General features: G+C 67.8%; 53 protein-coding genes, 2 tRNA genes and 1 riboswitch (2 of these 56 running past the window's edge). Of the genes, 29 read left to right on the top strand and 26 right to left on the bottom strand.

Features of this window, described 5'->3' with window-relative positions; all coding sequences use genetic code 11:
• The 4 genes from AC11WY_RS06165 to AC11WY_RS06150 all read right to left on the bottom strand — a co-directional run.
• Positions 1-524, bottom strand: partial view of a threonine dehydratase gene (locus AC11WY_RS06165; RefSeq protein WP_482923593.1) — the 5' portion only. It extends 454 nt beyond the left edge of the window; the window shows 524 of its 978 coding nt (coding positions 1-524); the start codon lies at positions 522-524; its stop codon lies beyond the left edge, outside the window.
• Positions 525-570: 46 nt separating this feature from the next.
• Positions 571-1,848 carry a 3-deoxy-D-manno-octulosonic acid transferase gene (locus tag AC11WY_RS06160; protein WP_482923591.1) on the bottom strand — a complete coding sequence of 426 codons (1,278 nt, stop codon included), beginning with the start codon at positions 1,846-1,848 and terminating at the stop codon, positions 571-573.
• A gap of 78 nt (positions 1,849-1,926) precedes the next feature.
• Positions 1,927-2,340, bottom strand: coding sequence for a hypothetical protein (locus AC11WY_RS06155; RefSeq protein ID WP_482923590.1), 414 nt, complete (start codon positions 2,338-2,340; stop codon positions 1,927-1,929).
• 92 nt (positions 2,341-2,432) lie between these two features.
• A complete protein-coding gene (locus AC11WY_RS06150; protein WP_482923588.1) occupies positions 2,433-3,473 on the bottom strand; it encodes an alkane 1-monooxygenase in 1,041 nt (346 codons plus the stop codon).
• A 170-nt stretch (positions 3,474-3,643) separates the two neighbouring features.
• Between AC11WY_RS06150 and AC11WY_RS06145 the strand changes: the two genes are divergently transcribed.
• The 3 genes from AC11WY_RS06145 to AC11WY_RS06135 all read left to right on the top strand — a co-directional run bounded on the left by AC11WY_RS06145 (position 3,644) and on the right by AC11WY_RS06135 (position 6,298).
• On the top strand, positions 3,644-4,285 hold the full coding sequence (locus AC11WY_RS06145; RefSeq protein WP_482923587.1) for a lysoplasmalogenase family protein: 642 nt from the start codon (positions 3,644-3,646) through the stop codon (positions 4,283-4,285).
• A 59-nt stretch (positions 4,286-4,344) separates the two neighbouring features.
• Positions 4,345-5,334, top strand: coding sequence for a signal recognition particle-docking protein FtsY (gene ftsY, locus AC11WY_RS06140; RefSeq protein ID WP_482923585.1), 990 nt, complete (start codon positions 4,345-4,347; stop codon positions 5,332-5,334).
• Between the two features lie 364 nt (positions 5,335-5,698).
• Positions 5,699-6,298 carry an inner membrane-spanning protein YciB gene (locus tag AC11WY_RS06135; RefSeq protein ID WP_482923583.1) on the top strand — a complete coding sequence of 200 codons (600 nt, stop codon included), beginning with the start codon at positions 5,699-5,701 and terminating at the stop codon, positions 6,296-6,298.
• 1 nt (position 6,299) lies between these two features.
• Here the strand turns inward: AC11WY_RS06135 and AC11WY_RS06130 are convergent, their stop codons facing one another.
• Entirely contained in the window at positions 6,300-7,016 is a 717-nt protein-coding gene (locus AC11WY_RS06130) for a methyltransferase family protein (protein ID WP_482923582.1), read from the bottom strand.
• Positions 7,017-7,151: 135 nt separating this feature from the next.
• Complete coding sequence (locus AC11WY_RS06125; RefSeq protein WP_482923580.1) at positions 7,152-8,075, bottom strand: alpha/beta hydrolase; 924 nt, start codon at positions 8,073-8,075, stop codon at positions 7,152-7,154.
• Positions 8,076-8,195: 120 nt separating this feature from the next.
• Positions 8,196-8,274: riboswitch (SAM riboswitch) on the top strand.
• A gap of 47 nt (positions 8,275-8,321) precedes the next feature.
• Here AC11WY_RS06125 and metZ point away from each other — a divergent pair.
• Both metZ and folE2 read left to right on the top strand, forming a co-directional pair.
• Positions 8,322-9,503: an O-succinylhomoserine sulfhydrylase gene (gene metZ / locus AC11WY_RS06120; RefSeq protein ID WP_482923578.1), complete on the top strand. Its 1,182-nt coding sequence runs from the start codon at positions 8,322-8,324 to the stop codon at positions 9,501-9,503.
• 95 nt (positions 9,504-9,598) lie between these two features.
• Entirely contained in the window at positions 9,599-10,714 is a 1,116-nt protein-coding gene (gene folE2, locus AC11WY_RS06115) for a GTP cyclohydrolase FolE2 (protein WP_482923576.1), read from the top strand.
• A gap of 57 nt (positions 10,715-10,771) precedes the next feature.
• On the opposite strand, the gene AC11WY_RS06110 is transcribed toward folE2, so the two are convergent.
• Complete coding sequence (locus AC11WY_RS06110; RefSeq protein ID WP_482923575.1) at positions 10,772-12,523, bottom strand: serine protease; 1,752 nt, start codon at positions 12,521-12,523, stop codon at positions 10,772-10,774.
• A 188-nt stretch (positions 12,524-12,711) separates the two neighbouring features.
• Between AC11WY_RS06110 and AC11WY_RS06105 the strand changes: the two genes are divergently transcribed.
• From AC11WY_RS06105 to AC11WY_RS06065, 9 genes are all read left to right on the top strand, one after another.
• Positions 12,712-13,644 carry a glycine--tRNA ligase subunit alpha gene (locus tag AC11WY_RS06105; RefSeq protein WP_482923573.1) on the top strand — a complete coding sequence of 311 codons (933 nt, stop codon included), beginning with the start codon at positions 12,712-12,714 and terminating at the stop codon, positions 13,642-13,644.
• Positions 13,645-14,107: 463 nt separating this feature from the next.
• The gene (locus tag AC11WY_RS06100) at positions 14,108-14,599 is read left to right on the top strand and encodes a DUF6446 family protein (RefSeq protein WP_482923572.1); all 492 of its coding nucleotides are present in this window, start codon (positions 14,108-14,110) and stop codon (positions 14,597-14,599) included.
• Positions 14,600-14,603: 4 nt separating this feature from the next.
• Positions 14,604-16,949, top strand: coding sequence for a glycine--tRNA ligase subunit beta (gene glyS / locus AC11WY_RS06095; RefSeq protein WP_482923570.1), 2,346 nt, complete (start codon positions 14,604-14,606; stop codon positions 16,947-16,949).
• 124 nt (positions 16,950-17,073) lie between these two features.
• Positions 17,074-19,644: a pyruvate, phosphate dikinase gene (ppdK, locus tag AC11WY_RS06090; protein WP_482923568.1), complete on the top strand. Its 2,571-nt coding sequence runs from the start codon at positions 17,074-17,076 to the stop codon at positions 19,642-19,644.
• A 182-nt stretch (positions 19,645-19,826) separates the two neighbouring features.
• The gene (locus AC11WY_RS06085; protein WP_482923566.1) at positions 19,827-20,513 is read left to right on the top strand and encodes a cell wall hydrolase; all 687 of its coding nucleotides are present in this window, start codon (positions 19,827-19,829) and stop codon (positions 20,511-20,513) included.
• A 111-nt stretch (positions 20,514-20,624) separates the two neighbouring features.
• Positions 20,625-21,539 carry a dihydroneopterin aldolase gene (locus tag AC11WY_RS06080; protein ID WP_482923565.1) on the top strand — a complete coding sequence of 305 codons (915 nt, stop codon included), beginning with the start codon at positions 20,625-20,627 and terminating at the stop codon, positions 21,537-21,539.
• Positions 21,540-21,597: 58 nt separating this feature from the next.
• The gene (gene folP / locus AC11WY_RS06075) at positions 21,598-22,608 is read left to right on the top strand and encodes a dihydropteroate synthase (RefSeq protein WP_482923563.1); all 1,011 of its coding nucleotides are present in this window, start codon (positions 21,598-21,600) and stop codon (positions 22,606-22,608) included.
• Between the two features lies 1 nt (position 22,609).
• Positions 22,610-23,953, top strand: coding sequence for a phosphoglucosamine mutase (gene glmM, locus AC11WY_RS06070; protein WP_482923561.1), 1,344 nt, complete (start codon positions 22,610-22,612; stop codon positions 23,951-23,953).
• Between the two features lie 101 nt (positions 23,954-24,054).
• Complete coding sequence (locus tag AC11WY_RS06065; protein WP_482923559.1) at positions 24,055-24,906, top strand: hypothetical protein; 852 nt, start codon at positions 24,055-24,057, stop codon at positions 24,904-24,906.
• Here the strand turns inward: AC11WY_RS06065 and ilvC are convergent.
• Complete coding sequence (gene ilvC / locus AC11WY_RS06060) at positions 24,791-25,813, bottom strand: ketol-acid reductoisomerase (RefSeq protein WP_482923557.1); 1,023 nt, start codon at positions 25,811-25,813, stop codon at positions 24,791-24,793. The genes AC11WY_RS06065 and ilvC overlap by 116 nt on opposite strands.
• A 132-nt stretch (positions 25,814-25,945) precedes the next feature.
• On the opposite strand from ilvC, the gene AC11WY_RS06055 reads away from it, so the two are divergent.
• The 3 genes from AC11WY_RS06055 to AC11WY_RS06045 all read left to right on the top strand — a co-directional run bounded on the left by AC11WY_RS06055 (position 25,946) and on the right by AC11WY_RS06045 (position 28,066).
• Positions 25,946-26,404, top strand: coding sequence for an Lrp/AsnC family transcriptional regulator (locus AC11WY_RS06055; protein ID WP_482923555.1), 459 nt, complete (start codon positions 25,946-25,948; stop codon positions 26,402-26,404).
• Positions 26,401-26,859, top strand: a complete 459-nt coding sequence (locus AC11WY_RS06050) for an Lrp/AsnC family transcriptional regulator (protein WP_482923553.1) — start codon at positions 26,401-26,403, stop codon at positions 26,857-26,859. Before AC11WY_RS06055 ends, AC11WY_RS06050 begins: the two co-directional genes overlap by 4 nt.
• Positions 26,860-26,938: 79 nt before the next feature.
• Positions 26,939-28,066, top strand: coding sequence for an aminotransferase class V-fold PLP-dependent enzyme (locus AC11WY_RS06045; protein WP_482923551.1), 1,128 nt, complete (start codon positions 26,939-26,941; stop codon positions 28,064-28,066).
• Here the strand turns inward: AC11WY_RS06045 and AC11WY_RS06040 are convergent.
• The 3 genes from AC11WY_RS06040 to AC11WY_RS06030 form a co-directional block, all read right to left on the bottom strand.
• Entirely contained in the window at positions 28,063-29,262 is a 1,200-nt protein-coding gene (locus AC11WY_RS06040) for a UbiH/UbiF family hydroxylase (protein ID WP_482923549.1), read from the bottom strand. The two genes, AC11WY_RS06045 and AC11WY_RS06040, sit on opposite strands and share 4 nt — an antisense overlap.
• Before the next feature lie 407 nt (positions 29,263-29,669).
• Complete coding sequence (locus AC11WY_RS06035) at positions 29,670-30,035, bottom strand: hypothetical protein (protein WP_482923547.1); 366 nt, start codon at positions 30,033-30,035, stop codon at positions 29,670-29,672.
• A 287-nt stretch (positions 30,036-30,322) separates the two neighbouring features.
• Complete coding sequence (locus AC11WY_RS06030) at positions 30,323-30,970, bottom strand: pyrimidine 5'-nucleotidase (protein ID WP_482923545.1); 648 nt, start codon at positions 30,968-30,970, stop codon at positions 30,323-30,325.
• Positions 30,971-31,080: 110 nt separating this feature from the next.
• Between AC11WY_RS06030 and AC11WY_RS06025 the strand changes: the two genes are divergently transcribed.
• Entirely contained in the window at positions 31,081-31,731 is a 651-nt protein-coding gene (locus AC11WY_RS06025; RefSeq protein WP_482923543.1) for a GntR family transcriptional regulator, read from the top strand.
• Here AC11WY_RS06025 and AC11WY_RS06020 read toward each other — a convergent pair.
• Both AC11WY_RS06020 and carA read right to left on the bottom strand, forming a co-directional pair.
• On the bottom strand, positions 31,718-33,655 hold the full coding sequence (locus tag AC11WY_RS06020) for a glycosyltransferase (RefSeq protein ID WP_482923541.1): 1,938 nt from the start codon (positions 33,653-33,655) through the stop codon (positions 31,718-31,720). The genes AC11WY_RS06025 and AC11WY_RS06020 overlap by 14 nt on opposite strands.
• 80 nt (positions 33,656-33,735) lie before the next feature.
• Positions 33,736-34,902, bottom strand: coding sequence for a glutamine-hydrolyzing carbamoyl-phosphate synthase small subunit (gene carA, locus AC11WY_RS06015; protein WP_482923539.1), 1,167 nt, complete (start codon positions 34,900-34,902; stop codon positions 33,736-33,738).
• A 175-nt stretch (positions 34,903-35,077) separates the two neighbouring features.
• Between carA and AC11WY_RS06010 the strand changes: the two genes are divergently transcribed.
• On the top strand, positions 35,078-35,533 hold the full coding sequence (locus tag AC11WY_RS06010) for a GatB/YqeY domain-containing protein (RefSeq protein WP_482923538.1): 456 nt from the start codon (positions 35,078-35,080) through the stop codon (positions 35,531-35,533).
• Between the two features lie 4 nt (positions 35,534-35,537).
• Complete coding sequence (locus tag AC11WY_RS06005) at positions 35,538-35,858, top strand: YnfA family protein (RefSeq protein WP_482923536.1); 321 nt, start codon at positions 35,538-35,540, stop codon at positions 35,856-35,858.
• Positions 35,859-35,862: 4 nt separating this feature from the next.
• On the opposite strand, the gene AC11WY_RS06000 is transcribed toward AC11WY_RS06005, so the two are convergent.
• From AC11WY_RS06000 to lipB, 4 genes are all read right to left on the bottom strand, one after another.
• The gene (locus AC11WY_RS06000; protein WP_482923534.1) at positions 35,863-36,411 is read right to left on the bottom strand and encodes a DUF2244 domain-containing protein; all 549 of its coding nucleotides are present in this window, start codon (positions 36,409-36,411) and stop codon (positions 35,863-35,865) included.
• 1 nt (position 36,412) lies between these two features.
• Complete coding sequence (locus AC11WY_RS05995; protein ID WP_482923533.1) at positions 36,413-38,101, bottom strand: cytochrome c oxidase subunit I; 1,689 nt, start codon at positions 38,099-38,101, stop codon at positions 36,413-36,415.
• 163 nt (positions 38,102-38,264) lie between these two features.
• Positions 38,265-38,705: a c-type cytochrome gene (locus AC11WY_RS05990; protein WP_482923531.1), complete on the bottom strand. Its 441-nt coding sequence runs from the start codon at positions 38,703-38,705 to the stop codon at positions 38,265-38,267.
• 66 nt (positions 38,706-38,771) lie between these two features.
• A complete protein-coding gene (lipB, locus tag AC11WY_RS05985; RefSeq protein WP_482923529.1) occupies positions 38,772-39,449 on the bottom strand; it encodes a lipoyl(octanoyl) transferase LipB in 678 nt (225 codons plus the stop codon).
• A gap of 116 nt (positions 39,450-39,565) precedes the next feature.
• Between lipB and AC11WY_RS05980 the strand changes: the two genes are divergently transcribed.
• The 6 genes from AC11WY_RS05980 (at position 39,566) to AC11WY_RS05955 (ending at position 46,105) form a co-directional block, all read left to right on the top strand.
• A complete protein-coding gene (locus AC11WY_RS05980; RefSeq protein ID WP_482923527.1) occupies positions 39,566-40,996 on the top strand; it encodes a peptidoglycan-binding domain-containing protein in 1,431 nt (476 codons plus the stop codon).
• A gap of 94 nt (positions 40,997-41,090) precedes the next feature.
• Positions 41,091-41,177, top strand: a tRNA-Leu gene (locus AC11WY_RS05975).
• Positions 41,178-41,430: 253 nt separating this feature from the next.
• On the top strand, positions 41,431-42,534 hold the full coding sequence (locus AC11WY_RS05970) for an ABC transporter ATP-binding protein (protein ID WP_482923525.1): 1,104 nt from the start codon (positions 41,431-41,433) through the stop codon (positions 42,532-42,534).
• Between the two features lie 82 nt (positions 42,535-42,616).
• Entirely contained in the window at positions 42,617-43,693 is a 1,077-nt protein-coding gene (locus tag AC11WY_RS05965; protein WP_482923524.1) for an ABC transporter substrate-binding protein, read from the top strand.
• Positions 43,694-43,754: 61 nt separating this feature from the next.
• Positions 43,755-45,029: an ABC transporter permease gene (locus AC11WY_RS05960; RefSeq protein ID WP_482923522.1), complete on the top strand. Its 1,275-nt coding sequence runs from the start codon at positions 43,755-43,757 to the stop codon at positions 45,027-45,029.
• Between the two features lie 83 nt (positions 45,030-45,112).
• Complete coding sequence (locus tag AC11WY_RS05955; protein WP_482923520.1) at positions 45,113-46,105, top strand: ABC transporter permease; 993 nt, start codon at positions 45,113-45,115, stop codon at positions 46,103-46,105.
• 14 nt (positions 46,106-46,119) lie between these two features.
• Here AC11WY_RS05955 and AC11WY_RS05950 read toward each other — a convergent pair whose 3' ends face one another.
• The 8 genes from AC11WY_RS05950 to AC11WY_RS05915 all read right to left on the bottom strand — a co-directional run bounded on the left by AC11WY_RS05950 (position 46,120) and on the right by AC11WY_RS05915 (position 52,949).
• Entirely contained in the window at positions 46,120-47,049 is a 930-nt protein-coding gene (locus tag AC11WY_RS05950; RefSeq protein ID WP_482923518.1) for an AEC family transporter, read from the bottom strand.
• Position 47,050: 1 nt separating this feature from the next.
• Positions 47,051-47,848, bottom strand: coding sequence for an MBL fold metallo-hydrolase (locus tag AC11WY_RS05945; RefSeq protein WP_482923516.1), 798 nt, complete (start codon positions 47,846-47,848; stop codon positions 47,051-47,053).
• Positions 47,848-48,648: a TatD family hydrolase gene (locus AC11WY_RS05940; protein ID WP_482923514.1), complete on the bottom strand. Its 801-nt coding sequence runs from the start codon at positions 48,646-48,648 to the stop codon at positions 47,848-47,850. The genes AC11WY_RS05945 and AC11WY_RS05940 overlap by 1 nt, the downstream gene beginning before the upstream one ends.
• Positions 48,645-49,778, bottom strand: coding sequence for a DNA polymerase III subunit delta' (locus tag AC11WY_RS05935; protein ID WP_482923512.1), 1,134 nt, complete (start codon positions 49,776-49,778; stop codon positions 48,645-48,647). Before AC11WY_RS05935 ends, AC11WY_RS05940 begins: the two co-directional genes overlap by 4 nt.
• 7 nt (positions 49,779-49,785) lie before the next feature.
• Positions 49,786-50,418: a dTMP kinase gene (gene tmk / locus AC11WY_RS05930; protein ID WP_482923510.1), complete on the bottom strand. Its 633-nt coding sequence runs from the start codon at positions 50,416-50,418 to the stop codon at positions 49,786-49,788.
• Complete coding sequence (locus AC11WY_RS05925) at positions 50,415-51,572, bottom strand: D-alanyl-D-alanine carboxypeptidase family protein (protein ID WP_482923508.1); 1,158 nt, start codon at positions 51,570-51,572, stop codon at positions 50,415-50,417. Before AC11WY_RS05925 ends, tmk begins: the two co-directional genes overlap by 4 nt.
• Positions 51,573-51,596: 24 nt before the next feature.
• On the bottom strand, positions 51,597-52,580 hold the full coding sequence (locus AC11WY_RS05920; RefSeq protein WP_482923506.1) for an SPOR domain-containing protein: 984 nt from the start codon (positions 52,578-52,580) through the stop codon (positions 51,597-51,599).
• 295 nt (positions 52,581-52,875) lie between these two features.
• Positions 52,876-52,949, bottom strand: a tRNA-Cys gene (locus AC11WY_RS05915).
• Positions 52,950-53,078: 129 nt separating this feature from the next.
• Here AC11WY_RS05915 and AC11WY_RS05910 point away from each other — a divergent pair.
• The 3 genes from AC11WY_RS05910 (at position 53,079) to AC11WY_RS05900 (ending at position 55,968) form a co-directional block, all read left to right on the top strand.
• Positions 53,079-53,732, top strand: a complete 654-nt coding sequence (locus AC11WY_RS05910; RefSeq protein WP_482923504.1) for a protein-L-isoaspartate O-methyltransferase family protein — start codon at positions 53,079-53,081, stop codon at positions 53,730-53,732.
• A gap of 37 nt (positions 53,733-53,769) precedes the next feature.
• Positions 53,770-55,143 (top strand): TolC family outer membrane protein, encoded by a 1,374-nt coding sequence (locus AC11WY_RS05905; protein WP_482923502.1) that lies wholly within the window; start codon positions 53,770-53,772, stop codon positions 55,141-55,143.
• A 69-nt stretch (positions 55,144-55,212) separates the two neighbouring features.
• Positions 55,213-55,968 (top strand): hypothetical protein, encoded by a 756-nt coding sequence (locus tag AC11WY_RS05900; RefSeq protein ID WP_482923501.1) that lies wholly within the window; start codon positions 55,213-55,215, stop codon positions 55,966-55,968.
• 4 nt (positions 55,969-55,972) lie between these two features.
• On the opposite strand, the gene AC11WY_RS05895 is transcribed toward AC11WY_RS05900, so the two are convergent.
• Positions 55,973-56,330 carry the 3' portion of a cobyric acid synthase gene (locus AC11WY_RS05895; protein WP_482923499.1) on the bottom strand. The gene runs 1,097 nt beyond the window's last position, so 358 of the gene's 1,455 nt are visible here — the last part of the coding sequence; its start codon lies beyond the right edge, outside the window — the gene reads right to left on this strand; its stop codon occupies positions 55,973-55,975.

Raw genomic sequence — 56,330 nt, 5'->3', positions numbered from 1 at the left:
ACGGTGTCGAGATCGGGTCTGGCGGTGAACAGTTCGTAGGCGTAGGTGGCGACGCCGCGCACCAGTTCGGGGTGGAACGGCGGCACCGGGAACAACCCCTCGGCCGCCGAAACCCGCATCGCCTCGACCCGTGCGGTGTCGAAATCCTCGCCGAATTCCACCAGTTCGGCGCCGAAGGCCCGCATCGCGGCGTTCTTTTCGGCCGAGTTGCCTTTCGGCACATAGACCGCGGCGCGCAAGCCTGCGGCGGTGGCGGCCAGCGCCTGGCCCTGGCCGTGGTTGCCGCGCGTGGCGGTGATGATGCCGGGGCAATCGGGCTGGGTGCGGCGCAGCCAGTCGATGAAGGTGAACGCCCCGCGCACCTTGAAGGCGCCGGTCGGCCCGTGGTTTTCATGCTTGACCCAGACCTTCGCGCCGGTGCGCGCCTGCAGCAGCGGCCAGGCATATTGCGGCGTCGGCGCCATGTGGCGGTGCACGAGGGTGGCAGCGGCGGCAAGCTCGTCGCGATTGAACAGCGGGGTCATGGCGGAGGCTCCTTTTGCCGCAGGGTTGCCGGTCGGTCGCCCGCGGTCAAGCCCGCAGCGCGGGTCGGTCCAGCGCCTTGGCGAGTGCGGCGAACAGCGCATCCTCGCCGCCGCCCGGGGCGCCCTCCAGGGCCTCGTGCGCGGCCGAGGCCATGCGCGCGCGCCGCGCGGCGTCCGACAGCTCGGCCAGCGCGGTGGCGATCCCACCCGCGTCGGCCACCTTCCGCGCCCCCCCGACCCGATCCAGCGCGCGGTAGACGGCGACGAAATTGGCCACATAGGGCCCGTGCAGAATGGCCGAGCCGAAGCGGGCGGGCTCGTAGGGGGTATGGCCGCCGCCCGGCACCAGCGAGCCACCGACGAAGGTGACGCCGGCCAGGCGATACCACAGGTCCATCTCGCCCATCGTGTCGGCCAGGTAGACCGGCACATTGCCCGGCTCGGCCCCGGTCGACCGGGTGGCGAAGTCAAGCCCCGCGGCGCGGATCAGCGCCTCGATCTCGGCCCGGCGGCGCGGGTGGCGCGGGGCCAGGATCAGGCGCGCGACATGCCCGGCGGCGCGCCCCTGCGCGAAACCCTCCAGCACCGCGCGTTCCTCGCCCGGATGGGTCGAGGCCGCCAGCAGCGTGGTGGTGGGGTTGAAGGCATGGCGCAGCGGCTCGGGCAGCGGCGCGGCGGCGGCACCCGGTGCCGGACCGCGCGCCTTGAGGCTGGTCACCGGCCCCAGTCGTCCGGGCCGAACGCCCAGCCCGCGCAACCGCGTGCGCGACACCTCGTCCTGCGCCGAGACGAAGGCGAGCGCGCTGAACATCGCCGCGCACAGCGCGGGCGCCATCTCCCAGGCCTTTGCGCTGCGTTCCGACATGCGGGCGCCAAACACCAGCACGGGGCGCTTGCGCGCCTCCATCATGGTGATCCGGTTCGGCCAAAGCTCGTTTTCGAGCATCAAAAGCGCGTCCGGCCGCCAGCGCGCGATGAAGCGCGCCAGCGCCCAGCGGTAGTCAAGCGGCGCCATCCGCGCGGCGACCTGGGGCATCTCCCAGCCCTCGACCAGCGCGCGCGCGGATTCGGTGTTGCAGGTGACGATCAGGCCAAGGTCGGGGCTGCGCTGCACCATCGCCTCGATCATCCAGCGGACCGAGGTCAGCTCGCCGTTCGAGGCGCCATGCACCCACAAGAGCGGCCCCGCAGGCCGTGCCCCCGTGCCGCCGCCCAGCCGTTCGGCCAGCCCCCGCGCCGTTTCGCGCCCGCGCAGGCGGCGCGCCAGCAGCCACAAGGCGATCCCCGGCGCCAGAAGGGTCAGCATGATCCGGTAGAAAAGCATTGCCCGCCGACCCCGTTCGCCCCATCCGAAGTGCCGCCGGTCATAGGCGTCGGCACGGCCGCTTGCAAGCCGGGGGGATCAGACACCCACCCTGGGGCCGGGGCAGATCAGCGGTTCGGCGCTCTGGTGCACCTCGATCAGGTCGCTCGACTGCGGGTCGCCCTCGAAATGCGCCTTGAGCCCGCCAGTCCCTGTGAAAAAGGTCCAGCATTGCGGGCCGGTGCTGTCGCCGTCATAGCTGAAGCAGATCTGCCCCCTAGTCTCGACCCAGGTGCCGTGCTTGCAGTCCTCGCCGAGAAAGGCCCAGACGACGCGGTGGTCGGGCAGGTAGGTCTCTGCCCCGTAAGGCTTGTCGCCCACCGCGTAATACAGGGTCTTGCCCAGCGAATAGGCATCGAACTCGGCCGCGGTCATCGGTTTGTCCAGCGCCCAGGCAGGGGCGGCGGCGAGGGTCAGCGCAAGGATCATGCGGCGCATCGCGAAGCCTTTCATGCGGGACGGGGCCAGATCATCCCATCCTGCCACAGCCGCGCCGTCCCCACCAGCATCGTGGCACCACCGGATCAGGGCTCGGCCGGATCAGATCAGGGCTCGGTCGGCAGCCAGGGCGCCAGACGCTTGTCCATCAGCCGGAACCAGTGCCGGGGCCAAAGCGCGATCGTCGCCATCACCGGCAGGCTGTAGGGCAGATGCGGCGCCTGGTCGGGCGGCGGCAGGGACAGTTCGGGATAGGGCCAGGCCGGGTGCGCGTGGTGCGCCGAATGCCGCGGCGCGTTCAGCATCAGCGCCGACGAGAACCACCGCCCCGAGTTCCACGAATGGCGGTCCGCCACCGGCTCCAGCCTGCCATCCGCCATCTCGCCCCGCATCAGCCCGTAGTGCTGCACATAGTCCGACAGCATCAGCTGGATCTGCGCATAGAGCGCGAGCAGGATGTAGATGATCAGCCCGCCGTAGCCGAACAGGATATAGATCCCCAACAGGAAGGCCGCCTCGCCCGCGAGGTAGATCACATAGGGGTTCACCCCGCCCGCGCCCGACTGGCGGCGCATGTCACGCTCGATCTCGTAGCCCGCGACGAAGGCGCCAACCCAGGCGCGCGGCAGGAAGGCGTAGAAGCTTTCGCCCGCAACGGCGCTGTTGGGATCGTCCTCTGTCGCGACAAAGCGGTGATGCACATGCCGGTGCGCCGAGGTGTGCTGGCCGAACAGCAGGCTGATGTAAACCCACATGCCCAGCCGGAACAGGCCCCGGTTGGAGCGGTGGATCAACTCGTGCGCGTTCGAGTTGCTGACCTGGCCGAAATAGAGCCCGAAGGCGAAGAACATCACAACACGGCTGAACCAGCCGATCCCGGTCCAGCCCGTCAGCGCGTAGACCGCCGCCAGCAGCAGGATGAAATGCACGGCGGCGAGGATCACCGACAGGTCGTCGGCCGCCGGAAACTCCTGCCCCTCGGGGGCCTGCGGGGCGGCGTAGGCCATCAGTTCATCCAGCGCGAAGGTGAAGGCCGTCATGTAAAGCAGCGCCAGCAAGGCCCAGAGCCCGCCGAACCCCGCCCCCAGCAGCAGGAGTGGCACGGGCACCAATGTTGCGATGGCGAAAAGCACGATCGGCCGGTTCATGGATGCGGTCCTGACATTGCGGGTCACCCGGAGTATTGCCGCTTCCGCCCGGCTTTCCAAGCCCTTCGGCGGCCTCGGCCTTCCGTCCGGGCCGCCTTCGGTCTAGGGAATGGGGGACCGGGGGCGGAGGCGGGCGGCATGGCGGTGTTGAGGGTGATGCGGGGGCGGTCATGATCCCCGGCGGGGCGGCGATCGCACTGGCCGCGGCAACTGCCGTTGCCTATGGCGCGGGCTGGTGCTGGCAGGGTTCCTCCGTCCTCAAGTCGGCGCTGAAGACGGTGGCGACCCTGGCTCTGGCTGTCGCGGCCTGGTCCCTGGGGGCACCCTGGCTGGTCACGCTGGGTCTGGCCCTTGGCGCGGCGGGCGATCTTGCGCTGTCACGGCCGGGGCAGGCGGCGTTCCTGCTCGGCATGGCGGCCTTCGCGGCGGGCCACCTCGCCTATGCCGGGGCGTTCCTCGCCGCAGGCCACGGGCTGCCTGCGCCGCTGCCCGCCCTCGCCGTGATCGCGCTCGGCCTCTCGACCGAGCTTTGGCTCGCCCCCCGCACCGGCACCCTGCGCGCCCCGGTCCGTGCCTATGTCGCGGTGATCACCGCGATGGCGCTGGCCGCGCTGACGCTGCCCGGCGCCGCCTGGGCCGCGCTGCTTGGCGCCGGGCTCTTCCTCGCCTCCGACCTCCTGCTGGCGGTCGAGATCTTCGTGCGGCCCCCGCCCGCACCCCGCGCCCTGTCGCGCGCGGTCTGGGCGGCCTACTGGTCCGGGCAGGCGCTGATCTGCCTCGGCGCTGCCGGGGTGCTTGGCCCTTCCCTCTAGGCGAGGGAATGGTTAGGTCAGGGGAAACCGGGGCCCGGCCTCTGACCACGGGATCAGCGATGTCCTTCTTCACCAAGCTCAAGGATCGGATGTTCAAGTCGTCCTCGAAGATCGAGGAAGGGCTGGATCATCTGGTTGCCGACGCGGCCAAGGCGCCTGCCGCCGAGGCCCCGAAGCCCGGCCTCGCCGCGCGCCTTGCGGGCGCCGTCGCGGGGGGCCGCGTGTTCGACGATGCGATGCTCGAAAGCCTGGAAGAACTGCTGATCCAGTCCGACATGGGGGTGGATACCGCGCTGCGTGTGGCGGCCAACATCGCCGAGGGCCGGATGGGCCGCCGCGTCACCACCGACGAGTTGAAGCGCCTGCTGGCCACCGAGATCGCCCGGATCATGGCGCCGGTGGCGCGCCCGCTGCCGCTTTACCCTTCCCGCCCGCAGGTGGTGCTGGTGGTCGGCGTCAACGGCTCGGGCAAGACCACGACCATCGGCAAGCTCGCCAGCCAGTTCCGCGCCGCGGGCAAGACGGTGATCATCGCGGCGGGCGACACTTTCCGCGCCGCGGCGGTGGAGCAGTTGCAGGTCTGGGGCCAGCGCGCCGGGGTGCCGGTGATGACCGCGCCCGAAGGCTCCGACCCCGCCAGCCTTGCCTTCGACGCAATGACGCGGGCGCAGGCCGAAGGCGCCGACCTGCTGATGATCGACACTGCGGGCCGCTTGCAGAACCGCGCCGACCTGATGGAGGAACTGGCCAAGATCGTCCGCGTGATCCGCAAGAAGGATCCCGCCGCGCCACACAACACGATTCTCGTGCTCGATGCCACCACCGGGCAGAACGCGCTCAGCCAGGTCGAGACGTTCCGCAAGCTCGCCGATGTCTCGGGCCTCGTGATGACCAAGCTCGACGGCACCGCCAAGGGCGGCGTTCTGGTCGCACTGGCCGACAGATTCGGCCTGCCGATCCACGCGATCGGGGTCGGCGAGCAGATCGACGACCTCGCCCCCTTCGATCCCGAGGAATTTGCCCGCGCCCTCGTCGGGCTCGACGGCTGACGGCGCGCCGATCTTGCCGCTTGTTCTTGGCGAAAATACTCCGGGGGTGACGAGCGTTCGGAAATCCTCCGGTGGAGGATTTCCAGCGAAGAACGCCCGTCCCGTGGTCGGGCTGGGGGGCAGGGCCCCCGGCCTTCGCCGCTGCGCGCGCGCCCCGATGGCCAGTCGGCGGGCCAGTCGGCCGGGCCAGTCGGCTAAGTGATCCCGCAATTGCGACTGGCCTTCGGGGCCCGCAGGTTCTACAGCGAATTGCGTTCCATCTGACGCAAGCACATCAGAATTCGCCCGAGTCTTGGGGCGAATTCTGTTTCAAGATGAACGCAATTCGCTTTAGCAACGGGAAAACGGATCGAGGATGCCCCGGATGAGCCAGAAGAAACTCAACCCCATCGTGAAGCTGGTCATCGAACTGGTGCCCATCGTCGTTTTCTTCGTCGTCTATGGGCGGTTGAAGGGGCAGGTCTTCACCATCGGCGGCACCGGCTATGATGCCTTCATCGTCGTCACGGCGGCGTTCATCCCGCTGATGCTGATCTCCACCGGCCTGTTGTGGGCGCTGACCGGCAAGCTGTCGAAGATGCAGATCGCGACGCTGGTGCTGGTGATCGTGTTCGGCGGGCTCTCGATCTGGTTCAACGATGAACGCTTCTTCAAGATGAAGCCGACCATCATCTACCTCTTGTTCGGCGGCATCCTCGGCTTCGGTCTGCTGCGCGGGCAGTCCTACCTGAAGCTGGTGATCGAAGAGGTGCTGCCGATGCGCGAGGAGGGCTGGATGATCCTGACCCAGCGCATCACCCTGTTCTTCTTCGGCCTTGCGATCGCCAATGAGGTGGTCTGGCGCACCATGTCCACCGGCGCCTGGGTCACGTTCAAGACCTTCGTGCTGACGGCCGCGCTCTTCGCCTTCTTCATGGCGCAGGGCAAGCTGATGCAGAAATACGCGGCCGAGGACGACGCCTGAGCTACCAGAGCCCCGGCACCAGCCGCCACGGTGTTCTGCGCTGGTAGGCGGCATAGCCCGCCAGTTCGCGCACCAGATAGCGCTCCTCGACCCGGATGCGCAGCGCCAGCATCCCCGCCACCAGGATCGCCACACCAAGGCTGAGCCAGCTTCCCAGCACCAGCGAGGCGCAGATCTGGTAGCCGATGGTGACGGCGTAGAACGGGTGGCGCACGACGGCATAAAGGCCGCTGTCCACCACGCGGTGGGCGCGGTCCTCCTGCAGATAGACGCAGGTGGCGAGGTAGGGGTTCTGCCGCATCGTCAGATACCCCGCCCAGGTCGCCAGCGGGATCGCGGCGGCGGCGGCGGCGCGCAGCACCAGCGGCACATGCGACCATTCGTGGCGCACCGAGTCGATGCCGGCGACGCCCGCCCAGACCAGCATCATCATCGTGTGGGCGGGCACGAACAGACGGTCGGCCAGTGGTTGGCCCTTTGGCGCCAGTCGGGTGCGCGCGTCGACCAGCCCCGGTTCGTGCACCATCAGCGCAACCGTCGCGGGGATCAGCGAGCCGGTCGCCAGCAGCAGGAAGGCCCAGCCCCCCGCCCAGCGCATCGTTCCGGCGCCGTAGAACAGCAGGATGGCGATCACCAGAAACTCGACGAAGATCACGAGGGTGATCTTCACGGCAATGAAGGCGTAGGTCCGCGGGTCGATCCGGGTCAGGGTGTTCACGGGATCAGCGCCCTGTCAGGCGACCCTTTTGGGCCGCCCCCGCTGCAATGCGCGCGGTGCGGCAACAGGTCGTCAGATGATGGTTTCCCACGGTCAAGGCACTCATCCGGGCCTCCCTTCGCCGGGGTGCAATAGTCACGCTTCGCGGCGGCTTGGCAAGATCGACCCGCGACGCGGGGGCGCAAAAAGACGTGACCAGCGGCGACTGGACCGCAGCGGCAGACGGTCGCGCAGCGTGGCCAGCGGCAATCTGTCGCGCAGCAGCGCCCGATAAAGGCCAAAGACGCCGGGGCGCAGATAAAGGCTCCAGTGGCAGATGCGCAAATGTGGCGCGGCGATGCGGTGACCCAGCCCGGCGAGGGCATCCAGGGTTTCGGCTTGATCGAGTTGGATGTCGATCCAGTTCGCGCAGCGGCGCCCGGTGCCGTGACCAAGCGCGCGGTCGGCGTGCCGCGGCACCAGACGCTCGATCAGGAAATCAAAGAGGTCGTTCTCGCGGCTGGTGATGTTGACGAACTCGGCGGCGCGGCCCGCCGGGGTGGCCAGCGCGGCCTCGGCGGGGCGGCGGACCTCGGCGGCGGCCATCAGCACGGCGCGGCCAAGGATCGGCCGGTCGAGATGGTGCAGCGCCTGCAAGACGACCCTTGCACCCAGGCTGTGGGCCAGCACCTCGACCCGTGTGCCGGGGCGCTGGGCGTCGATCCGGGTCATCAGGGCGGCCAGCGCCGCGCCCGCCAGCGCTGCCTCGGCGTAGGCGGCCCGGATCGTGCCGCGCGCCTCCCAGCCGAAGGCGATGCCCAGGCCCTGCGCGGCGTCACCCCGGCCAAAGCCCAGATGCCGCGGCCAGGAGATCGCCTTCCAGCAGTCCTGCACCGGTTCAAGCGACAGGATGTGGCTGTGCGGGCTCTGGCCGGGAACCGTGGGCGAAAAGCGGAAGCCATGGATCATCACGATCACCGGCACGCCTTCCGGCAGGGCCGCGAGGGCCGCCGACAGGGCCTCCCACCCGCCCTCGCAGCGGGGAATGGTGCCGTCCGCGTTGATCCGTAGAAGGGGCATCCGCCTTCCCCACCATATCTTGGGGGCGGGGATAGCTGCGCCCCGCGACAGCCGGATGAACCGCAGATTACAGCCGCATGACGGCACCCCCGTGTTGACGTTTTGCCACAGCGGGCGTATGCCGCGCCGCGTGGCGCTTTGTTCACCGGATTGCGGGCCACGTTAAACAAACCGCTAAAGAGGGCAGGGCACGGCCCCCACGCCTTTCGCGGTGGGGGTTTTTTGTTGCTCGCGAAGGGGCGCCAGATGGCAGACGACTGGAACATCCGCACGAAGCTCGTTCACACCGGCAGCCGCCGCAGCCAGTATGGCGAGATGGCCGAGGCGATCTTCCTGACGCAGGGTTTTGCCTATGACAGCGCCGAGCAGGCCGAGGCGCGCTTTCTCAAGGCAGGCGAGGATGAATTCATCTACGCCCGCTATGGCAACCCCACCGTGCGCATGTTCGAAGACCGCATCGCGGCGGTGGAGGGAACGGAGGACGCCTTTGCCACCGCCTCGGGCATGGCCGCCGTCAACGGCGCGCTGACCTCGATGCTGAAGGCGGGCGACCACGTCGTGTCCTCGCGCGCGCTGTTTGGCTCGTGCCTTTACATCCTTGAGGACGTGCTGCGCCGGTTCGGCGTTGAGGTGACCTTTGTCGACGGCATCGACCTTGCGCAATGGCGCGCGGCGGTGCGGCCGGGCACCAGGGCGGTGTTTCTCGAGTCGATCTCCAACCCGACACTGGAGATGATCGACATCAGGGCGGTGGCCGAGATCGCCCATGAGCAGGGCGCGCTGGTGATTGTGGATAACGTCTTCGCCACCCCGGTGTTTTCGCGTGCGGTCGAAATGGGCGCCGATGTCGTGGTCTATTCCGCCACCAAGCATATCGACGGGCAGGGCCGCGCGCTGGGCGGCGTGATCTGCGGCACGAGGGAGTTCATCCGCAAGACGCTCGAACCCTACATGAAGCACACCGGCGGCTCGATGAGCCCGTTCACGGCCTGGATCATGCTGAACGGGATGCAGACGCTCGATCTGCGCTGCCGCGCGATGGCGGAAAGTGCCGGCATCATCGCGACGGCGCTGGAGGGCGATGCGCGGCTGGCGCGGGTGATCTATCCGGGCCTGCCGTCGCATCCGCAGCACGCCTTGGCCACGGCGACGCTCAGCGCGCCGGGCACGATGCTGTCGATCGACGTGGCGGGCGGCAAAGAGGCCGCCTTCCGGATGCTCGACGGGCTGAAAATCTGGAAGATTTCCAACAATCTGGGGGATGCGAAGTCGATCGCGACTCATCCGGCGACGACAACCCACCAGCGCCTGCCGGCGGACCAGAAGGCCGCGCTGGGCATCACGCCCGGTCTGATCCGGCTGTCGGTCGGGCTGGAGGATGCGGGCGACCTTTTGGCCGACCTGCGCGCGGGTCTCGATCTGATCTGATTTGTCGTATCCGGCGTAGACCTTTCCAGTAGACTGGACTCTGGTGGCAGCCACCCCATCTATCGGGGGCTGCGACCACGCAGGGGAGAGATCCGATGAACATCCATTTCCCGGACTTCGACAGCAAACCGACCCGCGAGGACGCGGAGCGGGCACTTGCGCTGCTGCGCGCCTGGGCGGGCAGGTCGAGCGATGCGGAGATTGCGCGGCTCGATCCCGCCGTCACGCGGTTGCTGCCGGGCATGGAGGCGGCGGTCTATCCGAGCCTGAGCCGAAGCTACCCGGCCGATTTCGCCGTGGACGACGGCTACAAGGACAGCCTGCCCGACCTTCAGAACGGCCCGGCCAGCCTGATCGTCGGCGCGCGCACGCAGATTCAGCATGTCGGCATTTCCAACTTCCGCCTGCCGATCCGGTTTCACACCCGCTCCTCCAACGGGCAGGGTGGGGGCGAGTTGACGCTGGAAACCTCGGTGACCGGCACCGTCAGCCTGGAGGCCGAGAAGAAGGGCATCAACATGTCGCGCATCATGCGCAGCTTCTATGGCCATGCCGAACGGACGTTCAGCTTTGAAGTGATCGAGGCGGCGCTGGACGACTACAAGGCCAGCCTCGAAAGCTTCGACGCGCGCATCCAGATGCGTTTCTCTTTCCCGATGAAAGTTCGTTCACTCCGGTCCGGGCTGAGCGGTTACCAGTATTACGACATCGCGCTGGAACTGGTGGAGCGGGCGGGGCTGCGCAAGAAGATCATGCACCTCGACTATGTCTATTCCTCGACCTGCCCCTGCTCGCTGGAACTCAGCGAACACGCCCGCAAGTATCGCGGCCAGCTTGCCACGCCACATTCGCAGCGTTCGGTGGCCCGGGTGTCCGTGGCGGTGAAGGATCAGGGCTGCCTGTGGTTCGAGGATCTGGTGGACCTCTGCCGCGCCGCCGTGCCGACCGAGACGCAGGTGATGGTGAAGCGCGAGGATGAACAGGCGTTCGCCGAACTGAACGCCGCCAACCCGATCTTTGTCGAGGATGCGGCGCGCAGCTTTGCGGCGGAACTGCTGGCCGATGCGCGGATCGGCGATTTCCGCATCGTGGCGAGCCATCAGGAAAGCCTGCACAGCCACGATGCCGTGTCGGTGCTGACCGAGGGGCCGACCTTCGCCACCGAAAGCCTGGAACCGCGGCTGTTCAACTCGCTCTATCACGTCGGCTGAGGCCGTCCTGATCCGCAATCAGCAGGCCGGGGCGCCGCAACGCCCCGGCCTGTTGCGTCAGTGCCAGCAGGACACCAGCACCGTCATCTTCGCGCCCAGCACGGCAAGGTCTTCCGGGGGCATCGGCGGTTGCGGGTCAGCGGCGGCAAGGGTCGCGCCCTGGCCTGCGATCGCGGTGGCGATCGGGGCGGCCCCGGCGGCGAAGGCGACCGTGGCTGGCAGCACCTTGGCGGGGTCGGTGGTGCGCGGCAGCAGCATCCCCACCAGCGCGCCGCCCGCGTCAAGGACCGGCCCGCCCGCATCGCCGGGCAGCACGCTCATCGTCAGGCGGCGCAGGTCGGGCTCGCCGTTCAGGCCCTTGTCCTCGTCGAAGGTGCCCAGCGTCAGCGTCGCCGACAGCAGCGCCCCGGCATAGGAGTAGCCCGCCACCGCCACCGGCGAATGGGGCTGCGTCGCGGTCGTGGCCATCCGGGCAAAGGCCATCGGCGACAGCGCGCCCTGCGGCTTCAACAGCGCGATGCCCAGGGCATCGTCGCGATAGGCGAGCGTGGCGGCGTGGTTGTCACCGAAGGTGATACGCGAACAGTCGTTCAGAACCTCGGTGGTGGTCAGCACGTCGCCGCCTGCGTCGATGAAGAAACCCGACCGCGCGATCACCGGCTTGCGGATGTCGAGGCCCGCCACCATGCCCTGCTTCTGCGCGTCCGACAGGGGCACCATCGTCGCATCCAGCGCCTGCGTTCCGCTGGACTTGAAGCTGGCCTTCATCGCCGCCAGCACGCGAGCCATCCGGGTCTCCATCTCGGGCCGGAAGCTGATCAGATAGCCCTTGACGGTCGTGCCCGTCACTTCGGCATGGGCGTAGGTGTGCCGGGCGTCGTCCGTCCCGGCGATGTCGAACATCTTGTCGGTCAGGGTGCGCGCGCCGCTGGCCGGAACGATGGCAAGGCTTTGCAAGAGGTCAAAGAGGCCCGAGAGCGTGGCGGAATTGCCGGGCTCGCTGAGCAGCAGCACCTGCACTGCGCTGCCCGCCTTTTCGTCGTAGCGGGCGAAGGGCGGGGCGTAGCTGGCGAAACCCACCATCGCCATCGGCAGGTCGATGGCGATTCCGGCGTCGGCGTCGGTGACGTTTTGCAGGCCAAGAGCCGCCTGGTCGCCGTGGTAGCCATCCAGCAGGGCCTTGCGCTGCGCGGAGGTCAGGATGCCGGTCGGATCGGCCCCCTGCGCCTTTTGCCAGGCGGCCATGGAACTGCGCGTGCCGGGGCCAAAGGCGCCGTCGATGATGCTGGCGTAGAAACCGTCCCAGCCGAGGGCGCGCTGCACCTCTTGCCGGTCGTTCAGCGTCAGGGCGGCTTCGGCGGCGCGCGCCTCGGCGGGGGTTTCGTCGGGCAGGCTCGCGCCGGGCGTCGGATCGGCCGCTGCGGTCACGACGGGCGCCGGGGCATCCGCTGCGGGCGCCGGGGTCGTCGCGGGGTCGGGTGTCGTCGTCGTGGCACCGGCGGGCCAGAACTGCGCGCCGAAGTCATGCCCGTCGGCGACATAGCTGTCGGCGGGGATTGCGCCACGGGCGCGGTAGTTCTGCAAGACGGTCCGCGCATCGTCGGGCGAAAAGGGTCCGAGCACGACCGCATACCAGCCTGCGGGCAGCGCGAAGCCCGCAACGTTCTGGAAGGTGCGGGAATAGCCGCGCACGGTGTCCTCGGCCTGTTGCAGGTTTGGCTCGGCCACCATCTGCACCCAGGCCACCGCTTGCGCGGAGGTTTGAGCCTGCGCGGACGGTCCCGCCACCCCGGTCAGTATGAATGCCACAAAGAGTATCAACGCCGTCCGCATGCCTCTGCTTTCCCTTGTTATTTCATCGCACCAAAAATGCAGCCCGCCAAACCCTAGCAGACGGGCCCCCGGATGCACGTCAATATTCCACGGCGCAGCGCCTGCCGCAATTGACCCTGCCGCCCCCGTTGCCTATGGAGAACGCGCTTTCCAAGAGGTGGACGATGGCCGCGACGCAAGGAACCCCCCGCAGTTTTCAGGAAATCATCCTGCGGCTTCAGGCCTACTGGGCCGCGAAGGGCTGCGCCGTGCTGCAACCCTACGACATGGAAGTGGGCGCGGGCACCTTCCACCCGGCCACCACGCTGCGCTCGCTCGGGTCGCGCCCCTGGGCGGCAGCCTACGTGCAGCCCTCGCGCCGCCCCACCGACGGGCGCTATGGCGAAAACCCCAACCGCCTGCAGCACTACTATCAGTATCAGGTGCTGATCAAACCCTCGCCGCCGGATATGCAGGATCTCTACCTCGGCTCGCTCGACGCGATCGGCATCGACACCGCGCTGCACGACATCCGCTTTGTCGAGGACGACTGGGAAAGCCCGACCCTCGGCGCCTGGGGTCTGGGCTGGGAGGTCTGGTGCGACGGCATGGAAGTGTCGCAGTTCACCTATTTCCAGCAGGTCGGCGGCCACGACTGCCACCCCGTTTCGGGCGAGCTGACCTACGGTCTTGAACGCCTCGCGATGTATGTCCTTGGCATCGACCATGTGATGGACATGCCGTTCAACGATCCTGATGCGCCCATCCCGCTGACCTATGGCGACATCTTCCGCCAGACCGAACAGGAATACAGCCGCTGGAACTTCGACCAGGCCGATACCGCGATGCTGCTCAAGCACTTCGAGGATGCCGAGGCCGAATGCGACCGTATCCTGACCGCGCCGCAGCCCGACAAGGCCGGGCGCACCATCGTGATGGCCCACCCGGCCTATGACCAGTGCATCAAGGCCAGCCACCTGTTCAACCTGCTCGACGCGCGCGGCGTGATCTCGGTGACCGAACGGCAGGCCTACATCGGCCGCGTCCGCGCACTGGCCAAACGCTGCGCCGATGCCTTCCGCCAGACCGAAGCGGGCGGGGGGATGGCGCTGTGTTAACCCTCACGCTACGGACAACCTCGTGGAACTACGGGTTTAGCCTGGAACCCGACTGTTCGAACGGGGATCCGGCCGCGGCGCCATTAGTGTCGGCACGTTGGCTATCTGGCACGGCGACAGCTAATTTACTCGAACGCCAGATCAATGGAGAAAAGCAGGTCGTCGCGTCCAGCAACTCAGTGCGCTGGACAATTATGCCGGACCGGCAAGTAGACAAGAATGGCAATGAACTGCGGATTGAGGCCGGATCTTCCAGAACTTCCGGCCTAGTTGGTATTGGTGAAATCGCTCCAACCAGCGGCTACATCCATATAGCGTCTCTCGGATCGTCGAGCTTTGAGTGGCTGGTCAGGGCGTTTGAAGCGCGTGGTAGTGCCCCGGTCGAAATGGAATTCATGGCTGAGCGTGCCCCTAGGGGGAACCTGCACCTCTTGGGTATCCGTATCGGCCAAGGTGGGCCATTGTGAACGGCAAGATCGTCGCTGGCGGGATCGTGCTGACCGCCGCCGTGATGGGCGCGGGGCTCTGGTATACCCAGCAATACGCCTATTACAGCCCGGTCGCCCTTGGCCCCGGCCTTGCGATGACGCTGGTGCCCACCGCGGGCGGCGCCCCGGTCAAGCTGCAGGCCGACGACTTCCACGGCATCGACGCGACCTCCTCGCCGATCCGCTTTCGCGCCTGTTTCACCGTGGCGACCCCGCTCTCGGAACTCGCCGCCCGCTATGCGCCCTATGTGAAGGCCGAGCCGCTGCTGGCCCCCGGCTGGTTCTCCTGCTTCGACGCCCGAAAGATCAGCCTGGCCCTGCAAGCGGGCGAGGCGAAGGCCTTCCTCGCGCAAAAGGGCGTCGCCCCCGATGTCGACCGGGTCATCGCGGTCTTCCCCGATGGCCACGCCTTCGCCTGGCAGCAGCTCGACCCCGCCGTTCCCGTCGATACCTCCATCGAAGAGTGATCCCATGCCCGACCTGCTCATCGAGCTTTTCTCCGAGGAAATCCCGGCCCGGATGCAGCCGCGCGCCCGGGAAGACCTGCGCAAGCTGGTCACCGATGGTCTGGTCGAGGCGGGCCTGACCTATGCCCATGCCGCCGCCTTCTCCACCCCCCGCCGCCTCACGCTGGCGCTGGAAGGGCTTTCCAGCGAGAGCCAGACTCTCCGGGAAGAGAAGAAGGGACCGAGCATTGATGCGCGTGACGATGCTTTGGCCGGCTATTTGAGAGGCTTGGGGCTGGAGGCACCATCAAGTTGGTATCAGGAAAAAATCGGACACCTGCGGAGCGGTGGCGTCATTTCCTCGGATTCAGGTTCGCTCCTTATTCGCGTGGCCGAAGTTAAGGGAAAGAAAGTTCTCATGGCTACGGCGGAATACCCCGGCCGCCCGGCGCCCGAGATTGTCGCCGAAGTCCTCGACCGCACCATCCGCGCCTTCCCCTGGCCCAAGTCGATGCGCTGGGGCGCGGGCACGCTGCGCTGGGTCCGCCCGCTGCACGCCATCCTCTGCATCCTGACCGACGACCACGGCACCGCCACCGTCCCCCTCACCCTCGACGGCATCACCGCCGCCGCCACCACCCGCGGCCACCGCTTCATGGCCCCCGCCGCCTTCGCCGTTTCCTCCTTCGACGACTACGCCGCGAAACTCAAAGCCGCCCACGTCATCCTCGACCCCGCCGAACGCGAGGCCGCAATCTGGCACGACGCCACCACGATGGCCTTCGCCCAGGGCCTTGAGGTCGTCGAAGACCGCGCCCTGCTGACCGAGGTCGCGGGCCTCGTGGAATGGCCCGTCGTCCTGATGGGCTCGATCGGCGAGGCGTTCCTCGGCCTCCCCCCCGAAGTGCTGCAAACCTCGATGAAGGAACACCAGAAGTTCTTCTCGGTCCGCAACCCGCGCACCGGCCGCATCGAGAAATTCATCACCGTCGCCAACCGCGACACCGCCGACCACGGCGCAACCATCCTGCACGGCAACCAGAAGGTGCTCTCCGCCCGCCTGTCCGACGCCCGCTTCTTCTGGGAAAACGACCTGCGCACGGTGAAATCCGTGGGGATGGAGGGGATGGCCGCAGGCCTCGCCCACGTCACCTTCCACAACAAGCTCGGGTCTCAGGCCGACCGCATCGCCCGCATCGAGGCGCTGGCCCGCGAAATCGCCGCCCTCGTCGGCGCCGCCCCCGACCTCGCCGCCGAGGCCGCCCGCGTCGCCAAGGCCGACCTGCAATCCGCGATGGTCGGCGAATTCCCCGAACTGCAAGGCACGATGGGCGGCTACTACGCCCGCGCCGCCGGCCTGCCCGACGCCGTCGCCACCGCCTGCAAGGCGCATTACCAGCCCCTCGGCCCCTCCGACGCCGTGCCGACCGAACCCGTCAGCATCGCCGTGGCGCTCGCCGACAAGATCGACACGCTCACGGGGTTCTGGGCGATCGACGAGAAACCCACGGGGAGCAAGGACCCGTTTGCGCTGCGCCGCGCGGCGCTGGGGGTCATTCGGCTGGTGGTGGGGAATGGGGTGCGGATCGGGCTAAGTCAAATCGTCGCGACCAAGATATTTGGGCATCAACTCGAGATGATGAACCCTGAGTACCGAAAGAAGCTGCGCGCTATTGCAGAGGTTTCTCGATCGAGCGGCGTTTCCTTTACGATTCTGTATGAGCAGCTTCGTGACATGGAAGAAGCTGCTGAAGACGCGCGTGCAATTATGGAACCTTCGGGCGGCGAAAGTGATGACAAATCTATGACTTCGATCCCCGACATAATGTTCGGGGAAGAGGAAGGGAGCAATCTCCTCGCCTTCCTCCACGACCGCCTCAAGGTCTACCTCCGCGATCAGGGCATCCGCCACGACGTCATCGACGCGTGCCTCGCGATGCCCGGCAACGACGACCTCACCCTGCTGGTCAAACGCGCCGAGGCGCTCGCCGCGTTCCTCGCCACCGAGGACGGCCCGAACCTGCTGCAAGGCTTCAAGCGCGCCAACACGATCCTGACGCAGGCCGAGCAGAAGGACGGCGTCGAATACTCCTTCGGCGCCGATCCGAAGTTCGCCGAAGACCCGGCCGAGCTTGCCCTCTTCACCGCCCTCGACGCCGCCGAGGCGACCATCGCCCCCGCGATGGCGGCCGAGGATTTCCCCGCCGCGATGGCCGCGATGGCCGCGCTCCGCGCCCCCATCGACGCCTTCTTCACTGCCGTGCAGGTGAACAGCGACAAACAGGTGATCCGCCGCAACCGCCTCAACCTGCTGCACCGCATCCGCGCGATCTGCACGCAGGTCGCCGACCTGACGAAGATCGAGGGCTGACTCCCGCATATTTTCGGTCCTCAAGTATCCTCGGGGGGTCCGGGGGGCAGACAGCCCCCCGGCCTCTGCGCTTGCGCCGCCCCCGAACCGGTATATCCTGCCCGCGAACCCGAAAGGCGCCGCAGTGCAGAAACAACCCCTCGTCACCGATTTCGCCGAGGTTACGGCGACCGCGCCGGTCAGCCGGGCCGTGCATGGCTGGCGCGCCAAGTGCCTGCAACGGCTGATGCGGCTCGACCTGCCGGTGCCGCGCACGGTGGCGCTGTCGGCGCAGGCGGTGCGCGCGATTGCGGCGGGGCAGTTGCCGGACAGCGCCGCGATCCTGGGGTATTTCGGCGCGATGCCGCTGGTCTCCGTCCGGCCTTCGCCCGAGGAAACAGAATGGGGCGGCCCGGGCACCATCCTGAACATCGGCATGAACGACCGTTCCTATGCCGCGCTGATCGAGACCCAGGGCGAGGCGGCGGCGACCGCGCTTTATCTGCGCTTCGTGCAGGCCTATGCCACCCATGTCTCGCGGCTTGATGCCGAGGCCTTCGCGGGGGCCGACCCCTCGCCCGAAAACCTGCGCAACGCGCTGCGCGCCTATGAGCAGGAGATGGACGAACCCTTCCCGCAGGATCCCGTGCGCCAGTTGACCGAGGTGCTGCGCTCGATGGCCCGCGCCTGGGAGGGCACCTCGGCCCGCATCCTGCGCCAGGTGAAGGGCGCGCCCCCCGAGGCCGGGCTGGGCCTAGTGGTGCAGGAGATGGCGCTGGGGATCGGGCCGGGTGTCAGCGGGTCGGGCGTGATCCAGTTCGTCGATCCGGTGACCGGGCAGGCGCAGGTGACGGGGCGCTACCTTGGCCAGAGCCAGGGCCGCGACGCGCTCTCGGGCCGCGAGGCGATCTACCTGATCCGCGACCCGCGCGGGCCGTCGCTGGAGGATGAGGCGCCCGACATTTTCGCCGATCTGCTGCGCTTCGGCGCCGCCTGCCGGACCCATCTGCGCGAAGAGATGCAGATCGAATTCACCATCGAATCCGGCGTGTTGCATGTTCTCGACGCGGTCAAGGTCGCGCGGTCGTCCCGCGCCGGGGTGCGCATCGCGGTGGCCTTGGCCGAGGATGGCGTGATCACCCCCGAGGATGCGGTGCTGCGGGTTGAACCGCGCGCGCTGTCGGAACTGCTGCACCGGCAGGTCGATCCGCGCGCGCCGCGCGACCGCTTTGCTAAGGGCATCGCGGCCAGCCCGGGCGGCGCGCAGGGGCGGATCGTGTTCTCCTCGGCCGCCGCGCAGGCCAGTGCCGCGCGCGGCGAGCCCTGCATTCTGGTGCGTCGCGAAACCGCGCCCGAGGACATCCGCGGCATGCACGCCTCTGCCGCGGTGCTGACCGAACGCGGCGGCATCACCAGCCACGCCGCGGTGATCGCGCGCGGGCTGGGGTTGCCCTGCGTCGTGGGCGCCTCCGACCTCAGCGTGAACGCGCGCGACAAGACGCTGAAGGCGGCCGATGGGCGGGTGTTCCACGAGGGCGACGTGATCACCGTTGACGGCACCCGCGGCGAGGCCCTGGTGGGCGAGGCCGAGATGCTGGAACCCGCGCTGGACGACACCTTCCGCACCCTTCTGCACTGGGCCGACGCGGTGCGCGACATCGGCATCCGCGCCAATGCCGACACCCCTGCCGATGCCGCGATGGCGCGGATGTTCGAGGCCGAGGGCATCGGGCTGTGCCGCACCGAACACATGTTCTTCGACGAAGATCGCCTGACGGTGATGCGCGAGATGATCTTCGCCGACACCTCGAAGGATCGCGCCGCGGCGCTTGACCGGCTGCTGCCGATGCAGCGCGCCGATTTCGTGAAGCTGTTCGAGATCATGGCGGGCAAGCCGGTGTGCATCCGGCTGTTCGATCCGCCGCTGCACGAGTTTCTGCCGCATTCGCGCGAGGGGATTCGCGAACTGGCCGAGGCGCTCGACAAGCCGCTGTCGGAAGTGACGCGGCGGGTCGAGGCGCTGTCGGAATTCAACCCGATGCTGGGGATGCGCGGGGTCCGGCTGGGCATCACCCTGCCCGAGATTTACGAAATGCAGGCCCGCGCCATCTTCGAGGCAACGATCGAGGTCGGTCGCAAGGGCGCCACGGTGGTGCCCGAGATCATGATCCCGCTGGTCTCGGCCAAGCGCGAGGTCGAACTGGTCAAGACCCGTGTCGATGCGGTGGCAGCACAGGTGCGCACCCGGATGGGGGCCGATTTCGACTATCGGCTGGGCGTGATGGTGGAAACGCCGCGCGCCGCACTCCGGGCTGGCGAGATCGCGCAGCATGCGGCCTTCCTGTCGTTCGGCACCAACGACCTGACCCAGATGACCTATGGCCTGTCACGCGATGATGCCGGGCGGTTCATGAACACCTATGTCCAGCAGGGCGTGTTCCCCGAAGACCCGTTCCACACCCTTGATGTGGAGGGGGTCGGCGAACTCCTGTTGATCGGGGCGGAACGCGGTCGGGCGACTCGCGCTGATTTGACGCTGTCGATCTGCGGCGAGCATGGCGGCAACCCCGAATCGATCGCCTTCTGCCGCAAGGCCGGGTTCGATTATGTGTCTTGTTCGCCGTTTCGCGTTCCGGTTGCGCGACTGGCTGCGGCACACCTCGCATTGGCGGATCGCGTCCCGGATCGGAAGAATTACCATAAAACAAACGTTTAGTGTTGCCGCGCCGCAGCTTGACTTTGCGGCGGCTGCATCCGAAGCACCCTCGACTCGCGGATTTTCGCCGATTTTCGTGGCATAAATGCCACGCCGCTCGACTCGCGCGGATTTTCTCTCTAGCCCGGCCGATGGCGCTGCCCATGGGCGGGGTCGAGGGAACGATACCGGGAACGGAAATCATGCGCTTGCTGAAGGTCTGGGCGTGCGGCATTGCGATGCTGCTGACCATGAGCGGGGCGGCGGTCGCCGACATGACGGTAGGTCAGTCGGCCGATCCGGGCATCTCGGTGGATACGCGCCTCTCCCTGCTGCTGGGGCAGGAACACTCGGCCCTGACGGCCGTGGCCCCGAACCGGATCCAGCAGATCACCACCCCGCTGGTGGCGCCGGGCGACACGGTGACGTCGCAAGTGCAATACGATGATGCTTGGCTGGACACGCTGCCGGTCGCCACGGGCGATGCGCAATGGTCCTGCCTGACCCACGCGATCTACTTCGAGGCGCGCGGCGAATCCGTCAAGGGCGAATTCGCGGTCGCCGAAGTGATCGCCAACCGCGCCGATTCGCCCAATTTTCCGCACGACATCTGCTCGGTCGTCAATCAGGGTTCGGGGCACAAGTACGCCTGCCAGTTCAGCTTTACCTGCGATGGCCAAACCGACGCGATCAACGATCAGGGGTCGTATGACAAGGCGGGCAAGATTGCGCGGCTGATCCTTGACGGCGCGCCGCGCTCGCTGACCGACGGCGCCACGCATTTCCACACGACGGCGGTCTGGCCGAGCTGGTCGCACCAGTTCGAGGAAACCGTGCAGATCGGCTCGCATGTGTTCTACCGCGACCCCGTGCAACTGGCCTCGAACTGACCGACAGGTCGCAGCCGCGCCCCGGTGTGCCGCCGCCGGGCATGGCGGGCCGGGCGGCGCCGCGGTATAACTGTCCCGCAAGGGCCTTGGGCCATGCCTGACGGAGTGCCCATGATCACCGACATCCGCCTTGCCTTCGCGCATCCCGAAGAGCGTGCCGAGGCTACCGCCAGCGCCGACCCGCGCGACCGCATCAGCCTGCGCGACCACGTCGTCGCGGTCGAGATCGGCGCGTTTCAGGCCGAACGCGGCACCACCCAGCGCATCCGCTTCAACGTCGTGGTCGAGGTGCGCCCGCACCCCGCCCCGATCGACGACGATGTCGATCGCATCCTCTCCTACGACCGCATCACCGAGGCGATTGCGGCCGAACTGGCCGCCGAACGCCTGAACCTGCTGGAAACCCTGGCCGCCCGGGTGGCCGAGCGCATTCTGGCCGAACCGCAGGCGATGCGGGTCTTCGTGCGGGTCGAAAAGCTCGACCGTGGCCCCGGCGCGCTGGGGGTGGAGATCGTGCGTGCACGGGCCGAGGCGCCGCTGCGCGCGGTGCAGGCCGATGGCAGCGAGGCCGCGCTGCACCCGCTGGTGGTCTTTCTCGACAACGCGGCGATTGCCGCGCCCGATCTGCCCGCACGGCTGACCGCGCTGGAGGCGCGCGGGCTGCCGCTGATCCTGACGGTGGGCCTGCCGGGGGCGCCCGCGCCGCGCTCGGCGGCGAAGGCGGCGCAACAGCGGATCGACCTTCTGGCAATCGAGCAGAACGCCTGGGTGCTGGCGGGCCGCGACCGGCGCTGCGTAGTCGTTGCCAGCCGGACCGAGATCGACTGGGCGATGAAGCACGGCCAAACCGTGGTCTGGGCGCCGTCCAAGCTGGTGCTGGATGCGGTGGACGGGCCGGGGGCGCATGACCCGGTGGCGCTGGCGCTGTGGCTGGCCGAAACGGTGGCCGCGGACCGGCTGCTGGTTCACAGCAATGTTGCGGTTCCGGCGGGAAGCCGCGTTCCGGTCGAACGCTCGGGCGAGTGACTCTTGCCTTGGCTCGCGGCCTGCGGCATCCCGCAGGCCCGACAGCCGAAAGACCCGCATGATCTATTACCGACCGATCCCGATGACCGATCCAGCCCGCCCCGTCGGCGCGCAAGCCCTCGCCGGGGGCTGGAGCTGGTTCGACCGGGTCGAGGTGCTGCGCCGGGAGGCGCCTGCCGAGGTCGTTGGTGTTGATGCGATCCCGGCCGAGGTGCTGGCCCGGCTGACCGCGCCGCGCGCCGACCTTGCGGGTCTCGCCCTCGACCGGCCGCGCATCATGGGCATCCTGAACGTGACACCCGACAGCTTCTCGGATGGCGGCGACCATTTCACACCCAATGCGGCCGTCGATCATGCCCGCGCGATGCAGGCTAACGGGGCCGATATCCTCGACATCGGGGGCGAAAGCACCCGTCCCGGCGCGGCCGAGGTGTCGGTGGACGACGAGATCGCGCGCACCGCGCCGGTGATCGCGGCGCTGCGGGCGGCGGGGGCGGTGCCGGTATCGATCGACACCCGCAAGGCCGGGGTGGCGCGGGCCGCGTTGTCCGCCGGGGCGCGGATCGTCAACGATGTCTCGGCGCTGGGCTACGATGCCGGGATGGCCGCCGTCGTCGCAACGAGTGGCGCCCCGGTCTGCCTGATGCACGCGCAGGGCACCCCGGCGACGATGCAGGCCGATCCGCGCTATGACGATGTGCTGCTGGACGTCTACGATCATCTGGCCGCGCGCGTGACCGCCGCCGAAGCGGCAGGGGTCGACCGGGCGCATATCCTGATTGATCCGGGGATCGGCTTCGGCAAGACTGCGGAGCACAACCTTGCCCTGCTACGACGGCTGTCGTTGTTTCATGCGCTTGGCTGCCCGATCCTGCTGGGCGTGTCGCGCAAGCGGTTCATCGGCACCATCGGCGGCGCACCGCTTGCGAAGGACCGGATGCCGGGCTCGGTGGCACTGGCTCTTGCGGGGATTGCGCAGGGGGTGCAGATCGTGCGTGTGCATGATGTGCGTGAGACGCGGCAGGCACTGGCATTATGGATGAGCTTGAATTCAAAGGCGGAGATTTGACATGACGCGGAAACTGTTTGGCACCGACGGTGTGCGCGGGCGCGCCAACGCGCATCCGATGACGGCCGAGTTGGCGCTGAAACTCGGTGCCGCGGCGGGGCAGTTCTTCCGCACCGACGGCCGCAATGGCCATCGCGTCGTGATCGCCAAGGATACCCGCCGGTCGGGCTACATGATCGAGACGGCGCTGACGGCGGGCCTCACCTCCACGGGCATGAACGTGCTGCTGCTCGGCCCGGTGCCGACCCCGGCGGTGGGCTATCTCACCCGCTCGATGCGGGCTGATCTGGGCATCATGATTTCGGCCAGTCACAACCCCTATTATGACAACGGCATCAAGTTCTTCGGCCCCGACGGGTTCAAGCTGTCGGACGAGGCCGAACTGGCGATCGAGGCGATGGTGGAAGGCGAGGTGCCGCTGGCAGACTCGGACGAGATCGGCAGCGCCAAACGGATCGACGACGCGCGCGGGCGCTACGTCGAATATGTGAAGACCACCTTTCCGGGCCGGGGCGCGCTCGGCGGGCTGAAGGTGGTGGTGGATTGCGCCAATGGCGCCGCCTACAGGGCCGCGCCCGAGGCGCTGTGGGAACTGGGGGCCGAGGTCATCCCGATCGGGGTTTCGCCCAATGGCTTCAACATCAACCAGGCCTGTGGCTCGACCCATCCCGAGGCCTGCGCGGCGCGGGTGCTGGCCGAGGGCGCGGACCTTGGCATCACGCTCGACGGTGACGCGGACCGGGTGATGATCATCGACGAGAAGGGCCAGATTGCCGACGGCGACCAGATCATGGCGCTGTTCGCCACGCGCTGGGCCGAAGATGGCCGACTGCGCGACAACACGCTGGTTGCCACCGTGATGTCCAATCTTGGCCTTGAGCACTACCTTGGCGGGCAGGGCGTCCGGCTGGAGCGCACGCCGGTCGGCGACCGCTACGTCGTCGAGGCGATGCGGCGCGGCGGCTGGAACCTGGGCGGCGAGCAGTCGGGGCACATCGTGATGACCGACTACGCCACCACCGGCGACGGGCTGATCGCGGGCCTGCAGTTTCTGGGCGAGATCGCCCGCACCGGGCGGCCCGCGTCGGAACTGGTGCACAGCTTCGAGCGGGTGCCGCAACTGCTGAAGAACGTCCGCTACGGCGCAGGGCAGGAGCCGCTGAAGACGGCAGCGGTGCAGGCGGTGATCGCGGCATCCGAGGTGCGGCTGAACGGCTCGGGGCGGCTCTTGATCCGCAAGTCGGGCACCGAGCCGCTGGTGCGGGTGATGGCGGAATGCACCGACGAGGCGCTGCTGGCCGAGGTGGTGGACGAGATCGTCGCGGCGGTGCAGGCCGCCGTCTGAGGGGGCGCAATCTCCGGCGCATCGTCTCCGGGGTGTCATCGCCTTCGCGTTAAGGCTTTGGAAACCAGTTTCCGCGTACCTATTGGTCGGCGCAAACAGGGGTGACCATCGTGCGTGGACTGATTGCGGCTGTCTTCGGGCTGGTCTTCGCGACGCTCACCTCCGCCACCACGATCTCGAACCTGTCCTGGCCACTCACCACGCTCGGCTATTCGACCGAATCCAGCCACACGACGACGAACCTCGGCCAGTCGTTCACGGTGACAGAGTCCGGCACGCTCGACGCCATCACCTTCAATCTGCTGGGCTCCGGCGTCTCGGTGCCGGTGGTCTACCAGCTTTACGCGCTGAGTTCCGCGGTGCCTGCGAACCTGGGCACGCAGATCGTGGGCGCCCTGCTGGCGTCGATGACGGCCACCACCAACGCGGGTCCGCTCGGCACGCCGCTGGTGCCCCAGTCGGTGGCGACGGGCGGCTGGAACATCACCCCGGGGCGCTATCTGGCGATCATGCGGCCGCTCAGCGGCACCAACATGAGCATTGCGACGCTGCGCACCGGGTCTTCCTATCCGGGTGGCGACTGGACGCGGGTCAACTCGGCGGGCGATCCGGCCAGCCTGACGGGGCGGAGCGCACTGTTCAGCCAGAGCTACGATCTGCTGTTCGCGCTTCGGGTCGGAGTGGCGTCGTCACCGATACCTGTCTCGCCCGTGCCACTGGCCTCCGCGCTGCCGATGCTGGCCGCGGCGCTCAGCGCGCTGGTCCTCTTGCGGCTGCGGCTCGGCTGGCCAGAGGCGGAAAGAGAACGGGCGCCCGAAGGCGCCCGTTTCATCGTGGTCAGTTCCGCGAACGGTCGACCATCTTGCCCTTGGCGATCCAGGGCATCATGGCGCGCAGCTTTTCCCCGACCTTCTCGATCTGGTGCTCGTCGTTGCGGCGACGGGTGGCCTTGAAGAAGGGCTGCCCGACGGCGTTTTCGGCCATGAAGTTCGACACGAAGCGACCGGACTGGATGTCTTCCAGCACTTCCTTCATGCGCGCCTTGGTTTCGGCGTAGGGCAGGATGCGCGGGCCCGAGACATATTCGCCGTATTCGGCGGTGTTCGAGATCGAGTAGTTCATGTTTGCGATGCCGCCCTCGTAGATCAGGTCGACGATCAGCTTCACTTCGTGCAGGCACTCGAAATAGGCCATTTCGGGCTCATAGCCGGCTTCCACCAGGGTCTCGAAGCCCATGCGGATCAGTTCCACCAGACCACCGCACAGCACGGCCTGTTCGCCGAACAGGTCGGTTTCGCATTCCTGACGGAAGTTGGTCTCGATGATGCCCGAACGGCCGCCGCCGATGCCCGAGCAATAGCTGAGGCCAAGCTCCATCGCCTTGCCGCTCGCGTCCTGATGGACGGCCACGAGGCAGGGCACGCCGCCGCCCTTGACGAATTCGCCGCGCACGGTGTGGCCGGGCCCCTTCGGCGCCATCATGATGACGTCGACGCCGGGCTTCGGCTCGATCAGGCCGAAGTGGACGTTGAGACCGTGCGCGAAAGCGATCGCCGCGCCGTCGCGCAGGTTGTCATGGACGTATTTCTTGTAGGTGGCGGCCTGAAGTTCGTCCGGCATGGTGAACATGATCAGGTCGCACCAGGCGGCGGCTTCGGCGATGCCCATCACCTTCAGCCCTTCGGCCTCGGCCTTCTTCGCCGAGGCGGAGCCTTCGCGCAGCGCGACGACGACGTTCTTGGCGCCCGAATCGCGCAGGTTCAGCGCATGGGCGTGGCCCTGCGACCCGTAGCCGAGAATGGCCACCTTCTTGTCCTTGATCAGGTTGATGTCGCAGTCGCGATCGTAATAGACGCGCATCGGGCGCTTCCTTCTGGCTGGTTTCGTCGCGGGCAGCATAGGGGAATTGCGGCAAGGAACCGTTCATAGTTTGCGCCCAGGCAATTTCTCTGCGAAAAGGCATAACGTGATTAGCCAGATTCCGGAAAAATCATGCAGATCGACGATACTGATCGACGCATCCTTCGCCATCTGATGGCAGAGCCAGACCTCGCGATGGCCGACCTGGCCGAGCGGGCCGGGGTGACGGCCGCGACCTGCTGGCGGCGGCTCGACCGGCTGAAGGCGGGCGGCGTGCTGAAGGGGCAGGAGGCGGTGATCGACTGGCGCGCGCTGGGCTATGAGGTCGAGGTCAGCTTGCGCTTCACGCTCGACAAGACCAACCCGCGCGCGTTTGACGAGTTCATCGCGGCGGCGCGTGCCGTGCCCGAAGTGATCGAGATCCAGACCTTTCTCGGCCGCGTCGATGTGCGGCTGGACGTGATCGCGCGCGACATCGGTCATTACCAGGAGGTCTACCGCGACCGCATCCTTGCGCTGCCGCATATCGCCGACATCGAGGCGCTGATGCATGTCGCGATGATCAAGGCGGGTGAGGGGCTGCCGCTGTGATCGCGCTCGACGATATCGACCGCGGCTTTCTGCGCGCGCTGGTGCAGGATGCGACGCTGTCGGCGGGCGAGCTTGGCCGACGCTTCGGCCTGTCGCAGCCCGCGGCCTGGCGGCGGCTGAAGCGGCTGCAGGACGCGGGCGTGTTCCGCGCGCGGCGGGTGGTGGTGGACCGCGAGGCACTCGGGTTCGGCGTGACGGTCTTTCTGGGCGTGAAACTCGCCACCAAGGGCCGCGTCAGCCTGGAGGATTTCGAGCGCGCCGTGACGGCGATCCCCGAGGTGCAGACGGTGCAGCACATCCTCGGCCTGTACGACTACCGACTGCGGGTGGTGGCGCGCGATCTGGCGGATTTCGAGCGGGTGCTGCGCCGCCGCATCCTGACGCTTCCGGGGCTGGGCCAGGTGGATGCCAATGTGCTGCTGAGCGAGGAGCGGCGGCCGGGGCCGCTGGGTTAGCGCGCCGGCGCGTGTTTCGGGGTGTAATCGGGCCTCGTCCGGGCTATGTCGGATGCAAACGGACCTTGAGGAGACAGCCATGCCCGCCCTTCGCCCCGACGTCGATCCCGACGGATTGCAGGAATTCTCGGTCGTGTTCACCGACCGCTCGCTGAACCACATGTCGGCGCGGTTTCAGGGCGTGATGCGCGACATTTCGGGGATGCTGAAAGAGGTCTATGGCGCTGCCTCGGTGGCGCTGGTGCCGGGGGGAGGCACCTATGGGATGGAAGCGGTGGCGCGCCAGTTCGCGGGCGGGCGGCATGCCTTCATCGTGCGCAACGGCTGGTTCAGCTATCGCTGGACGCAGATTTTCGAGACAGGCGGGTTTGCCGGCGAAACCACGGTGATGAAGGCGCGGACCTCGGCCAACGTGGTGCAGGCGCCCTTTGCCCCGGCGCCGATCGACGAGGTGGTGGCCAAGATCCACGGCGCGAGGCCCGACGTGGTCTTTGCCCCGCATGTGGAAACCTCGGCCGGGCTGATCCTGCCCGACGACTACCTCAAGGCGCTGGCGGAGGCCGCGCATGACGTCGGCGCCCTGTTCGTGCTCGATTGCATCGCCTCGGGCTGTGTCTGGGTCGACATGAAGGCAACCGGGGTGGACGTGCTGATCTCGGCGCCGCAGAAGGGCTGGTCGGCCTCGCCCTCGGCCGGGCTGGTGATGCTGTCCGACCGGGCGCGGGCGCGGATCGAGGGCACGGCCTCGTCGAGTTTCGCGCTCGATCTGAAGAAGTGGCTGTCGATCATGGAAGCCTATGAAAAGGGCGGCCACGCCTATCACGCGACGATGCCGACCGATGCGCTGGCCGCCTTTCGCGACACGATGACTGAAACGCGCGACTACGGCTTCGCGCGGCTGAAAGAGGCGCAGTGGGCGCTGGGCGATGGCGTGCGGGCGATGCTGGCGGCCAAGGGTGTGCGGTCGGTCGCGGCCAAGGGGTTCGAGGCGCCGGGCGTGGTGGTCAGCTATACCGACGATCCCGAGGTGCAGAACGGCAAGAAGTTCGCCGCCCTGGGCATGCAGATCGCGGCGGGGGTGCCGCTGCAATGCGACGAGCCCGAGGGGTTCCGCACCTTCCGGCTGGGTCTCTTCGGGCTCGACAAGCTTTATGACGTCGAGGGCACCTTGGGGCGGCTGAAGACGGTGGTGGACGCGGTGCTTTAACGCACCCCGAGCCCCGCGCGCATCAGCGTCTTGCGCAGCGGGGCGACCGAGTAGAGCGCGTTCAGCGCCTTGGCGCGGGCATCCCGCAGCGCCGGGGCGCCCAGCATCGAGGCGCGGTTCAGCGCGTCGATGCCGGTGATGCGGGCAACCACCTCGGCGTGGCGGCGGCGGTGGTAGGTTTCCAGCATCGCCCGCTCGCCCAGTTTGCCGGGCGCGGCCTGCGCCAGGTCCAGCAGCACGCGCAGGTCGGCCAGGCTCATGTTCAGCCCCTGCGCGCCGATCGGCGGCATGACGTGGGCGGCCTCGGCGATCAGCGCGGTGCGCTCGCCCCACATGCGGTCGGCGATCTGGCTGATGATCGGCCAGACGGTGCGGCGGGTCAGCAGGATGAGCGGCCCGAAGAGGTGGCAGGAGCGGGTGCTCATCGCCGCCTCGAACTCCGGCACCGGCAAGGCGGCCAGGCGCAGCGCCTCGGGCCCGCGCTCCATCCAGACCACGGCGGAACAGGGCAGGCCATTCCGGTCGGGCAACGGCACCAGCGTGAATGGGCCGCCGGAGCGGTGAATCTCGGTCGAGACATTGCCATGCGGGATCGGGTGGTTCACCGCGAAGGCCAGCGCCTTCTGGCCATAGCGCATCGTGCGCACACCGATCCCCAGCGCCTCGCGCACCACCGAGCCGCGGCCATCGGCGGCGACCAGCAGGCGCGCGGCGACGCGGGTGCCGTCGGAGAGGGTCACCAGCGCCTCGGCGTCACGGGTCAGGACGGCGGTGGTGGCAATGCCGGGGCGAAACTCCACGGTCGCCATCTCGGCCAGCCGCGCCACCATCTCGCGCCGCAACAGCCAGTTGGGCAGGTTCCAGCCGAAGGGCTGGCCCGAAATGTCGGCGGCGTCGAAATCCTTGACGATGCGCGGCTCGGGCACCGGGCCGCCGGCATCGACGATGCGCATGATCTGCAAGGGCGCGGCGTGGGGTTCCAGCCGGGCCCAGAGCCCCGCCGCCTCCAGCACCGGGATCGAGGGTTGCAGAAAGGCCGTGGTGCGCAGGTCGGCGCCCTCGGCGGCATCGTCGGTCACAGGCGGCGTCGGATCGACGCAGATCACGCCGAACCCGGCCGCGCCGAAGGCCGCCGCCGCCGTCAGCCCGGCAACGCCGCCGCCCGAGACCAGAACATCCGTGTGAACCCGCGCCATCCGTGCCGCTCCTTCGTCCTGCGCGGGATCATAGGGCGCCCGGACTGCCTGTCCAAGCGGCGTTCCGTCACCCCAGGCTGATGCGGATCAGAAGCGCGAACATCACCGGCACCATTCCCAGCGCCGTCATCGACAGCGCCACCACGCCCCAAGTCTGCACCGCCAGCATGACACAGGTCAGGAAGATGACGAGGGCGTACCAGATGGTCTCGTCGCCTTGGTGGCGACGTCGCGGACAATCCAGCCGAGCACCGGAACGCCGTAAAGGCTCCGGGCGAGGGCGGTCTCCTATTCGGGGCCCATTCCGCATGGGCGAGCCGCCAACGATAGCAAACCGCACAGGTCGCCGCGGCCAACCCTGATGCCGCGGCGCATCTGCCACGGCACCGCGATCAGATCGGACGGGCCTACTTGGCGAGGGTCACGGTGCAGGGCGTCTCGGCCCCGGCCTCGCCCGACATCACATTGGCGAGCATCACGTTTTCGCCCGGCTTCAGGGCCGCAGCGAAGGTGTAGCTGCCCTTGTAGGCGCCAGGCGGCACAACCCAGTCGACCTTCAGGCCGACCGGGATGGTGAAGGCGCCTTCGTTGCTCAACACGATGTCGTTGGGGAATTCGACCGGCGTTCCGCGCACCACACAGCCGACGCTGTAGCTGATCTGGAGGGTCGAGATCTTCGGCCTTGCCATCAGAAGCGGCTTCTGAGTCAACGGCGTCAGCGTCTTCGTATCGGCGCTGGCCACCGAAGCGACCGCCAAGGTGGCGGCGATCATGGCAACGCTCAGACAGGTCTTGCAAAGAGGCATAGCACTATTCCTTTCGAGGCAGAGCATGACCGGACGACCGCCCGAAGATTCTTCGAGCCGGATACCGACGCCCCGCAGGGTTGAAATTTCAGACTTGGTTCCCCTTGGGCCATGCCGCGAGCGTTTCGAGATATCCCCCGCCATACAACCCGCTTGAAGTATGTATCGGTCTGGCGAAATTGCCTTGATCTGCATCAAGCCCGTTTCGCCGCAAGGATTGCTGAGGCGCTTTCCCGCTTGGGGAGGGCCCCGCCTCAGCCGCCGAGACGCGCCAGGAAACCCGCCAGATCGTCGGTATGGTGGTGGATGTGCGGCGCCGGTTCCGCCTGCGGGGCGACATGGACGGTGCGCATCCCCATCGCATGCGGGGCGGCAAGGTTGCGGGCGTCATCCTCGAACATCGCGGCCGTCTCGGTCCGGACGCCGTCGCGGGCAAAGACCGCCTCGAAGGCGGCGCGCTCGGGCTTGGGGCGGTAGCCTGCGTGTTCCACCCCATAGACGGCATCGAACAGCCCGCCAAGGCCGCGCGCAGCCAGCACACGCTCGGCGTAGGGGGCCGAGCCGTTGGTGTAGACGATGCGCCGACCCGGCAGGGCCGCAATGCCCGCGGCAAGCGCCGGATCGGGCGCGAGGCGATCAAGCGAGATGTCGTGCACGTCGGTCAGGTAAGGGCCGGGGTCCACCCCGTGTTCGCGCATCAGGCCTGCAAGCGTGGTGCCGTAGCTTTGCCAGTAATGGCGGCGCAGGCGGTCGGCCTCGGCGCGCTCGACGCCAAGTGCACCCATCACCCAAGCCGTCATGCGCACCTCGATCAGGTCGAAGAGGCGCGCCGAGGGCGGATAAAGCGTGTTGTCGAGGTCGAAGACCCAGGTGGAGACGTGGGCGAAGGCGGCGGCATGCATGGGTCTTTAGGTAGCCCCGCAGCCAGGCAGCGGCAAGGCGCAAGGAAGGCGCAAGGCTTGAAAGCCCCCCGTCCGCGGCGCTAGGGTTCGCCACCCGACCGGAGCCGATAATGAAAGACGTCAAACCTGCGCAGAAAGATGCCTACACGCTGATTCTGGAGGCGATCGACTCGGGCCTTTACCGGCCCGGCGACCGGCTGGTGGAATCGGAACTGGCGGACCGGTTCGGGGTGTCGCGCACCCCGGTGCGCGAGGCGTTGCAGCGGCTGGAAACGCAGTCGATGCTGACGCGCGACGGCCGCAGCCTGATCGTCGCCTCGCTGGACCACAACGAACTGGCGGAACTTTACGCCGTGCGCACCGAGCTGGAAGGGTTGGCGGCGCGGCTGGCGGCGCGGCACGCGACCGACGAGGAGATTCACGTGCTGCAGGACATGGCGCGCGAGGATCGGGCGCTGTTGGGCGATCCGCAGGCGCTGAGCCGCGCGAACCGGCGGTTCCACAAGCAGATCCACCTTGCCTCGCACAACCGCTTTCTGGTGCAGCAGCTTGAGCTTGTGCACCGCTCGATGGGGCTGCTGGCGACGACGACCTTTGCCGCGGTGGGGCGTGAAGAGGTGGCGCTGGCCGAGCATGACGCGATCGTCGCGGCGATCGCGGCGCATGACGGCGACGCGGCCTACAAGGCGCTGCGGGCGCATATCTCGAAGGCGTTCGAGACGCGGCTGAAGATCGACGCGGGCGAGATCAGGACGCGCTGAGCGCGGGAACGAGCGGGGGTGGCGCGCTTTCGGTTGGTGAGGTGTCGTCGTTCGTATCGTCGGCCGGGGTATGATGGCCGTGGGTGGTCTTGTCCCAGTAGAACGGGCGGCCGATCAGTTCCCAGACGCCCTTCGCGGCGGCGAGCGCGCCAAGCGGGAAGTAGAGCGACAGCGTGGGCACCCAGAGCATCAACCCGCGATGCCGGGTGGCGGCGAGGCCGATCAGGCCGGTCGCGATGTTGACCGCCTCGGAGGCGAGGAACAGCCCGGTGAGTGCCCAGAGCAGCGGCGCGGGCAGGCCCGCCAGCGGATGCGGCAGACCCGCCACCAGCAGCCAGCACGACCACAGGACCGGGGCCAGCAGGAATTGCGAAATGGTGCCGAGAAAGAGCACCTGCACGCCCCAGAACCGCCGAGGCCCAAGCTCGCGCCACAACCTGCGGGGCTGGCGCATGTGCACGGCCCAGGTGACCATGTAGCCTTTCAGCCAGCGTGACCGCTGTTTCACCCAGGCGCGCGGCTGACAGGTTGCCTCTTCCGCGGTGTCCGTCTCGATCAACTCGGCGCGGTAGCCGTGGCGGGCGAGGCGCAAGCCGAGGTCGGCGTCTTCCGTGACGTTGTGGGCGTCCCAGCCCCCCAGCGCCTCCAGCGCGTCACGGCGGAAGAACAGCGTGGTGCCGCCCAGCGGGATCGTCAGACCAAGGCGGACGAGGCCGGGTAGCACGACGCGGAACCAGGCCGCATATTCGATGGTGAAGCAGCGTGTCAGCCAGTTGGTGTGCGCGTTGTAGAAATCAAGCCGCCCCTGCAGGCAGGCAACCTCGGGGCCGCGTTCATGAAAGCGGTGGAGCACACGGCGGATCTGGTCGGGGTCGGGCGCGTCTTCGGCGTCGTAGACGCCGATGATGCTGCCGCGGCAGAACGGCAGCGCGAAGTTCAGCGCGCGCGGCTTGGTTTTCAGCGGGCCCGGCGGAACCGTGACGATGCGCATGAAGGGGGGCAGGCGGGTGGCGGCAAGGGCGGCGGCGGTCATCGCATCCTCGGCCTCGACGCACAGCACGATGTCGAGCAGCTCGCGCGGATAGTCCAGCCGGGCGATGCGGGCGACCAGACGGGCGGCGATGTCGGGCTCGTGATATAGCGGCACGAGGATCGAGACGCAGGGCAGGCGGGCGATCAGCGGCGCCGCTTGGGCGAGGGCGGGCAGGCGGCGGGCGCGAAGCTGGGCCACCACGGCGGCGGCTTTCAGCGCCGTGGTGGCGATCAGGGTGATCAGCGTCCACAGCATCAGGAGCCCGAACACCAGCCGTGGCGCGGCCAGCAGCACGGCCAGCGCGATCATCACCAGCGGCGCGGCGCGCGCGGGGGCGAGCGCGCGCCAGCCCCGGCAGCTTTCGTCGGCGGGCACCAGGGTTTCGGCCCGGTTGGCCAGGACGGCGGACCGCAGCGCCACGACGGCGCGCCCGATTGCCGCCTCGTCGGCCAGCACCATCACCACCGGACCGAACAGCGCCCCCAGTTCGCGCTCGCACCGGGCGAACTGGTCGGGGCGGGCGGTGGCGACGACGACAACGCCCCCCGCGCGCCGCCAGGGCAGCAGCCCCTCGGCGATGCAGCGGGCCGCCCCCAGGCGGTCGATCAGGCGGGGGTCGGGCGGCGCGGCCTCGGGGTCGATGACCTGGGCGCCGCGCAACGCGGCCTCGGCGGCCAGCAGATCGGCGGGGGCGACCCAGCCGCGCGCGATGAGGATGTCGGCCAGCCGCGCCTCGCGCTGCGCGAGCAGGGCAAAGGCATGCGGCAGCACGGTGGGGGCGAGCGCCCCATTTCCGGCAAGGTGGCGCAGCAAGGCCTCACCCGGCAAGCCCTGCCGCACCCGGCGCGGGGCGACGGCAAGCGAGACGAGGCGGAGCGGGCGGCTGGACATGGCAAAACCGGAGCGGCGGCGGCCGGGCCAGCTTCGCCCGCTTCGGTTAAGGCGCGGTTAACGCCAGCCGGACGCCGGGGTCAGGCCGCGCGGCGTGCCTGCATCGCGGCCGTGAACCGCTCGAACAGGTAGTAGCTATCCTGCGGGCCGGGGCTGGCCTCGGGGTGGTACTGCACCGAGAACACCGGGCGCCCCGCCAGCCGGATGCCGCAGTTGGAGCCGTCGAACAGGCTGACGTGGGTTTCCACCACGCCCTTGGGCAGGGTCTGGCTGTCCACCGTAAAGCCGTGGTTCATCGACGTGATCTCGACCTTGCCGGTTTCCAGATCCTTCACCGGATGGTTGGCGCCGTGGTGGCCGTGGTTCATCTTCACCGTGCGGGCGCCAAGCGCCAGCGCCAGCATCTGATGGCCAAGACAGATGCCGAACAGCGGCAGATCGGCCGCCAGCACGCCCCTGATCATCGGCACGGCATAGAGGCCGGTGGCCGCCGGGTCGCCGGGGCCGTTCGACAGGAACACGCCCTCGGGGTTCAGCGCCAGCACATCCTCGGCGGTGGCCGAGGCGGGCAGCACGGTGACCTCGCACCCCGCCGAGGCGAGGCAGCGAAGGATGTTGCGTTTGGCGCCATAGTCGATCGCGACCACGCGCAGGCCGGGGCCCTCGCGGCGGGCGTAGCCCTGTGGCCAGGCCCAGCGCATTTCATCCCAGCGATAGCTTTGGGCGCAGGTCACGTCTTTTGCCAGATCGAGGCCGACGAGACCCTTCCAAGCGCGGGCCCTGGCGACCAGCGCGCCGATGTCGAAGTTGCCCGCGGGGTCATGGGCCAGCGCCACATGCGGCGCGCCCTGCTGACGGATGGCGCGGGTCAGCCGACGGGTATCGAGCCCGCCGATGCCGATGCGGCCCTTGGCGGTCAGCCATTGCGTCAACGCGCCGGTGGCGCGCCAGTTCGAGGGTTCGGTCGGATCCCATTTCACCACCATCCCGGCGGCGATCGGTTCGGCGGTCTCGTCATCCTCGACGTTCACCCCGACGTTGCCGATGTGGGGGAAAGTGAAGGTGACGACCTGTCCGGCGTAGGAGGGATCGGTCATGATCTCCTGATACCCGGTCATCGCGGTGTTGAAGCAAAGCTCGGCCACCGTGGTGCCGGTGGCGCCGAAGCCCTTGCCGTAAAACACCGTGCCATTTGCAAGCGCAAGGCAGGCGGTCGGTTTGGGCTGGGTTTGCGGGCTGGCGGGCATGGGGCGACTCCCGGGCGGTGGATCGCCGGGCAACCTATGTGCCGGGGCGGGCCGGGTCAAGGCCGCGCGTCGCATGGGTTTTCCTGTGATTTCAATGGGTTGGTTTTGGGGGCCAAGGTTGTCACGGCGGCGGCGGCGCGATAGGGTGACAATCAGGCAAAACAGGGGACGTGGCATGAGCTTGCGCGAGCGGATCGGCGAGGCAGTGAAGACGGCGATGAAGGCGAAACAGCCCGAGCGGGTGTCGATCCTGCGGCTGATGAACTCTGCCTTGAAGGACCGTGACATCGTGCTGCGCGGCGAGGGCGCGGCCGAGATGACCGAAACCGACGTGGTTGCCGTGTTGAGCCGGATGGTGAAGCAGCGGCAGGAAAGCGTGCGCGCCTTCGACGAGGGCGGACGGGCGGACCTGGCCGACAAGGAGCGCGCCGAGATCGCGGTGATCGAGGAATTCCTGCCGCGTCAACTGACGGCAGCCGAGGTCGAGGCGGCGGTGGGCGCGGCGATCGCGGCGACGGGCGCGGCCAGCGTCAAGGACATGGGCCGGGTGATGGCGGAACTGAAGGCGCATTACACCGGCCAGATGGATTTCGGTGCGGTCGGGCCGATGGTGAAGGCGCGGCTGGGCTGAGGCGATGACGGTCGCGCTCTACCTCGCGGCGGCGCTGCTGGAGATCGGCGGCTGTTTCGCGTTCTGGGCCATCCTGCGGCTGGGCGCGAATCCGCTGATGGCGCTGCCGGGTGGGCTGGCCTTGGTGCTGTTCGCGGTGGTGCTGACGCGGGCGCCTGCCGATGCGGCGGGGCGCGCCTATGCCGCCTATGGCGGGGTCTACATCGCCGCCTCGCTGGGCTGGCTCTGGGCGGTGGAGGGGCGGATGCCCGACCGTTGGGATGTGCTCGGCGCGGCGGTCAGCCTTGGCGGGGCAGCGATCATCCTGTTCGCGCCGCGCGGATAGCCGTTCATTCCAGCCGCGCAATCGCCCGTTCCAGATCGCCCTTCAGCGCCACGCGTTCCTCGGGGCTGAGGAAGGCGCCGAGTTCGACCTCGCGCCCGCCGCCTTTCAAGGTCAGGTAGCTTTCCACCGGCCCGCCGGTTTCGTGCAATTCCATCCGGACCCAGTGCGGGTTGGCGACCCAGTCCTTCTGCCTGCCCTTCGGCTCGAACCGGTTGATCTCGATCCGGTCGGGCCAGAGGCGGAGCCGTTCGATCAGCTTGCCGCTGGCATAGTTTGACCGCAACGCCAGCCAGAGGCCGCCGACCGTCAGCACGATGAAGGGCAGCACGCCCCAAAGCTGCGGTCGGCCCAGCAGCGCCAGCAGCGGCACCAGCAGCAGCACCGCCGCCATCGCGATCACGAAGACAAAGCCGCCACGCGGCAGCGAGCGGTTGGGCCACAGGTGCAGCTCCGCCACCGGCGGCACGTTTTCACCCCAGACCGGGGCCGATAGGGAAAAGGCCCCGGATTTCTCCGGGGCCTCCTCGATCCGTTTCACCCATTCCAAGGGCATCTTAGTGGCTGTGACCGTGCTTGAGCGCCTGATCCCAGTCGGCCGGTTTCGGCAAGATCTCGAACGTATGTTCCGGCGGCGGGTTGGGCAGGGTCCATTCCAGCGTGTCGGCGTATTCCTGGTGCCAATAGTTCGGCTCGGTCACGCGGCGACCCGCGAACAGGGTGTAGAACACCACGCCGAGGAACCACAGGAACGAGGCGAAGGCGATGAAGGCACCGATCGACGAGACGAAGTTCCAGTAGGCGAAGGCGTCCGGATAGTCGATGTAGCGGCGCGGCATGCCCTGACGGCCGAGGAAGTGCTGCGGGAAGAAGGTCAGGTTCGAGCCGATGAAGAACACGAAGAAATGCAGCTTGCCCGCCCATTCCGGATACTGCCGACCCGACATCTTGCCGATCCAGAAGTAGACCCCGGCGAAGATCGCGTAGACGGCGCCAAGGCTCATCACATAGTGGAAGTGCGCCACGACGTAGTAGGTATCCTGATAGGCGCGGTCGACGGCAGCCTGGCTCAGGATCACGCCGGTCACGCCGCCGACGGTAAACAGGAACAGGAAGCCGAAGGCGAACAGCATCGGCGTCTTGAACTCGATCGAGCCGCCCCACATCGTCGCGATCCACGAGAACACCTTGATGCCGGTCGGCACCGCGATGACCATCGTGGCCAGCATGAAGTAGCTTTGCTGGGTCAGCGACAGGCCGACGGTGTACATGTGGTGCGCCCAGACGACAAAGCCCAGCACGCCGATGGCGACCATCGCGTAGACCATCGGCAGGTAGCCGAAGATCGGTTTCTTCGAGAAGGCCGAGATGACGTGGCTGATGATCCCGAAGCCCGGCACGATGATGATGTAGACCTCGGGGTGGCCGAAGAACCACAGGATGTGCTGGTAAAGCACCGGGTCGCCGCCGCCGGCCGGGTCGAAGAAGGTGGTGCCAAAGTTGCGGTCGGTGATCAGCATGGTGATGGCGCCGGCCAGCACGGGCAGCGACAGCAGGATCAGCCAGGCGGTGACGAAGATCGACCACGGGAACAGCGGCACCTTGTGCAGCGTCATGCCCGGCGCGCGCATGTTCAGGAAGGTGGTGATCATGTTGATCGCGCCGAGGATCGACGAGGCACCCGACAGGTGCACCGCGAACAGCGCGAGGTCGGTCGAATAGCCTGCCTCATGCGTCGAGAGCGGCGGATAAAGCACCCAGCCGATGCCCGAGCCCAACTGGCTGTCACCGCCCGGCGAGAACACCGAGCAGACGGCAAGCGAGGTGCCCGCGATGTAGAGCCAGAACGACAGGTTGTTCATCCGCGGGAAGGCCATGTCCGGCGCCCCGATGTGCAGCGGCATGAAGTAGTTGCCGAAGCCGCCGAACAGCGCGGGAATCACCACGAAGAACATCATCAGGATGCCGTGCGCGGTGACGATCACGTTCCACAGGTGCCCGTTCGGGGTGCAGGCGCGCGTCGCGTCGGGGATCAGTCGCATCCCCTCGGCGCACATGTACTGCACGCCCGGATACATCAGCTCCATGCGCATGTAGACGGTGAAGATCACCGAGATCAGGCCGACGAAACCGCCGGAGAAGAGGTAGAGGATCCCGATATCCTTGTGGTTCGTCGACATGAACCAGCGGGTGAAGAACCCCTTGGTTTCATGCCCTTCGTGGCCATGTATGGCTGCGTCGGCCATGCTCGCCTCCCGTTTTTGTGGCGTTCCCTGAGCCACGGGGGGCTAGTCCCGGGGCCTCTATCCTTCGGCTTTTAGAAGGTCGCTTGCCCCGCGGCAATCGCCCACTTTGATCTGTATCAACAAAAATCCAGATGTTCGGGGGATTTGCGGGGCAAACCTGGCGTCAATTCGCCGCAGGACCGACCGAGGCCAGGTAGGCCGCGACATCGGCGCCGCCCGTCGGCAGCATGAAGGCCATGTTCGACTTCGCCGCGTCGTCCTTGGTCTGCGCCTTCACGAAGGCGGTCGGGTTCGTCACGTATTGCGCAACCAGGTCCTGGGTCCAGACCATGCCGGTCTTGCCCAGTTCCAGCAGGCCCGGCCCGTAGCCGAACGCGTCGGCCGACCCTGCCTTGTGGCCCGAGGCCGCGACGCGGCCGATCACGCCGTACAGGTTCGGGCCGACCATGCCGCCCTTGATGATCGCGGTGCCGTCGTCCTTGATGATCGAATGGCAGGCCTTGCACTTGTTGAACTGGGTTTCCCCCTTCGCGACATCCCCGTCGGCGAAGGCCGGGGCGGCGAGGGCGATCACCGCGAGGCCCGCGAGTATCTGCGCTTTCATGTGGTAGGCTCCTTTGATGCTTGTGGTCAGTAGGTGCGGGCCAATCTGGCGCAGTTCGCGCCGGGGTCAAAGGCTCAATGATGCCGCAGCAGGGGCCGGGCCGATGACGCGGTCGAATGCCTCGCGCAGCGCCAGATCGACATCGCCCATCGTCACCGGCAGACCGAGGTCGACGAGGCTGGTCACGCCGCGGTCGCGGATGCCGCAGGGCACGATGCCGCCGAAGTGGCTCAGGTCGGGCTCGACGTTGATCGACAGGCCGTGGAAGCTGACCCAGCGGCGCAGTTTCACGCCAATGGCGGCGATCTTGTCCTCGGCCGGGGTGCCGTCGGGGTTGGGCGCGCGATCCGGGCGCACGACCCAGACGCCGACCCGGCCCGCGCGGCGTTCGCCCTTGATGGCGAAGGCGGCCAGGGTGGCGATCACCCAGTCCTCCAGCGCGGTGACGAAGCGGCGGACGTCGCGGCCGCGCAGGTTGAGGTCGAGCATCACATAAACCACCCGCTGCCCCGGCCCGTGATAGGTGTATTGCCCGCCGCGACCCGCCACATGGACCGGGAAGCGGCCCGGATCGGTCAGGTCTTCGGCGCGCGCGCTGGTGCCCGCCGTGTAGATCGGTGGGTGTTCAAGCAGCCAGACCGCCTCGGTCGCGTCGCCCGCAGCGATTCGCGCAACCCGCTCCTCCATCGCGGCCAATGCCGTCTCGTAGGGGACCAGCCCGTCCCAGACCCGCCATTCGAGCATCGTTTTTCCCTTTCGCCCCGCCGAAGTGCCGCACCCGCCGGGATTCTGTCGCCGGGCGTGACCGGGCGTGATAAACTTTCTGTCACATCGACCAGATTTGTTGTGGGAGTTTTGTGATGAACCAAAAGCGAATTGCAACCACGGTTCTGCTGGCCTCGCTCGCGGTCGGCCCCGTGCAGCCAGTGTTCGCCGACAGCCTCGGCGCCGGAATTGCCGGCGGTATCATCGGCGGCATCATCAGTGGCGCCATCATCAACGAGGGCAACAGGAACCGGCGCACCACGACGACGTATTACGCGCCCGCCATGTCGTCGGCGCAGCGGGCGCAGAACGTCGAGGTTCAGACCGCGCTGAACTACTTCGGCTTTCCGGTCGGCGGCGCCGATGGCGTGCTGGGCGGGCAGTCGCGCGCGCAGATTTCGCAGTATCAGGCGTTCCTTGGCTATCCGGCCACCGGCGACCTGAGTGATTTTCAACGCACCCTGCTGGTGAATGGCTACAACCGGGCGATTGCGGGCGGTTCGGCGACCATGCAGCAGGCGGCGGCCAATCCGATGGGAACGCGCGGCCTGCTGATCGCCTACCGGGACGAGATGGCCGGTGTGAACCAGCCGCCCGCCAAGGCGCTTATGCAACCTGCGCCCGACACGACCCAGACGGCCCAGCCGGTGCAACCCACCACCCAGGCCCCCGCCGCGTCCGCGAACACCACGATGGCAGCCTTGCCGAACTTCGGCGCGGGTGCGGTGATGACGGTGTCGCTGGCCTCGCAGTGCAGCAAGATCGGTCTGACCACGGCCTCGAACGGCGGTTTCATCACCGTGGCCAACATGACCGACCCGAACGCCGCACTGGCCGAACAGTTCTGCATGGCGCGGACTTATGCGATTTCGCAGGGCGAAGAGATGCAGGCCAAGGTGCAGGGCTTCACCCCCGACCAGATCGCGCAGCAGTGCCAGGGCTTTGCCCCCGCGATGAAGGACTACATCGGCGAGCTTGGGATGAAGCCGCGCGATTCGGTGCTGGGCGACGTGAACGGTTTTGTCGCCCGCGCCGGGATGGCGCCCGTGCAACTGGACGCGACGGCGAAGATCTGCCTTTCGGTCGGCTACCGGACCGACAACATGGATGTGGCGCTCGCCTCGGGCCTTCTTCTGGTCGCGCTGGGTGAAAAGCCCTATGCCGAGTTGATCGGCCACCACCTGTCGCAGGGCTTCGGCGCGACGACGCGCCCCGATCTGGCGCTGGCCTGGTACCAGATGGGGCTGGATGCGCTGGCCGCCGGGCAGCCCGCCGTCTTCGCCCCCGGTCAGCCGGAGCGCGCGTCGCTGATTCGCAAGGCGGCCTTTGCCGTCGCGGGCCAGGCCGACAACACGCCGCAACCCACCGCGCTGCCCAGTTTCGCGGTGCCCGCAGCGGCCGCAGCGACCTCCGTCTCGGCCTCGGCGGGCGATACCCAGCCCGCGCCCGCGGCGGCGGGCGCCGTGTCGACGGTGGACCAGTTGCCGCTGGCCGCGCGGCTGCCGTTCCTGCTGTTCAAGCAGTGATCGGGGTGGGGGCCGGGCATTTGTGAAGGGGTCCAAGAATCCCCTTCACATCGAGCCAAGCCTCCGCTAAGACGCCGCCACCAAGCCAAGGCATGCGGATGTGGCGGAATTGGTAGACGCGCAGCGTTGAGGTCGCTGTGGGGTAACACCCGTGAAGGTTCGAGTCCTTTCATCCGCACCAGGCGCCCCCTGAAGGGCGCGCGCGCAAGCCACCCGACCGGGTGGCTTTTGCGTTTGCGGGCGGTTCCGGCCCTTCCGGCAGTTTACGGCGGGTGCGATGCAGGTCAGACCCCTGCGCGAACGCCGAATTTTCCAGCATCGCGGAGGCTTTGCACGATTTCTCCACAACGCGGTTGCAATGCGGGGTGGGTTTCGTTTTATTCGGAACCAATCAACGTGCAGCCAGACTGCCGAAGAATGACAGGGAGACTGCGGTGCAAGCACCGTCCAAGATCGACGGCTTCGTCGAATTCGATCATGTGCAGAAAAGCTACGACGGGGAAACCCTCGTGGTCAAAGACCTCAACCTGTCCATCGCCAAGGGCGAGTTCCTGACCATGCTGGGGCCGTCGGGATCGGGCAAGACGACCTGTCTGATGATGCTGGCGGGGTTCGAGACCGCGACGCATGGCGAGATCCGGCTGGACGGCCGCCCGATCAACTCGGTGCCGCCGCACAAGCGCGGCATCGGCATGGTGTTCCAGAACTACGCGCTGTTTCCGCACATGACGGTGGGCGAAAACCTCGGGTTTCCGCTGGAAGTGCGCGGCATGGGCAAGTCCGACCGCGAGGCCAAGATCAAGCGCGCGCTGGACATGGTGCAGATGGGGGTCTTCATCAACCGCCGCCCGGCACAGCTTTCGGGCGGCCAGCAGCAGCGCATCGCGCTGGCCCGCGCGCTGGTGTTCGACCCGTCGCTGGTGCTGATGGACGAACCGCTTGGCGCGCTCGACAAGCAGTTGCGCGAACACATGCAGTTCGAGATCAAGCACCTGCATGAATCGCTCGGGATCACCGTCGTTTACGTCACCCACGACCAGGGCGAGGCGCTGACGATGAGCGACCGCATCGCGGTGTTCAACGACGGCATCATCCAGCAGCTTGCCGCGCCGAACGAGCTTTACGAGAAGCCGCAGAACAGTTTTGTCGCCCAGTTCATCGGCGAGAACAACAAGCTGCCCGGCACTGTCGAAGAGATCGCGGGCGGCCGTGTGACGGTGCGGTTGCAGACCGGCGAGTTGATCGACGCGACGCCGGTCAACGTCAGCAGGAAGGGTCAGCAGACCCTGGTCTCGATCCGGCCCGAGCGCATCGAATACAACCCCGACCGGCTGCCCGCAGGCGCGCACACGATCGAGGCCGAGGTGCTGGAATTCATCTACATGGGCGACATGTTCCGGACCCGGCTGAAGGTGGCCGGCAGCGAGGATTTCGTCATCAAGAACCGCAACACGAGCGGGCAGCGGCGCCTGCAACCCGGCGAGATCGTCAGGATCGGCTGGGCCCCGCAGGACGCGCGCGCGCTCGATCCGTTGTGACCCGCGGCCGTGGGCGGCCCGCCACGGCATGCCGCGGACTGCGGCCGACAATCCATTCACCAGTCCAACACGGGAGACAACAATGAAGAAACTGATGTTCCTCACCACCGCCCTGTCGGCGGTCGCCATGATGGCGAATGCCGACTCGATCACCGTGGTGTCCTGGGGCGGCGCCTATGCCAAGAGCCAGGTCGAGGCCTATGACAAGCCGTTCACCGCGAAGACCGGCATCGACGTGAACATGGTTGACGCCGACAACCCGGCAACGCCGATCAAGGCGCAGGTCGAAGCCAAGAACGTGACGATGGATGTGGCCGACGTCGAGATGTCGGACGCGATCCGGCTGTGCGACGAAGGCCTGATCATCCCGATCGACCCGGCCTCGCTGCCCGCCGCACCCGACGGCACCGCCGCCGCCAAGGACTTCCTGCCCGGCGCGCTGGGAGATTGCTCGGTCGCCTCGATCGTGTTCTCGACGGCGGTCGGCTTTGACACGACCAAGTTCGGCGACAAGCCGCCAACCAAGATCGCCGATTTCTTCGACACCAAGGGGTTCCCCGGCAAGCGCGGGATGCGCAAGGGCGCCAAGATCAACCTGGAAATCGCGCTGATGGCGACGGGTGTGGCCGCCGCCGATGTCTACAAGGTGCTGGCGACGCCGGATGGGGTCGACAAGGCGTTCAAGGAACTCGACACGATCAAGAAGGACGTCGTGTGGTGGGATGCCGGTGCCCAGCCGCCGCAGTTGCTGGCGGATGGCGAAGTGGCGATGACCACGGCCTACAACGGCCGGATCTTCAACGCCGCCGTGGCCGAGAACAAGCCGTTCAAGATCATGTGGGACGGTCAGGTGATGGAGTTCGACCTCTTCGTCATCCCGAAGGGCGCCCCGCACGAGAAGGAAGCGCTTGAGTACGTGAAGTTCGCGACCTCGACCCAGGCGCTGGCCGACCAGGCCAAGTGGATCGCCTACGGTCCGGCGCGCCTCTCTTCGGCCTCGCTGGTCGGCAAGTACATGGACGGCAAGACCGACATGGCCCCGAACATGCCGACGAACCCGGCCAACATGACGAACTCGGTCGTTGCCGACTCGTCGTTCTGGGCTGACCACGGCACCGAGTTGGAGCAGCGCTTCAACTCGTGGCTCGCCGCGAACTGATCCTGATGCGGCCGGCGCGGGGGAGCCCCCGCGTCGGCCCTTCTCTGACGGAGGTCTGAGGATGAGCGACATTTCCGCGACGGCCGCGCTGACGACGGCTCCGCTGACGACAGCCGACGGGCGCCCGCTGAAGGCGGCGCTGCGGCGGGCGCAATCGCGGGCCAAGCGGCGGGCCTTCCTGCTAGTGCTGCCGCTGCTGGCGTTCGTCGTCGTGACCTTCGTGATGCCGATCGGCGAACTGCTGCACGAGTCGATCTACAACCCCGATTTCCATGACAACATGCCCCATACCGTGGCCTGGTTCGCCGCCAACCCGCCCGGCACCCCGCCGGACGAGGCCGCCTTTGCTGCGCTGGCCGAGGATATCACGAACGGTTATGCCGACCGCTCCATCGCGCAGGTCGGAACACGGGTGAATTATCAGATGCCGGGCACCCGGTCGCTGTTCACCTCGACCGGGCGCAAGGCCAAGGCGATGCAACCGCCCTTCAAGGATGCGCTGATCGCGGCGGACCCGGCCTGGGGCGATCCGGCCCTGTGGGCCGCGATGCGGCAGGTCTCGTCGTCCTACACCACCGATTTCTATCTGGCGGCGGTCGATCGCACGCATGACGCGACGGGCGCCATCGTTCCGGTCAGCGGCGATCGGGCGATCTACCTGATGCTGTTCGAGCGCACCTTCATGGTGTCGGGGCTGATCACCCTGATCTGTTTCGTGATCGGCTTTCCGGTCGCGCATCTGCTGTCAGTGCTGCCATTGCGCACCTCCAACCTTCTGATGATCTTCGTGCTGCTGCCGTTCTGGACCTCGCTGCTGGTGCGCACGACAAGCTGGATCGCGTTGCTGCAGCGGGAAGGCGTGGTGAACGACATCCTTGTCGCGCTGCGGCTGGTCGATGCGAATGGACGGTTGCAAATGATCTACAACCAGACCGGCACGATCATCGCGATGACGCATATCCTGCTGCCGTTCATGATCCTGCCGATGTATTCCGTGATGCGCCCGATCCCGCCGTCCTATGTGCGCGCCGCGCGCAGCCTTGGCGCGACCTCCTGGACCGCGTTCCGCCGCATCTACTTTCCGCAGACGCTGCCGGGCATCGGCGCGGGCTCGCTGTTGGTGTTCATCCTCGCGGTTGGCTACTACATCACCCCGGCGCTGGTCGGCGGCGCCTCGGGGCAGCTGATTTCGAACCAGGTCGCCTATTTCATCACCGGGGCGGGCAACAACTGGTCGATGGGCTGCGCGATTGCCGGGCTGCTGCTGGCGGCGATCCTGATCCTCTACTGGGTTTACGATCGCCTCGTCGGCATCGACAACCTCAAGCTGGGCTAGGCGATGATGCCGCGCCGCCACCGCATCGCTGATGTCCGGGCATTGCGCCGCGCACCCGGCACCCGCACAGGGAGACCGCTCTGATGGCCGTTCCGATCTACGCCTCGCCGCTGGAGCGGGTCTGGTACTACACGTTCCGCGTGATCTGCGCGCTGGTGCTGCTGTTCCTGATCGCGCCAATCCTGATCGTGATCCCGCTGAGCTTCAATGCGCAGCCCTATTTCACCTTCACGCCCGACATGATGGCCTTCAAGGCCAGCGGCTACTCCTTGCGCTGGTATGACACGCTGCTGACCTTCGGGATGCAGTTTCCCGACCATGTGCGCGACAGCGCCTGGTGGGCGGACCTGTGGCAGAACGCGAAATGGGTGAATGCCGCGAAGAACTCGGTGATCATCGGGTTCTTCGCCACCATCGTTGCCGCGGCGCTGGGCACGATGGCCGCGCTGGGTCTGTCGCGGCCGGAAATGCCCTATCGCCGCGCGATCATGGCGATCCTGATCTCGCCGATGATCGTGCCGATCATCATCACGGCAACGGGGCTGTTCTTCTTCTACTCCAGCCCCGGCTTTCCCTTCCCCTACCTGACGTTCCACCCGTTCGGGCTGCACTTCGGCTATTTCTCGACCCAGGACCAATACGGCTGGCGGCTGGCGGGCACCTATTTCGGCGTGATCCTGGCCCATGCCACCCTGGGCATCCCGTTCGTGATCATCACTGTCACGGCCACGCTGGTCGGCTTTGACCGCTCGCTGATCCGCGCGGCGGCGAGCCTTGGCGCGACACCGACGACGACCTTCTTCAAGGTCATCATGCCGCTGATCCTGCCGGGCGTGGTCTCGGGCGCGCTTTTCGCCTTCGTGACCTCGTTCGACGAGGTGGTGGCCGTGCTCTTCATCGGCTCGCCCGATCAGCAGACGATCCCGCGCCAGATGTGGAACGGCATCCGCGAGCAGATCAGCCCGGCGATCCTTGCCGTGGCGACCATCCTCGTGGTGCTCTCGGTTGCGATGCTGACGATGCTGGAGCTTTTGCGCCGCCGGTCGGAACGCCTGCGGGGGCTGACGCCGCAGTAGCGGCTGGTGCGCGGCTAGCCCAGCGCGGCGAGCCAGAGCCAGGCGGTAAAGATCGTGCCGACCGTTGCCAGCAGCACCGAGGAGGCCGCGATCCTTCGTGCAACCCCATACATGTCGGCAAAGAGGTAGGCGTTGACCCCCGGCGCCATCGCGGCGGTGATGACGGCCGAGCGAAAGGCGGCCGGTGGCAAATGCAACGCGCTGCCCATGCCCCAGGTGATCGCCGGATGCAGGATCAGCGACACCGCGCAGACCATCGCGATGATGCGGAAGTCGCCCTCTGGCCGGTAACGGTAGAGCACGCCGCCAAGGCCGAAGAGCGCCGCGGGCAGCGCCGCCCGCACCATCAGGTCGAGCGCGTCGGTCAGCACCTTCGGCACCGGCAGGTGGCCGAGGTTCACCATGAAGCCGAGCATGATGCCGATCACCAGCGAATTGCTGAAGACCGCGCGCAACACGCTGAGCGCGGTCGTGCGCAGGCCGCGGCCCCGATGGCGCACCAGTTCCATCGCGGTGATGCCGACGGCATAGCCGAACGGCGAGTGGATCGCGATGATGGCATAGTTCCCGGCCAGCGCGCCGCTGCCATAGGCACGCTCGGTGATCGGCAGGCCAAGCAGGAGCGTATTCGAGAACAGCCCGCAAAAGCCGATCGCCACACTGTCTTCCCAGGCGCGGCCAAAGACATAGCGCGCGCCGAGGAGGGCGACGCCAAAGCCGGCCAGGGCTCCGGTGTAGAAGCTCAGGAGCAGCCGGGGGTCGAAGTCCTGCGCCAGGTCAAGCGTCGAGATCGCGCGATACAGCAGGCAGGGCAACGCGAACCCCTGCGAGAACTTCATCAGCCCGTCGATGTTGGCATCGCTCAGGTAGCCCTTCCACACCGCGACATAGCCGAAGCCCAGCACGAGGAAGATCGGCAGGATGACCTCGACGAGGGCCCCCACGTCACAGCTCGTAGGTAATGGTCATGCCATCATAGGCAGGCGTGATGTGGGCAGGCGTCTCGGCCTCCAGCGCGGCATAGTCGAGGTCGAGGTGCATGTTGGTCAGCACCGCGCGACGCGGCTGCGCCAGCGCGATCCATTCCAGCGCCAGCGCCAGATGGGCGTGGGTCGGGTGCGGTGTGCGGCGCAGCGCGTCCAGCACCCAGCAGTCGAGCCCCTCCAGCGCGGCCCAGGCCTCGGGGTAGATCTCGATCACGTCGGGCAGGTAGGCCAGATCGACGATGCGGAACCCCAGCGCGTCGATCGAGCCGTGGCTGACCCGGAACGGCGTCAGCGTCACCGCCCCCCCGGCGCCGGGAATGGTCAGCGGCCCGTGGATCGTGTGCATGTCGAGGATCGGCGGATAATGCGAGCCTTCGGGCTGCACGAAAGCGTAACCGAAGCGGCTCAGCAGCGCCTCTTGCGTCGGGCCGTCGGCCCAGACCGGCAGGCGGCGGCGGGTGTTGAACACGATCTGGCGCAGGTCGTCGATGCCGTGGACGTGGTCGGCATGGGAATGGGTGTAGACCACCGCATCCAGTTCGCCCACCCCCGCGTCGAGCAGTTGGTCGCGCATGTCGGGCGTGGTGTCGATCAACACGCGGGTGCTGCCGTGGTTGCCCTGCCGCGTGATCAGCATCGAGCAGCGGCGGCGGCGGTTCTTGGGGTTCAGCGGATCGCAGGCACCCCAGTGCCCGCCAAGCCGGGGCACCCCGCCCGATGATCCGCAGCCAAGGATGGTGAAGGTCAGCCGGTCCATCAGGGGGTCTGCCTCCAGGCGGCGGCCTTGGCGAACAACCGGTCGAAGTTGGCCGAGGTCGCCCGGGCGAAGTCCGTGTAGCTGATCCCGAACAGTTCGGCGCCGACGCGGGCGGTCAGCGCGGTATAGGCCGGTTCGTTGCGGCGTCCGCGATGGGGCGGGGGGGCCAGATAGGGGCTGTCGGTTTCCACCAGAATCCGGTCCAGCGGCGCGGCGGCGAAGATCGCGCGCAGGTCGGCGGATTTCGGGAAGGCGGCGATGCCGGACATCGACAGGGAGAATCCCAGGCCAAGCGCCGCCTCGGCCAACGCGGCCGAGGAGGAAAAGCAGTGCATCACGCAGGAATAGGCGCCCGCCCGGTGTTCCTCGGTCAGGATGCGGGCCATGTCGTCGTCGGCGTCGCGGGCGTGGATGATCAGCGGCAGGCCGGTTTCGCGCGCTGCCGCGATGTGGATGCGCAGGCTTTCCTGCTGCACCGCCTTGCTGTCGGCGGTGTAGTGATAGTCCAGCCCAGTCTCGCCAAGGCCGACGAATTTCGGGTGACGGGCAAGGGCGACCAGGGCTTCCACCGTGGTCAGCGGTTCTTCCGCCGCGCGCATCGGGTGGACCCCGGCGGCCCAGAACACCGCCGGATGCGCCTCGGCGATCGCCTGCACGCGGGCGGCGGTGTCCAGCCGGGTGCAGACCGTCACCATCCGCGTCACCCCCGCGGCGATGGCGCGCGCCACGACGGCGTCGCGTTCCCCGTCGAAATCCGGGAAGTCGAGGTGGCAGTGGCTGTCCACGAGTTCGGGTGTCATCTGACCTCGGCGCGCGGGCCAAGCGTTCCCGCCGTTTCGTCTATCTTCAGGACCATATCGAGCAGAAGCGTGGCAGGGTCAAGGTTGACCGCCTTGCCACGTCGCGCCCGCGAACCCAGCGTCTGCTGAAGGTCAGCAAAGCTGCGGCCTGCCGCCGGGTCGGGCGCAAGGCGCACCAGCAGCGCGGCCTCGCCGGGCACGGCCTCGGGCGGCGGGGCGCCAAGGGAACCCGTGCGGGCGGCGCGGGCCAGGAAGGTCTCGATCAGGGTCAGCATCAGGTCGAACCGCGCCTCGGCCCCGCGCCCGCCCGCGCTGTCGACCAGCGCCAGCGCCTTCGGCCGGTCCATCCGCGGGATGCCGGCGAACAGCGCCACCAGCGCGGCGTAGCTGGCCACGCCGTCAAGGTTTGCCAGCCGGATCGCCTCGCCCACCGACCCCGCGGCGAGTTCGGACAACGCCGCCGCATTGGTATCCTCGGCCCCGGCCTCGGCCAGCGCCTCGGCCATGTCCTGCGGCCCCAGCGGTGACAGCCGCAACTCGCGGCAACGCGAGCGGATGGTGGGCAGAAGCCGCCACGGCTGGTGGCTGACAAGCAGCAGAACGGCGTCTTTCGGCGGCTCTTCCAGTTCCTTCAGCAGCGCGTTGGCCGCGTTGGCGTTCATCTCGTCGACCGGATCGACGATCACCACGCGACGCCCGCCATCGGCGGCGCTCAGGTGGAAGAAGCTCTTCAGCCCGCGCACGTCATCCACCGTGATGACGCTGCGCAACCGGCCGGTCTTTTCGTCGGCCGTGCGGCGGATCAGCTTCAGCCGCCCTTCCGACTGCGCGGCAACTCGCCGGGCAATGGGATGGTCGGGCGGGACATCGAGCGTTTCGGGCGGCGGCGGGGCCCCGAAAAAACCCGCGTCGGCGGGCGCCTCGGCCAGCAGAAAGCGGGCGATGCGCCAGGCGAGGGTGGCCTTGCCGACGCCGCGCGGCCCGGTCAGCAGCCAGCCGTGGTGCATCCGGCCGCTGCGGACGGCATCAAGAAACGCCGCCTCCGCCGCCGCTTGCCCGCGCAGGACGCGCGTGTCGCGCGGGTGCGGCGCGCCTTCGACGCGATCCGGTTCAAGGGTGTCGTCGCTCATCCCAGGTTCATCCCAGCCGACTCTGCGCGATCGCGGCGATCTCGGCGGCGACGGTTTCCACCGGACGGTCGCCGTCGATGACAACCGATCGCGCCGGAAACTCGGCGGCGAGGGCAAGGAACCCGGCCCGCATCCGCGCCTGCAAGTCCTCGCCGAACGCCTCGAACCGTTCCTCGGTCCCCTTGCGGGCCAGCGCGCGCGCAAGGCCCACGCCGGGGTCCATGTCGATGATGAAGGTCAGATCAGGCTCGACCCCGATCATCAGGGCGTGCAGGCGGTCCACCACGCCGCGCAGGTCGCCCCGCGTGATGCCCTGATACAGCCGCGTCGAGTCGGCGAAGCGGTCGGTGATGACGATCCGGCCCGCCGCCAGCGCCGGGCGGATGGTCTTTTCCAGATGGTCGCGCCTTGCGGCGGTGAACAGCAGGATCTCGGTCTCGGCGGACCAGCGGTCGGGGTCGCCCTCCAGCACCAGCCGCCGGATGTCCTCGGCCCCCGGCGATCCGCCGGGCTCGCGCGTCAGCACGACGTCGCGGCCCTGCCTGCGCAGCGTTTCCGCCAGCAATCGCGCCTGGGTCGATTTGCCGGAGCCGTCGATCCCCTCGAAGCTGATGAACGCGCCCCGCGCGGCCCCGCTCACCGAGGCGCCGCCGCCCCGCCGAACTTGCGCGACAGGACGGCGATCGCGGTCTCGATCCGGCGCAGGAAGCCGGCTTGCGGCACGTCCTTCGCCGCGACCAGCGGAATGTGGCGATCCTCCATGCCGGTCTCGACGATCACCAGATCGGCCAGCGTCTGGCCGGCCTTGATCGGTGCCTTCACCGGCCCGGTATAAATCACCTTGGCATCCAGCGATGCGCCGGTGGTGACCGGCAGCAGCACCTTGGCATCCTCGGCGGGCACCAGGCCCACGCTGTCGGCCTGACCCATCCACACCGGGGCCGTGGCCACCACGGTGCCTTTCGCGGCCACAGTCTTCTCGGCGAACTGGCGGAAGGCCCAGTTCAGCAGCTTTTCCCCCTCGGTCCCGCGCTGGGCCATCGAGGTCATGCCGTTGAGCACGACAAGAACCCGCCGCCCGTCCTGCAGCGCCGTGCCGACGAGGCCGTAGCCGGATGCCTCGGTATGCCCGGTCTTCATCCCGTCGGCGCCGGGCACCCGGCCCAGCAGCGGGTCGCGGTTTTCCTCGTTCGCCGGGGCACGGCCATCATAGGCGAAGGTCTGTTCCGAGAAGTAATGGTAGTACTGCGGGTAGGTCTTGATGATGTGGACGGCCAGCGTCGCGAGGTCGTGCATGCTCATCAACTGGCCGGGGTCGGGCCAGCCCGAGGCATTGGCGAAATGCGAGTTCGTCAGCCCGAGCTTCTGCGCCTCCACGTTCATCTGCGCGGCAAAGGCTTCCTCGGACCCGGCGAGGCCCTCGGCGACCGTCACGCAGGCGTCGTTGCCCGACAGCACGATGATGCCCTGGATCAGTTGTTCCGCCGTCGGGCGGTCGCGTTCGTTCAGGAACATGGTCGAGCCGCCCATGTTCTTGGCCTTGGTCGAAACCGTGAGGCGCGTATCAAGCTGCACCCGCCCGGCCGCCAGCGCCTGGAACAGAAGGTCGATCGTCATCAGCTTCGACATCGACGCGGGCGGCATCGGGGTGTCGCCGTCCTTGTTCAGCAGGACGGTGCCGGTGTTGACGTCAACGACGTAGGCCGCCGTGGCCGCCGTATCGAATGCCGCTGCGGGAAGGGCCAGCAGCAGCGCGGCAAGCGCGACGAAGGGGGAGAGCAGGCGAAGGGTCATGCGATCAGGCCATCCGGTCAGGGGTCATTTCGACACGAGATAGGCATCGGCGAAGCCAAGGTCCTTCACTTTCGCGAGAGTGGCCGCTCTGGCCGCGGCATCGGTCGGGCCGATCAGCACGCGCCAGAAGGTTTTGCCCTGGCTTTCCTCTTTCACCACCGAAGACACGAGGCCCTTGGCCTTCAACGCCTTGGCGGCACGGTTGGCGTTGTCCTCGACCGAGAAGATGCCGATCTGCAGATAGGCCTTGTCGTTGGCCGCCGAGGCAGCGGGGACAGCCGGTTTCGCCGCGACACTCGTCGAGACGGCCGCCGCTGCGGTGGTTGCTGCTGCGGTCGTGGCCGTCGTCGTGGCCGCCGGGGCGGCGCCTGCGCCTGGCGCCGGGCGCATCGGCGGCGCGACGGTCTTGCCGGTGGCCTTGGGTGCGGGGCCCGCAGCCTTGTCGATGGCGGCGCTGGCGGTGGCCGCGACGTCGGCGATCGGCTTGGACTGGATCGCCTCGTTGGTATCGAGCGCGGGTTTGCTGGCGTCCGGCGCGGGCGCCGGGGTTTCCTGACGGCGCAGCGCGGTGACGGCGATGTTGGCCGGCTGGCCCGCCAGAAGGCCAAGCGCCTCGGCCGCGTCCGACGACAGTTGCAGCTTCGGCCCGGGGTTCAGCCGCTCGCGCCGGAACAGCGCGCCGATGACGAACTTGCCGTTGGACGGGTTGCGGATGATCACCCGCTCGGGCTCCTTCACGTCGGGCCCCGCGACCCAGACGCCACCCAGCGAGGGCCGCCCGTCCCAGAGCCCCTTGTCGGTGGTCTGGAACACCTCCGGGGCCTCGACGTCGCGATCGACCAGCTTGACGGAACTTGATTGCACCGGAGGCGTCGGCGTGGCCGTGCCTGCCGCGTCGGCCGGTTTGCCTTTCAGAAAGGCAAAAGGCTGTGTGCCCTCCTGACAGCCCGACAGAGCCAAAGCCGTTCCCAGCACCAGGCCCAGTTTCCCGATCCCCGCCTTCATCATCCTTGCCCCCTTGACGCGCGAACTCGTCGCCGCGCTTGTCTGGCCGTGATCCGGCCCTTGCCCATTGCGTCCTGCACGATCGGTGCGCCCGGGCTTCCGGTCCCGGTACGCTCGCGTGTCATCCTAGCCGGTGATGCCCAGCAAGAAAAGGCCGCCGCACCGCCCCTGCGGGTTTTCGCCGCCTAAACCGGGGGCATCCGGCGGTGATCCGGGCGTGTATCGATGGCGAACTGCGGCCAGAGCCACATTCGAGCCCCGGCGACCGCACCGCGCAACTTCAGAAACGGGGAAAGGCTGGAGGCGAGTACCGGAATCGAACCGGTCTTCACGGATTTGCAATCCGCTGCGTAACCTCTCCGCCAACTCGCCTCGGCCGGTGCCCGACCTATACCAAGACAATATGCCACGCAAGTCGTTCCGCGCGCTCGGGCGATGTTGCCGAGGGCGCGGTTCTATGGCAAGACGATGCTCAGCGAAACTAGACCGACGAGTTCAGACATGACCGACTTCGCGCAGCGCCGCACCATGATGGTCGATACCCAGGTTCGCCCTTCCGATGTGACCAAGTATCCGATCATCGAGGCCATGCTGGCGGTCCCGCGCGAGATCTATCTGCCGGAGGCAAGCCGCGAGGCGGCCTATGTCGGCGAGAATCTCGCGATCGGCGCGGGCCGCGTGGTGCTGGAGGCGCGGACGCTGGCCAAGATGCTGGACGCGCTCGATATCCAGCCCGAGGAGCGGGTGCTCGATATCGGCTGCGGCATGGGCTATTCGGCCGCGGTGATCGCGCGTCTGGCGGGCTCGGTGGTCGCGGTCGAGGCGGATGAGGCCCTTGCCGTCGCCGCGCGTCGCACGCTGGCCGCAGAAGGCGTGACGACCGCGGTGGTGCGGGTCGCGCCGCTGGCCGAGGGCGCCGCGGCCGATGGTCCGTTCGACGTGATCACGGTGCAGGGCGCCATCGAGCGGCTTCCCGAGGCGGTGGCCGCGCAACTGACGGAAGGCGGCCGGGTCGGCGCGCTGTTCATGGAGGGTGCGCTGGGCACCTGCCGGATCGGCCACAAGATCGACGGTGTGGTGACCTGGCGCTTTGCCTTCAATGCCAGCGCGCCGGTGCTTGCCGGGTATGCGGCGCGCCGCGAATTCGTCCTTTAGGCGTGTAATCAAAAGAAAAAACAGCAGGAGAACACAGATGGCAGGTTCGAGCTTCCGGCAGATGTTCGCCATCATGGTTGCAACAGCCGTGGTGGCGCCTACCGCAAGGGCGGAAAGCTTGACCGATGCGCTGGTGATGGCCTACCGCAACTCGCACCTGCTGGAACAGAACCAGGCGGTTCTGCGCGCGGCCGACGAGGGTGTGGCGCAGGCCGTCGCGGCGCTGCGGCCCGTGGTGGCGTTCGTCGCTCAGGGCCTTTGGCAGAATCCGGCGACGCAATCGACCTACAACAGCAACCTCTACGGCACCCTCGCGTTGCAGGCCTCGCTGACGCTTTTCAACGGCGGACGTGAGCGGGATACGATCGGGGCCGCGAAAGAGACGGTGCTGGCCACGCGGCAGGCGCTGGTCGGGGTCGAGCAACAGGTTCTGCTGGCGGCCGTCAGTGCCTATGTGGGTGTGCTGCAGAACGTGCAGACGGTGTCGTTGCAACAGAACAACGTGAACGTGCTGCAACAGGAACTGAAGGCCACGCAGGACAAGTTCGACGTGGGCGAGGTCACCAGGACCGATGTGGCCCAGGCGCAAGCCGCGCTGGCGGCGGCGCAAGCGGCGATGGTCGCGGCGCAGGGCAGCCTGGCGGTGGCGCGTGAATCCTACAAGGCGGCGGTCGGATCCTATCCCGGAAGCCTGTCGGCGCCGCCGCACGAACCCGCCACGGCGACGTCGCTGGCCGAGGCACAGACCGTTGCCGCCCGTATCCACCCGTCCGTCTTGCAGGCGCAGCATCAGGTATCCGCCGCCGATTTTGCCGTCAGAGGCGCCGCTGCATCGACCAGCCCGCTGGTGGCGGCCGCGGTCAAGACCGGGATGGACAGCCACAGCAACATCGGCGAAAGCGTGACGTTGACGATGACCCAGCCGATCTATTACGGCGGGCAGCTGTCCTCGATCTATCGGCAGGCGGCGGCCAATGATGCCGGCGCGAAGGCCGCGCTGATGCAGACCGCGCTGACGGTGGCGCAGGGCGTGGGCAACGCCTGGGCCCAGCTTGCCGTGGCGCGGGCGAGCATCTCGGCGAACCAGGAACAGGTCCGGGCGGCGCAGGTCGCGTTCGACGGCGTGCGGGAAGAGGCCAAGCTGGGCTCGCGCACCACGCTGGACGTGCTGACCGCCGAACAGGTGCTGCTGAACGCCAAGGTGGCCTTGGTGACGGCGCAGACCGGCCAATACCTGGCCGTCTATTCGCTGCTGGCGTCGATGGGTCTTCTGACCGCAGACCACCTGAAGCTTGGCGTGCCGACCTACGACCCGACCGGGTATTACAACGTGGTCAGCAAGGCCCCGGCCTCGCTGAGCCCGCAGGGTGCGGCGCTTGACCGGATCATGCAGGGTCTTGGCACGAAGTAGGCGCCACTGATTGTTGTGTGGACGCCGTATCGGCGCTACACTCCGCGGTGAGCAGCAAGGATAATGCCGATGTCGGACCGCATGACGTCACGAGAGATCGAGGATGTTCTGTCCTCGATCCGCAGGTTGGTCTCGGAAGAGACACGGATGCCGCCGCGGCAGGAACCCTCGGGCCGGGCGCAACCCGTGCTGGCCGACAAGCTGGTTCTCACCCCCGATTTCCGCATCATCGATCCGGTTGCCGCCCCCGCGGCCGACGAGGTCGAGGAGGATGCGGATGACGGCTGGACCGGCGGCGACAGCCGTCTGGGGGCCCGCATCGCCGTGCTGGAGGCCGCCGTGGCCCAACGCGCCGACGAGTGGGAGCCTGATGGCAGCGAGGCGCCGTCGACCTTGACGCCGCCGCATGTTGATGCGGGGGAACCCGAGACCGAGATGAATGCCGACCACGCGGCCGAGCCCGCGCCGACGGACGACGCGCTGCCGGAAGCCGCAGCGGCGGCCTCCGACCCGCAGGACTGGCAACCGGAGACCACGCCGGAACCCAACGCCGCGATGGCCGCGACCGAAGGCCCCGAGCCGCTGGAATGGCAGGACGAGCCACCCGAGACCGCGCCGCCGCCACAAGCCGCCGAGGTGGAGGATGCGCTGTTCGACGAGGACGGCGGCGACGACCTGCTGGACGAGGAAGTGCTGCGCGACATGATCCGCGAGATCATCCGGCAAGAGCTTCAGGGCACGCTGGGCGAGCGGATCACCCGCAACGTGCGCAAACTGGTGCGGGCCGAGATCAACCGCGCGATGGCCACCAAGGCGTTCGAGTAACGCCTCACGCCACCGGGGCCGCCAGTGCCAGCAGCGCGCCAAGGTCGAGGTGCTGCGTCAGGTGGTCGGCCAGCGCGTCAAGCGTGCGGTCCACCTCTGCCTCGTAGTCCGGGCCCCCGGCGCTGGCGCCGATGCGCCGCAGATAGTCGCGCCGAAAACCATCCGCCGCGAAAATCCCGTGCAGGTAGCTGCCGCGCACCCGGCCATCGGCCGAGGCGGCACCCTCGGGCCCGTCGTCCAGCACGATCCAGCCGCGCGCGCGGTCCGGCCCCTCGGTGCGGCCGATGTGAATCTCGTAGCCCCGCAGCGCGGCCCCGGTTTCGGCCTCCTGGCCCTGCCGCTCGGCCAGCCGCTTTTCCGCC

The sequence above is a fragment of the Solirhodobacter sp. genome (assembly GCF_964715405.1).
The sequence above is the reverse complement of the archived record's forward strand: the minus strand, read 5'-3'. Positions and strand labels throughout refer to the sequence as shown.

Excerpts from the sequence above, each read along its gene's own strand:
- AC11WY_RS06160 (WP_482923591.1), bottom strand. The coding sequence starts at position 1,848 with ATGCTTTTCTACCGGATCATGCTGACCCTTCTGGCGCCGGGGATCGCC.
- AC11WY_RS06155 (WP_482923590.1), bottom strand. The coding sequence starts at position 2,340 with ATGAAAGGCTTCGCGATGCGCCGCATGATCCTTGCGCTGACCCTCGCC.
- AC11WY_RS06150 (WP_482923588.1), bottom strand. The coding sequence starts at position 3,473 with ATGAACCGGCCGATCGTGCTTTTCGCCATCGCAACATTGGTGCCCGTG.
- AC11WY_RS06145 (WP_482923587.1), top strand. The coding sequence starts at position 3,644 with ATGATCCCCGGCGGGGCGGCGATCGCACTGGCCGCGGCAACTGCCGTT.
- ftsY (WP_482923585.1), top strand. The coding sequence starts at position 4,345 with ATGTCCTTCTTCACCAAGCTCAAGGATCGGATGTTCAAGTCGTCCTCG.
- AC11WY_RS06135 (WP_482923583.1), top strand. The coding sequence starts at position 5,699 with ATGAGCCAGAAGAAACTCAACCCCATCGTGAAGCTGGTCATCGAACTG.
- AC11WY_RS06125 (WP_482923580.1), bottom strand. The coding sequence starts at position 8,075 with ATGCCCCTTCTACGGATCAACGCGGACGGCACCATTCCCCGCTGCGAG.
- metZ (WP_482923578.1), top strand. The coding sequence starts at position 8,322 with ATGGCAGACGACTGGAACATCCGCACGAAGCTCGTTCACACCGGCAGC.
- folE2 (WP_482923576.1), top strand. The coding sequence starts at position 9,599 with ATGAACATCCATTTCCCGGACTTCGACAGCAAACCGACCCGCGAGGAC.
- AC11WY_RS06105 (WP_482923573.1), top strand. The coding sequence starts at position 12,712 with ATGGCCGCGACGCAAGGAACCCCCCGCAGTTTTCAGGAAATCATCCTG.
- glyS (WP_482923570.1), top strand. The coding sequence starts at position 14,604 with ATGCCCGACCTGCTCATCGAGCTTTTCTCCGAGGAAATCCCGGCCCGG.
- AC11WY_RS06085 (WP_482923566.1), top strand. The coding sequence starts at position 19,827 with ATGCGCTTGCTGAAGGTCTGGGCGTGCGGCATTGCGATGCTGCTGACC.
- AC11WY_RS06080 (WP_482923565.1), top strand. The coding sequence starts at position 20,625 with ATGATCACCGACATCCGCCTTGCCTTCGCGCATCCCGAAGAGCGTGCC.
- folP (WP_482923563.1), top strand. The coding sequence starts at position 21,598 with ATGATCTATTACCGACCGATCCCGATGACCGATCCAGCCCGCCCCGTC.
- glmM (WP_482923561.1), top strand. The coding sequence starts at position 22,610 with ATGACGCGGAAACTGTTTGGCACCGACGGTGTGCGCGGGCGCGCCAAC.
- ilvC (WP_482923557.1), bottom strand. The coding sequence starts at position 25,813 with ATGCGCGTCTATTACGATCGCGACTGCGACATCAACCTGATCAAGGAC.
- AC11WY_RS06055 (WP_482923555.1), top strand. The coding sequence starts at position 25,946 with ATGCAGATCGACGATACTGATCGACGCATCCTTCGCCATCTGATGGCA.
- AC11WY_RS06045 (WP_482923551.1), top strand. The coding sequence starts at position 26,939 with ATGCCCGCCCTTCGCCCCGACGTCGATCCCGACGGATTGCAGGAATTC.
- AC11WY_RS06040 (WP_482923549.1), bottom strand. The coding sequence starts at position 29,262 with ATGGCGCGGGTTCACACGGATGTTCTGGTCTCGGGCGGCGGCGTTGCC.
- AC11WY_RS06035 (WP_482923547.1), bottom strand. The coding sequence starts at position 30,035 with ATGATCGCCGCCACCTTGGCGGTCGCTTCGGTGGCCAGCGCCGATACG.
- AC11WY_RS06030 (WP_482923545.1), bottom strand. The coding sequence starts at position 30,970 with ATGCATGCCGCCGCCTTCGCCCACGTCTCCACCTGGGTCTTCGACCTC.
- AC11WY_RS06025 (WP_482923543.1), top strand. The coding sequence starts at position 31,081 with ATGAAAGACGTCAAACCTGCGCAGAAAGATGCCTACACGCTGATTCTG.
- AC11WY_RS06020 (WP_482923541.1), bottom strand. The coding sequence starts at position 33,655 with ATGTCCAGCCGCCCGCTCCGCCTCGTCTCGCTTGCCGTCGCCCCGCGC.
- carA (WP_482923539.1), bottom strand. The coding sequence starts at position 34,902 with ATGCCCGCCAGCCCGCAAACCCAGCCCAAACCGACCGCCTGCCTTGCG.
- AC11WY_RS06010 (WP_482923538.1), top strand. The coding sequence starts at position 35,078 with ATGAGCTTGCGCGAGCGGATCGGCGAGGCAGTGAAGACGGCGATGAAG.
- AC11WY_RS06005 (WP_482923536.1), top strand. The coding sequence starts at position 35,538 with ATGACGGTCGCGCTCTACCTCGCGGCGGCGCTGCTGGAGATCGGCGGC.
- AC11WY_RS06000 (WP_482923534.1), bottom strand. The coding sequence starts at position 36,411 with ATGCCCTTGGAATGGGTGAAACGGATCGAGGAGGCCCCGGAGAAATCC.
- AC11WY_RS05995 (WP_482923533.1), bottom strand. The coding sequence starts at position 38,101 with ATGGCCGACGCAGCCATACATGGCCACGAAGGGCATGAAACCAAGGGG.
- AC11WY_RS05990 (WP_482923531.1), bottom strand. The coding sequence starts at position 38,705 with ATGAAAGCGCAGATACTCGCGGGCCTCGCGGTGATCGCCCTCGCCGCC.
- lipB (WP_482923529.1), bottom strand. The coding sequence starts at position 39,449 with ATGCTCGAATGGCGGGTCTGGGACGGGCTGGTCCCCTACGAGACGGCA.
- AC11WY_RS05980 (WP_482923527.1), top strand. The coding sequence starts at position 39,566 with ATGAACCAAAAGCGAATTGCAACCACGGTTCTGCTGGCCTCGCTCGCG.
- AC11WY_RS05965 (WP_482923524.1), top strand. The coding sequence starts at position 42,617 with ATGAAGAAACTGATGTTCCTCACCACCGCCCTGTCGGCGGTCGCCATG.
- AC11WY_RS05960 (WP_482923522.1), top strand. The coding sequence starts at position 43,755 with ATGAGCGACATTTCCGCGACGGCCGCGCTGACGACGGCTCCGCTGACG.
- AC11WY_RS05955 (WP_482923520.1), top strand. The coding sequence starts at position 45,113 with ATGGCCGTTCCGATCTACGCCTCGCCGCTGGAGCGGGTCTGGTACTAC.
- AC11WY_RS05945 (WP_482923516.1), bottom strand. The coding sequence starts at position 47,848 with ATGGACCGGCTGACCTTCACCATCCTTGGCTGCGGATCATCGGGCGGG.
- AC11WY_RS05940 (WP_482923514.1), bottom strand. The coding sequence starts at position 48,648 with ATGACACCCGAACTCGTGGACAGCCACTGCCACCTCGACTTCCCGGAT.
- AC11WY_RS05935 (WP_482923512.1), bottom strand. The coding sequence starts at position 49,778 with ATGAGCGACGACACCCTTGAACCGGATCGCGTCGAAGGCGCGCCGCAC.
- AC11WY_RS05925 (WP_482923508.1), bottom strand. The coding sequence starts at position 51,572 with ATGACCCTTCGCCTGCTCTCCCCCTTCGTCGCGCTTGCCGCGCTGCTG.
- AC11WY_RS05920 (WP_482923506.1), bottom strand. The coding sequence starts at position 52,580 with ATGATGAAGGCGGGGATCGGGAAACTGGGCCTGGTGCTGGGAACGGCT.
- AC11WY_RS05910 (WP_482923504.1), top strand. The coding sequence starts at position 53,079 with ATGACCGACTTCGCGCAGCGCCGCACCATGATGGTCGATACCCAGGTT.
- AC11WY_RS05905 (WP_482923502.1), top strand. The coding sequence starts at position 53,770 with ATGGCAGGTTCGAGCTTCCGGCAGATGTTCGCCATCATGGTTGCAACA.
- AC11WY_RS05900 (WP_482923501.1), top strand. The coding sequence starts at position 55,213 with ATGTCGGACCGCATGACGTCACGAGAGATCGAGGATGTTCTGTCCTCG.